General features: G+C 70.5%; 43 protein-coding genes and 1 tRNA gene (2 of these 44 cut by a window edge). 18 read left to right on the top strand and 26 right to left on the bottom strand.

Annotated features, from left to right (window positions below):
- Positions 1 to 3,554, top strand: partial view of a trifunctional transcriptional regulator/proline dehydrogenase/L-glutamate gamma-semialdehyde dehydrogenase gene (gene putA, locus HNR28_RS01715; RefSeq protein WP_151024561.1) — the 3' portion only. The gene continues 235 nt to the left of window position 1, outside the view; 3,554 of the gene's 3,789 nt are visible here — the last part of the coding sequence; its start codon lies off the left edge, out of view; the stop codon is at positions 3,552 to 3,554.
- Between the two features lie 95 nt (positions 3,555 to 3,649).
- Here putA and HNR28_RS01710 read toward each other — a convergent pair whose 3' ends face one another.
- The 12 genes from HNR28_RS01710 to HNR28_RS01655 form a co-directional block, all read right to left on the bottom strand.
- Positions 3,650 to 3,931, bottom strand: coding sequence for a peptidylprolyl isomerase (locus HNR28_RS01710; protein WP_043682991.1), 282 nt, complete (start codon positions 3,929 to 3,931; stop codon positions 3,650 to 3,652).
- 140 nt (positions 3,932 to 4,071) lie between these two features.
- On the bottom strand, positions 4,072 to 5,430 hold the full coding sequence (locus HNR28_RS01705; RefSeq protein WP_151024562.1) for an MBL fold metallo-hydrolase RNA specificity domain-containing protein: 1,359 nt from the start codon (positions 5,428 to 5,430) through the stop codon (positions 4,072 to 4,074).
- 35 nt (positions 5,431 to 5,465) lie between these two features.
- Positions 5,466 to 6,179, bottom strand: a complete 714-nt coding sequence (locus HNR28_RS01700; RefSeq protein WP_043682987.1) for an ABC transporter ATP-binding protein — start codon at positions 6,177 to 6,179, stop codon at positions 5,466 to 5,468.
- Positions 6,176 to 7,027 carry an ABC transporter ATP-binding protein gene (locus HNR28_RS01695; protein ID WP_322789572.1) on the bottom strand — a complete coding sequence of 284 codons (852 nt, stop codon included), beginning with the start codon at positions 7,025 to 7,027 and terminating at the stop codon, positions 6,176 to 6,178. Before HNR28_RS01695 ends, HNR28_RS01700 begins: the two co-directional genes overlap by 4 nt.
- The gene (locus HNR28_RS01690; protein ID WP_052356081.1) at positions 7,024 to 7,980 is read right to left on the bottom strand and encodes a branched-chain amino acid ABC transporter permease; all 957 of its coding nucleotides are present in this window, start codon (positions 7,978 to 7,980) and stop codon (positions 7,024 to 7,026) included. Before HNR28_RS01690 ends, HNR28_RS01695 begins: the two co-directional genes overlap by 4 nt.
- 15 nt (positions 7,981 to 7,995) lie before the next feature.
- Positions 7,996 to 8,898, bottom strand: a complete 903-nt coding sequence (locus HNR28_RS01685; protein ID WP_043682984.1) for a branched-chain amino acid ABC transporter permease — start codon at positions 8,896 to 8,898, stop codon at positions 7,996 to 7,998.
- Between the two features lie 113 nt (positions 8,899 to 9,011).
- Entirely contained in the window at positions 9,012 to 10,154 is a 1,143-nt protein-coding gene (locus tag HNR28_RS01680; RefSeq protein WP_151024563.1) for a branched-chain amino acid ABC transporter substrate-binding protein, read from the bottom strand.
- A 646-nt stretch (positions 10,155 to 10,800) separates the two neighbouring features.
- The gene (gene dut, locus HNR28_RS01675) at positions 10,801 to 11,268 is read right to left on the bottom strand and encodes a dUTP diphosphatase (protein WP_151024564.1); all 468 of its coding nucleotides are present in this window, start codon (positions 11,266 to 11,268) and stop codon (positions 10,801 to 10,803) included.
- 94 nt (positions 11,269 to 11,362) lie between these two features.
- Entirely contained in the window at positions 11,363 to 12,559 is a 1,197-nt protein-coding gene (gene coaBC, locus HNR28_RS01670) for a bifunctional phosphopantothenoylcysteine decarboxylase/phosphopantothenate--cysteine ligase CoaBC (RefSeq protein ID WP_151024565.1), read from the bottom strand.
- A gap of 11 nt (positions 12,560 to 12,570) precedes the next feature.
- On the bottom strand, positions 12,571 to 13,131 hold the full coding sequence (gene lspA, locus HNR28_RS01665) for a signal peptidase II (protein ID WP_052356080.1): 561 nt from the start codon (positions 13,129 to 13,131) through the stop codon (positions 12,571 to 12,573).
- Positions 13,124 to 15,982 carry an isoleucine--tRNA ligase gene (gene ileS, locus HNR28_RS01660; RefSeq protein ID WP_043682975.1) on the bottom strand — a complete coding sequence of 953 codons (2,859 nt, stop codon included), beginning with the start codon at positions 15,980 to 15,982 and terminating at the stop codon, positions 13,124 to 13,126. Before ileS ends, lspA begins: the two co-directional genes overlap by 8 nt.
- Positions 15,939 to 16,904, bottom strand: coding sequence for a bifunctional riboflavin kinase/FAD synthetase (locus HNR28_RS01655; RefSeq protein WP_043682973.1), 966 nt, complete (start codon positions 16,902 to 16,904; stop codon positions 15,939 to 15,941). The genes ileS and HNR28_RS01655 overlap by 44 nt, the downstream gene beginning before the upstream one ends.
- Before the next feature lie 94 nt (positions 16,905 to 16,998).
- On the opposite strand from HNR28_RS01655, the gene purN reads away from it, so the two are divergent.
- From purN to HNR28_RS01610, 9 genes are all read left to right on the top strand, one after another.
- Positions 16,999 to 17,688 carry a phosphoribosylglycinamide formyltransferase gene (purN, locus tag HNR28_RS01650; protein ID WP_043682970.1) on the top strand — a complete coding sequence of 230 codons (690 nt, stop codon included), beginning with the start codon at positions 16,999 to 17,001 and terminating at the stop codon, positions 17,686 to 17,688.
- Positions 17,689 to 17,854: 166 nt separating this feature from the next.
- Positions 17,855 to 19,090, top strand: coding sequence for an RsmB/NOP family class I SAM-dependent RNA methyltransferase (locus HNR28_RS01645; RefSeq protein WP_322789581.1), 1,236 nt, complete (start codon positions 17,855 to 17,857; stop codon positions 19,088 to 19,090).
- A gap of 96 nt (positions 19,091 to 19,186) precedes the next feature.
- Positions 19,187 to 20,389, top strand: coding sequence for a DesA family fatty acid desaturase (locus HNR28_RS01640; protein ID WP_151025403.1), 1,203 nt, complete (start codon positions 19,187 to 19,189; stop codon positions 20,387 to 20,389).
- A gap of 213 nt (positions 20,390 to 20,602) precedes the next feature.
- On the top strand, positions 20,603 to 20,809 hold the full coding sequence (locus HNR28_RS01635) for a hypothetical protein (protein WP_043682962.1): 207 nt from the start codon (positions 20,603 to 20,605) through the stop codon (positions 20,807 to 20,809).
- Positions 20,794 to 23,034 (top strand): hypothetical protein, encoded by a 2,241-nt coding sequence (locus tag HNR28_RS01630; protein WP_184142468.1) that lies wholly within the window; start codon positions 20,794 to 20,796, stop codon positions 23,032 to 23,034. The genes HNR28_RS01635 and HNR28_RS01630 overlap by 16 nt, the downstream gene beginning before the upstream one ends.
- A gap of 276 nt (positions 23,035 to 23,310) precedes the next feature.
- On the top strand, positions 23,311 to 24,804 hold the full coding sequence (locus tag HNR28_RS01625) for a hypothetical protein (RefSeq protein ID WP_151024759.1): 1,494 nt from the start codon (positions 23,311 to 23,313) through the stop codon (positions 24,802 to 24,804).
- Entirely contained in the window at positions 24,801 to 26,513 is a 1,713-nt protein-coding gene (locus tag HNR28_RS18775; protein ID WP_052355797.1) for a bluetail domain-containing putative surface protein, read from the top strand. The genes HNR28_RS01625 and HNR28_RS18775 overlap by 4 nt, the downstream gene beginning before the upstream one ends.
- A 13-nt stretch (positions 26,514 to 26,526) precedes the next feature.
- Complete coding sequence (locus HNR28_RS01615; protein ID WP_084330647.1) at positions 26,527 to 27,813, top strand: class I SAM-dependent methyltransferase; 1,287 nt, start codon at positions 26,527 to 26,529, stop codon at positions 27,811 to 27,813.
- 80 nt (positions 27,814 to 27,893) lie between these two features.
- Entirely contained in the window at positions 27,894 to 30,266 is a 2,373-nt protein-coding gene (locus HNR28_RS01610) for a UvrD-helicase domain-containing protein (RefSeq protein WP_151024760.1), read from the top strand.
- Positions 30,267 to 30,327: 61 nt separating this feature from the next.
- On the opposite strand, the gene HNR28_RS01605 is transcribed toward HNR28_RS01610, so the two are convergent.
- From HNR28_RS01605 to HNR28_RS01545, 13 genes are all read right to left on the bottom strand, one after another.
- The gene (locus tag HNR28_RS01605; protein ID WP_052355795.1) at positions 30,328 to 31,101 is read right to left on the bottom strand and encodes an ABC transporter permease; all 774 of its coding nucleotides are present in this window, start codon (positions 31,099 to 31,101) and stop codon (positions 30,328 to 30,330) included.
- 27 nt (positions 31,102 to 31,128) lie between these two features.
- Positions 31,129 to 32,349, bottom strand: coding sequence for an ABC transporter substrate-binding protein (locus HNR28_RS01600; RefSeq protein ID WP_151024761.1), 1,221 nt, complete (start codon positions 32,347 to 32,349; stop codon positions 31,129 to 31,131).
- Positions 32,346 to 33,194, bottom strand: coding sequence for an ABC transporter ATP-binding protein (locus tag HNR28_RS01595; RefSeq protein ID WP_151024762.1), 849 nt, complete (start codon positions 33,192 to 33,194; stop codon positions 32,346 to 32,348). The genes HNR28_RS01600 and HNR28_RS01595 overlap by 4 nt, the downstream gene beginning before the upstream one ends.
- 3 nt (positions 33,195 to 33,197) lie before the next feature.
- Positions 33,198 to 34,298, bottom strand: coding sequence for an acyl-CoA dehydrogenase family protein (locus HNR28_RS01590; protein ID WP_043682954.1), 1,101 nt, complete (start codon positions 34,296 to 34,298; stop codon positions 33,198 to 33,200).
- Between the two features lie 14 nt (positions 34,299 to 34,312).
- Complete coding sequence (locus HNR28_RS01585) at positions 34,313 to 34,855, bottom strand: carboxymuconolactone decarboxylase family protein (RefSeq protein WP_043682952.1); 543 nt, start codon at positions 34,853 to 34,855, stop codon at positions 34,313 to 34,315.
- 115 nt (positions 34,856 to 34,970) lie between these two features.
- The gene (locus HNR28_RS01580; protein ID WP_151024763.1) at positions 34,971 to 36,893 is read right to left on the bottom strand and encodes an ABC-F family ATP-binding cassette domain-containing protein; all 1,923 of its coding nucleotides are present in this window, start codon (positions 36,891 to 36,893) and stop codon (positions 34,971 to 34,973) included.
- Complete coding sequence (gene prmB, locus HNR28_RS01575) at positions 36,890 to 37,786, bottom strand: 50S ribosomal protein L3 N(5)-glutamine methyltransferase (protein ID WP_043682950.1); 897 nt, start codon at positions 37,784 to 37,786, stop codon at positions 36,890 to 36,892. Before prmB ends, HNR28_RS01580 begins: the two co-directional genes overlap by 4 nt.
- 56 nt (positions 37,787 to 37,842) lie before the next feature.
- The gene (gene dapE / locus HNR28_RS01570) at positions 37,843 to 38,976 is read right to left on the bottom strand and encodes a succinyl-diaminopimelate desuccinylase (protein ID WP_043682947.1); all 1,134 of its coding nucleotides are present in this window, start codon (positions 38,974 to 38,976) and stop codon (positions 37,843 to 37,845) included.
- A gap of 32 nt (positions 38,977 to 39,008) precedes the next feature.
- Positions 39,009 to 39,830 (bottom strand): 2,3,4,5-tetrahydropyridine-2,6-dicarboxylate N-succinyltransferase, encoded by an 822-nt coding sequence (gene dapD / locus HNR28_RS01565; protein ID WP_151024764.1) that lies wholly within the window; start codon positions 39,828 to 39,830, stop codon positions 39,009 to 39,011.
- 74 nt (positions 39,831 to 39,904) lie between these two features.
- Positions 39,905 to 41,857, bottom strand: coding sequence for a pyrroloquinoline quinone-dependent dehydrogenase (locus tag HNR28_RS01560; RefSeq protein WP_151024765.1), 1,953 nt, complete (start codon positions 41,855 to 41,857; stop codon positions 39,905 to 39,907).
- A complete protein-coding gene (locus HNR28_RS01555; protein ID WP_043682943.1) occupies positions 41,844 to 42,221 on the bottom strand; it encodes a hypothetical protein in 378 nt (125 codons plus the stop codon). Before HNR28_RS01555 ends, HNR28_RS01560 begins: the two co-directional genes overlap by 14 nt.
- Before the next feature lie 5 nt (positions 42,222 to 42,226).
- On the bottom strand, positions 42,227 to 42,388 hold the full coding sequence (locus tag HNR28_RS01550) for a DUF1328 domain-containing protein (RefSeq protein ID WP_043686892.1): 162 nt from the start codon (positions 42,386 to 42,388) through the stop codon (positions 42,227 to 42,229).
- A gap of 114 nt (positions 42,389 to 42,502) precedes the next feature.
- Positions 42,503 to 42,718 carry a hypothetical protein gene (locus tag HNR28_RS01545; protein WP_043682940.1) on the bottom strand — a complete coding sequence of 72 codons (216 nt, stop codon included), beginning with the start codon at positions 42,716 to 42,718 and terminating at the stop codon, positions 42,503 to 42,505.
- 263 nt (positions 42,719 to 42,981) lie between these two features.
- Here HNR28_RS01545 and HNR28_RS01540 point away from each other — a divergent pair, with 263 nt between their 5' ends.
- From HNR28_RS01540 to HNR28_RS01510, 7 genes are read left to right on the top strand one after another with little or no spacing between them, the layout of a single operon-like run.
- On the top strand, positions 42,982 to 43,446 hold the full coding sequence (locus tag HNR28_RS01540; RefSeq protein WP_052355793.1) for a hypothetical protein: 465 nt from the start codon (positions 42,982 to 42,984) through the stop codon (positions 43,444 to 43,446).
- 5 nt (positions 43,447 to 43,451) lie between these two features.
- Complete coding sequence (locus HNR28_RS01535) at positions 43,452 to 46,580, top strand: alpha-1,4-glucan--maltose-1-phosphate maltosyltransferase (RefSeq protein WP_184142464.1); 3,129 nt, start codon at positions 43,452 to 43,454, stop codon at positions 46,578 to 46,580.
- A gap of 11 nt (positions 46,581 to 46,591) precedes the next feature.
- Positions 46,592 to 49,981, top strand: coding sequence for a maltose alpha-D-glucosyltransferase (gene treS / locus HNR28_RS01530; protein ID WP_184142461.1), 3,390 nt, complete (start codon positions 46,592 to 46,594; stop codon positions 49,979 to 49,981).
- Positions 49,978 to 51,876: a 1,4-alpha-glucan branching protein GlgB gene (gene glgB, locus HNR28_RS01525; RefSeq protein WP_244978158.1), complete on the top strand. Its 1,899-nt coding sequence runs from the start codon at positions 49,978 to 49,980 to the stop codon at positions 51,874 to 51,876. The genes treS and glgB overlap by 4 nt, the downstream gene beginning before the upstream one ends.
- Complete coding sequence (glgX, locus tag HNR28_RS01520; protein WP_151025535.1) at positions 51,876 to 54,071, top strand: glycogen debranching protein GlgX; 2,196 nt, start codon at positions 51,876 to 51,878, stop codon at positions 54,069 to 54,071. The genes glgB and glgX overlap by 1 nt, the downstream gene beginning before the upstream one ends.
- 37 nt (positions 54,072 to 54,108) lie before the next feature.
- Positions 54,109 to 56,268 carry a 4-alpha-glucanotransferase gene (gene malQ / locus HNR28_RS01515; RefSeq protein ID WP_184142458.1) on the top strand — a complete coding sequence of 720 codons (2,160 nt, stop codon included), beginning with the start codon at positions 54,109 to 54,111 and terminating at the stop codon, positions 56,266 to 56,268.
- Entirely contained in the window at positions 56,265 to 57,377 is a 1,113-nt protein-coding gene (locus HNR28_RS01510) for a DNA topoisomerase IB (RefSeq protein WP_151025400.1), read from the top strand. Before malQ ends, HNR28_RS01510 begins: the two co-directional genes overlap by 4 nt.
- Here the strand turns inward: HNR28_RS01510 and HNR28_RS01505 are convergent.
- Positions 57,356 to 57,440 (bottom strand) — tRNA-Leu (locus tag HNR28_RS01505). The two genes, HNR28_RS01510 and HNR28_RS01505, sit on opposite strands and share 22 nt — an antisense overlap.
- Positions 57,441 to 57,552: 112 nt before the next feature.
- Here HNR28_RS01505 and tig point away from each other — a divergent pair.
- A protein-coding gene (tig, locus tag HNR28_RS01500; RefSeq protein ID WP_043682932.1) for a trigger factor crosses the window boundary here: on the top strand, positions 57,553 to 57,671 show its start. It continues 1,192 nt past the right edge of the window; the window shows 119 of its 1,311 coding nt (coding positions 1–119); it begins with the start codon at positions 57,553 to 57,555; its stop codon lies beyond the right edge, outside the window.

Below are 57,671 nucleotides of genomic sequence, written 5' to 3'. Positions count from 1 at the left end.
CCCAGGAAGTCCTGCCGCAGTCCGTGCTGCGCGCCGCCATCACCGCCGCCTACCGCCGTCCGGAACCGGAATGCGTCGCCATGCTGGTGGACCAGGCCGAGTCGTCGCAGCCCGAGCGGGTCGAGACCCTGGCCCGGCGCCTGGTCCAGACCCTGCGCGACAAGCGCAAGGGCGGCGGGGTGGAAGGCCTGATCCAGGAATTCTCGCTCTCCAGCCAGGAAGGCGTCGCCCTGATGTGCCTGGCCGAGGCGCTGCTGCGCATTCCCGACCAGGCCACGCGCGACGCCCTGATCCGCGACAAGATCAGCCATGGCGACTGGCGCGCGCACGTGGGCGAATCCCGTTCGCTGTTCGTCAACGCGGCCACCTGGGGCCTGCTGGTCACCGGCAAGCTGGTCAGCGTCAACAGCGAGCAGAACCTGTCCCAGGCCCTGACACGCCTGATCGCCAAGGGCGGCGAGCCGCTGATCCGGCGCGGGGTGAACATGGCCATGCGCCTGATGGGCGAGCAGTTCGTCACCGGCCAGACGATTTCCTCGGCCCTGGCCAACAGCCGCAAGTTCGAGGACATCGGCTTCCGCTATTCCTACGACATGCTGGGCGAGGCCGCCACCACGGCGGAGGACGCCGCGCGCTACTACCAGTCCTACGAGCAGGCCATCCACGCCATCGGCAAGGCCTCCCAGGGACGCGGGATCTACGAAGGCCCGGGCATCTCCATCAAGCTCTCGGCGCTGCATCCGCGCTATTCGCGCGCCCAGCGCGACCGGGTCATGGAAGAGCTGCTGCCGCGCATGGTCGGGCTGGCCGCGCTGGCGCGCCGCTACGACATCGGCCTGAACATCGACGCGGAGGAGGCCGACCGCCTGGAGCTGTCCCTGGACCTGCTGGAAGCCCTGTGCTTCGACGAGCGCCTGCGCGGCTGGAACGGCATCGGCTTCGTCATCCAGGCCTACCAGAAGCGCGCGCCCTTCGTGATCGATTTCGTGATCGACCTGGCGCGCCGCAGCAAGCACCGCCTGATGGTCCGCCTGGTCAAGGGCGCCTACTGGGATTCCGAGGTCAAGCGCGCCCAGGTCGACGGCCTGGAAGGCTATCCGGTCTACACGCGCAAGATCCATACCGACGTGTCCTACCTGGCCTGCGCGCGCAAGCTGCTGTCCGCCCCGGAAGCCGTCTTTCCCCAGTTCGCCACGCACAACGCCCAGACGCTGGCCTCCATCTACTACATGGCGGGCGAAAACTACTACCCCGGGCAGTATGAATTCCAGTGCCTGCACGGCATGGGCGAGCCGCTGTACGAGGAGGTCGTCGGCCCGGTCTCCAAGGGCCGCCTGAACCGGCCCTGCCGCGTCTACGCTCCCGTGGGCACGCACGAGACCCTGCTGGCCTACCTGGTGCGCCGCCTGCTGGAAAACGGCGCCAACACCTCCTTCGTCAACCAGATCGGCGACCGCGACCTGCCCATCGACGCCCTGGTGGCCGACCCGGTCCGCAAGGCCCGCGCCATCCAGCCCCTGGGGGCGCCGCACGAGCGCATTCCCCTGCCGCGCGACCTGTACCGGGCGCACGAGGACCGCGCCAATTCGGCCGGCCTGGACCTCAGCAACGAGCATCGCCTGGGCTCCCTGGCGGCCGCGCTGCTGGGCGCCGCCGCGCAGGACTGGCGCGCCGCGCCGCCCGGCGAATGGCGCGGCGAGCGCGCCCGGCCCGTGCTCAACCCGGCGGACCGCCGCGACGTGGTCGGCCAGGTGATCGAAGCCGACGAGGACGACGTCCGGGCCGCCCTCGGGCGGGCCGAGTACGCCGCGCCGATCTGGCAGGCCACGCCGCCCGCCGAGCGGGCCCAGTGCCTGCGGCATGCCGCCCAGCTGATGGAAGACGAGATGCAGTCGGCCATCGGCCTGATCGTGCGCGAGGCGGGCAAGTCCTTCCCCAACGCCATCGCCGAGGTGCGCGAGGCGGTCGATTTCCTGCGCTACTACGCCGTCCGGATCGAGGAATCCTTCTCCAACGACAGCCACCGGCCGCTGGGCCCGGTGCTGTGCATCAGCCCCTGGAACTTCCCCCTGGCGATCTTCACCGGCCAGGTCGCGGCCGCCCTGGCCGCCGGCAACGTCGTGCTGGCCAAGCCGGCCGAGCAGACCGCGCTGATCGCCGCCTACGGCGTGTCGGTGCTGCATCGTGCCGGCATCCCGGCCGATGCGGTGCAGCTGCTGCCGGGCCGCGGCGAGACCGTGGGCGCGGCCCTGGTCGCCAGCCCGGCGGTGCGCGGCGTGCTGTTCACCGGCTCCACCGAGGTCGCGCGGCTGATCGCCGCCACCCTGGCCGAACGCCTGGACGGCGCCGGCCACCCGGTCCCGCTGATCGCCGAGACCGGCGGGCAGAACGCGCTGATCGTGGATTCCTCGGCGCTCACCGAGCAGGTCGTCTACGACGTGCTCAGCTCGGCCTTCGACTCGGCCGGCCAGCGCTGTTCCGCGCTGCGCGTGCTGTGCGTGCAGGAGGACTGCGCCGACCGCACGCTGGCGATGCTGCGCGGCGCCATGAACGAACTGCGCGTGGGCCGTCCCGAGCTGCTGTCCACCGACATCGGCCCGGTGATCGACGCCGAGGCCCGCGCCGTGATCGAGCGCCACGTCCAGGCCATGCAGGCGGCCGGCCATGCCGTCGACCGCCATGCGCTCGACGAGGCGCAGACGCGCCACGGCACCTTCGTGGCGCCCACCCTGATCGAGATCGCCGACATCGCCGAGCTGGAGCGCGAGGTCTTCGGCCCCGTGCTGCACGTGCTGCGCTACCGCCGCCAGGATCTGGATGCGGTGATCGACGCCATCAACGGCCGCGGCTACGGCCTGACCTTCGGCGTGCATACCCGCCTGGACGAGACCGTGCGCCACGTCATCGAGCGCATCCATGCGGGCAACGTCTACGTCAACCGCAACATCGTCGGCGCCACCGTGGGCGTGCAGCCCTTCGGCGGCGAGGGCCTGTCGGGCACCGGCCCGAAGGCGGGCGGCCCGCTGTACCTGCACCGCCTGCTGGCCGACGCGCCCGGCACCCTGCCGGTCGAGGGCGTGGTGGGCAAGGGCGCGCGGCCGCTGACGCTGCCCGGCCCCACCGGCGAGACCAACCAGTACCACCTGAAGCCGCGCGGCACGGTGCTGTGCCACGCGGCCAGCGCGGCCGGCGCGCAGGCCCAGATGGAGGCCTGCCACCGCACGGGCAACGAGATGCTGTGGGTGGATCATCCGGAAGTGCGCGCCTTCCACGCGGCGCGCCCGGCGGGCGCCGCCGTGCGCTGGGTCGCGCCCGAGGCCGTCGCCACGGCCGACTTCCAGGCGGTGCTCTACGAGGGCGACAGCGACGGCCTGCAGGCGCTGTCGCGCGCGATCGTCGGCCGGCCCGGCCCGATCGTCCCCGTCCTGGCCCGCCGCGTCGACGAGCTGTCGGCCGGCAAGACCTATCCGCTGGAAATGCTGGTCCGCGAAGTCTCGGTCTGCGTCAACACCGCCGCCGCCGGCGGCAATGCCAGCTTGATGATGGTGGGATGAGACTGGACTGGGAATGGTCCCTGCGGACCATTCCCAGCCTGTCGAATCCGAGCCGCTTGCAAGCGGCGAGGTGGGGGGCTGCGACAGTCCTCTGATCAGTCCTGCCGGTCGGTCACTTCCACCAGGTGGTAGCCGAACTGGGTGCGGACCGGCCCCTGGACCACGCCCACCGGCGCGCTGAAGACGACCTCGTCGAATTCGCGCACCATCTGGCCGCGGCCGAAGGTGCCCAGGTTGCCGCCGTCGCGGCTGGACGGGCAGCTGGAATGCTCGCGGGCGACGGCCGCGAAATCGGCGCCGCCTTCGATGTCGGCCTTCAGCTTCAGGCACTGTTCTTCGCTGTCGACCAGGATATGGCGGGCGGAGGCTTGGGTCATGGGATGTTCCTGTGAGTGTGCGAGGTAGGACCCACAGCATAACCCAATGCGCCGCCCGGCCGATGCGCGGGCCGCGGAGTCCGCGCCGCGGCTTGCACGATGCGCAGGCCGTCGGCCGTCGGCCGCGGGCGCCGTCCGGCCTACAGCGCGTACGTCTGGTTCTGCAGCGGCACGGTGACCTGCCAGTCGAGTTCGCGCAGGACGCGCTCGCGCAGGGCCTCGGAGGCTTCCGGCTCGCCGTGGACGATGAAGAGCCGCCGGGGCGGCTCGCGGAAGCCGGACAGCCAGCGCAGGAGCTCGTCGCTGTCGGCGTGCGCCGACAGCATGGGCAGCTCGGCGACTTCCGCCTCGATGGGGATCCACTGCCCGTGGATCCGGGTCTCGGTGGCGCCGTTGAGCAGCTTGCGCCCGCGCGTGCCGGCGGCCTGGAAGCCGGAGAAGAGCAGGGTGTTGCGGTGGTCGGTGCCGAAGGCGGCGATGTGGTGCAGCACCCGGCCGCCGGTCGCCATGCCGCTGGCCGAGAGGATGATCTTGGGGTAGCGATTGGCCGACAGCGCCTTGGAGCCCTCGACGTCGCGCACGTAGGTCACGGCCGCGCAGGCGGCCTCGTAGTCGCGCGGGGCGAGCTTGTGCTCCCCGGCATGCCGGTCCAGCAGCGCGGTGGCGCTGGCCGCCATGGGGCTGTCGAGGTAGACGGGGATGTTCTGCAGCCGGCCGGCCTGGCGCAGCTTCCAGAGCGCGTGGATCAGGGTCTGCGCCCGGCCCACGGCGAAGGCGGGGATGACCACGGTGCCGCCGCGCCGCACGGTGCGCTCGATGACGGCGCCCAGGGCCTCGACGGGATCGGTGGGATCGTGGCGCCGGTTGCCGTAGGTGGATTCGATGACGACGTAGTCGGCGTGCGGCACGGGCTCGGGGTCGTGCATCACCGGATCGCCGTAGCGGCCGAGATCGCCGGAAAAGACCACGCGCCGGCCGCCGATGTCGATCTGCGCGGTCGTGGCCCCCAGGATGTGGCCGGCGCGGCGCAGGGTCAGCCGGGCGCCGCCGGGCAGCGCGATCGTCCGGTGCAGCGGGACGTCGGAAAAGCGCGCCATGGCGCGTTCGGCGTCGATCACGCGGTAGAGCGGCAGGGCCGGCGCATGCTTGGAAAAGCCCTTGCGATTGGAGAATTCGGCGTCCTTTTCCTGCAGGCTGGCGCTGTCCAGCAGGATCAGCTCGGCCACGTCGCGTGTGGCGGGCGTGGCGTGGATGCGGCCCTTGAACCCGTCGATCACCAGGCGCGGCAGGTAGCCGCAGTGGTCGAGGTGGGCGTGCGTCAGCACCACCGCGTCGATGTCGGCGGGCGGCAGCGGCAGGGGCTGCCAGTTGAGTTCGCGCAGGTTTTTCAGGCCCTGGAACAGGCCGCAGTCCACCAGCAGGCGGGTGTCGCCGTGGCTCAGCAGATGCTTGGAGCCGGTGACGGTACCGGCGCCCCCCAGACAGGTCAGCGAGAGCATGGTTTCCTTGTGCCGCGGCGGGCGTCGGTGTCGCGTCAGTGCCCCAGATAGGCCGCCTGGATCTCCGGCGAGGACAGCAGCTCGCGCGAGGAGCCTTCGTGCGAGAGCTTGCCGACCTCCAGCACGTAGCCGCGGTCGGCCAGCTTGAGCGCCATGCGGGCGTTCTGTTCCACGATCAGGATGGTGACGCCGGTGTCGCGCACCTCGCGCAGCACCTGGAAGATGTTGCGCACGATGATCGGCGCCAGGCCCAGGCTGGGCTCGTCGAGCAGCAGCAGGCGCGGCTTGGTCACCAGGGCGCGGCCGATGGCGAGCATCTGCTGCTCGCCGCCCGACAGCGTGCCGGCGAGCTGGGCGCGGCGTTCGTACAGGCGCGGGAAGATCTTGTAGACGTGCTCGCAGCTTGCCTCGGTTTCGCCCGCCGGCCGCGTGAAGCCGCCCATGCGCAGGTTTTCCTCCACCGAGAGGGTGCCGAACACGCGCCGGCCTTCGGGAGACTGGCCGATGCCCAGGCGCACGATGCGGTCGGCGCCCATGCGGGTGGTGTCGTGCCCGGCGAAGGTGATCTTGCCCGACTGCGGCGTGATCAGGCCGCTCAGGGTGCGCATCAGCGTGGTCTTGCCGGCGCCGTTGGCGCCCAGGATGGCCACCACCTCCTTTTCCTGGACGTGCAGGGAAATGCCCTTGAGGGCCTGGATGTGACCGTAGCTGACGCGCAGGTCTTCGATCTGGAGCAGAGGAGCGGTCATGCGTTCACCTGGTCTTGTACGGCGTTCATCAGCGGGTCGTCCTCGTCGTCGTCCTGGCCCAGGTAGGCCTCGATGACGAGCGGGTTGCTGCGGATCTCGGCGGGCTTGCCCTCGGCGATCTTCTTGCCGAAGTTGATCACGACGATGTTGTCGGTGACGTTCATCACCACGCTCATGTCGTGCTCCACCAGGATCACGGTGATGCCGGAGTCGCGGATGGCGCGGATGGTGTCGTTCAGCGCGGCCGATTCCTGTTCGTTCAGGCCGGCCGCCGGCTCGTCCAGGATGACGAGCTCGGGCTCGGCCACCAGCGTGCGCGCCATCTCGACGCGGCGCTGGGCGCCGTAGGGCAGGGAGGTGGCGATCTCCTGGGCCACGTCGGCCAGGCCGAGCTGGCGCAGTACCGCCATGGCCCGCTCGACCAGCTCGCGTTCCTCGCGGCGCTGGGCGGGCGTGTTCAGCAGGCCCTGCCACCAGGACTGGCGCATGCGCAGGTGCTGGCCGGCGATCACGTTTTCCAGCACCGTCATGTCCTGGAACAGGCGGATGGTCTGGAAGGTGCGGCGGATGCCGGCCTCGGCGATGCGGTGCGGCGCGAGCCCCGTGATGTCGCGGCCATGCCAGCGGATGTGGCCGTCGGTGGGCCGGTAGACGCCGGTGATCATGTTGAACACCGTGGTCTTGCCCGCGCCGTTGGGGCCGATCAGGCCGACGATCTCGCCGCGCCGGATCTTGAAGCTGAGGTCGTCGACCGCGCGCAGGCCGCCGAAGCTGATGCCGATGCCGTCGAGTTCGAGGAGGACGTCGGACCCGTCGCCGGACGGGCGGGAAACGGCGGTATTCATCATGCGATCCCCTTGCGAGCCGGCCAGATGCCCTGCGGACGCAGGATCATGACGAGGATCATCGCCACGCCGAAGGCCAGATAGCGGTATTGGGCGAATTCGGTGAAGATCTGCGGCACCACGAACATCATGGCGGTGCCCAGCAGCACGCCGGGCACGGAGGCCTGGCCGCCGACCAGCACGATGGCGAACAGCACCACCGAATCGGTGAAGCGGAACGAACCGGGGCTGACGGCCGAGAGCTGCATGGCGAACAGCGTGCCGGCCAGCCCGGCCAGCCCGGCCGACAGCGCGAAGGCGGCGACCTTGTAGTTGCGGGCGTTGACCCCCAGGGTGCCGGCCGCCAGCTCGTCGTGCTTGATGTAGCGGAAGGTGCGCCCGAGCGCCGAGCGGTCCAGGTTGCCCATCAGCCACAGCACCACGGCCAGCACGACCCAGTTCAGGTAGAACAGGTCGCTTTGCGTGCCGAACATGTGGCCGAAGAGCGTCGGGCCGCTCACGCCGAACAGGCCGTCGGCGCCGCCGGTCAGGCCGAACAGGTTGTTCTGCATGGCCAGCACGAAGATGGCGTTGAAGCCGATCGTGACCACCAGCAGGTAGTCGCCGCGCAGCTTGACGATGGGCGCCGACAGGATCGCGCCCAGGGCCGCCGCCAGCACGATGGCCACCGGGATGGTCCAGAGCACGGGCCAGTTGAACGACAGCGACAGGATCGCGCAGGTGTAGGCGCCGATGCCGAAGAAGACCGCGTGCCCCATGTCGTACATCCCGGCGCGGCCCAGCACGATGTCCTGGGACAGGGCGACGATGGAATAGATGGCGAAGATGCCGCCGATGGTGATCCAGGCGGGCGAGAGCAGCTGCGGGATCAGCAGGCCCAGCGCCCACAGGGCGGGGCCGGCCAGGCGCAGCGCGCGGGCCCGGTCCGCGCGGGCGGCCGGAGTGGCTTGTTTCATGTGTTTGTCCATGGATTACACCTTTTCCGCGACGCGTTCGCCCAGCAGGCCCGTGGGGCGCACCAGAAGGATGCCGATCAGCAGGGCGAAGGTGATGGCGTCCTGCCAGGAACTGGAGACGTAGCCGGCGGCGAAGGCATTGAACAGGCCCAGCACCAGCCCGCCCAGCATGGCGCCGGGAATGTTGCCGATGCCGCCGATGATGGCCGCGATGAAGGCGCTCAGGCCGTAGGACCAGCCCATGGTGAAGTAGGTCTGGCGGTAGTACAGGCCGATGAACAGGCCGCCCACCGCGCCCAGGACCGGACCGATGATGAAGACCATGGCGATCACGCGGTTGACGTTGACCCCCATCAGGCGCGCGGCGTCCTGGTCGATGGCGGTGGCGCGGATGGCGGTGCCCACGCGGGTGTGGTGCACGAAGAAGTACAGCGCGGCCATCAGCACGAAGGCGCCGACGATGATCAGCAGCTGCACGAAGCTGATGTGGGCGCCGCCGATCTCCCAGTTGATGTTGGGCAGGAGGTTGCTGGGGAAGACCTGGACGTTCGGGCTCCAGATCAGCATGATGCCGTTCTGGATCAGCATCGAGGCGCCCAGGGCCGAGACCACGGCCGACAGGCGCGGCGCCTTGCGCAGGGGCTTGTAGGCGAACTGGTCGAGCAGCGTGCCGGCCACGGCCACCACGATCATGGCGATCAGGAACGCCAGGACCAGCAGGACCGGCGTGGACAGGCCGGCGAAGACGCCGGAGGTGAGGGTGGTCAGGCCGATGAAGGCGCCCAGGATGCACAGGTCGCCGTGGGCGAAGTTGATCAGCTTGAGCACCCCGTAGACCATGGTGTAGCCCAGCGCGATCAGCGCGTAGATGCCGCCGACCGTCACCCCATTGATGAATTGCTGGAGGATAAAGTCCATCGATCGGTTTCCAGAGAGAGCCGCGTCGCGGCAGGCGCGCCGCCCGGGACCGGGCGTGGCGAAAAGGGCGGCGCCCGGCCCGCGGGGGGCGCGGGCGCCGTGGTGCGGCAGGCTCAGTTCGTCGGGTAGACGGTCTTGTAGCTGCCGTCGGCCTGGACTTCAAAGGCCGACATCGGGCTGCCGATGCGTTCGCCCTTGTCATCCCAGGTGAAGGGGCCGGTCAGGCCGGGGAAGGGCTGCTTCATGTCGTGCAGCCAGGGGATGAGCTTGGCGGTGTCCGTGCTCTTGGTGGCCTCGATGGCGGCGAAGACCGCGCGCAGGCCGTCGGCGTTGGTGAAGGTGTAGATGCTGGGAGGCGCCGAGCCGAAGGCCTGGGTGTAGTCGGCCAGGAACTTCTTGGCTTCCGGATAGGGCAGGTTTTCCGGGGCGGGGACGTTGACGATGATGGCGCCCTGGGCCGCGTTGCCGGCGATCTTGGCGAAGGCCGCGTTCTGGTTGGCGTCGCCGCCGATGAAGACCGCGTTCATGCCGAGCTGCTTCATCTGGGCGCGGATCAGGCCGCCGTCGGTGTAGTAGCCCGAGAAGAACAGCGCGTCCGGGTTCTTGGACTTCAGCTTGGTCAGCACGGCGCTGTAGTCCTGGGTGCCGGCGTTGATGAAGTCCTCGGCCACGAGGTTGCCCTTCTGGTCCTGGACCGCCTTCTTGACGCTCTGGGCCAGGCCGGTGGCGTAGCTGGAGTGGTCGCTCAGCACCGCGATGCGCTGGTACTTCTTGACGTTGACCATGTAGTTGGCGGCGAAGACGGCTTCGTCGCTGTTGGGCGGCGCGTTGCGGAAGAAGGTCTTCCAGCCGCGCTGGGTGAGTTCGTCGCTGGTGCCGTCGGAGGTCTGGATGACGTTGGCGGCCGAATAGATCGGCGCGGCGGCCAGGGCGGCGCCGCTGGTGTAGGTGCCGATCACCGCGATCACGCCGTCGTTCACCAGCTTGCGGCCGCAGATGGCGGCCTGCGAGGCCTTGCCTTCGTCGTCGCACACGATCACCTGGATCTGGCGGCCCAGCAGGCCGCCCGCCGCGTTCTGCTGCTTGACCAGCAGCTGGACGCCGTTCTCGATGCCCTGGCCCTCGGCGGCGTATTCGCCGGTGATGGGGGCCTGCACGCCGATCTTGATGGGGCCGTCGGCGGCGAACGCCGTTCCGGCGCCGGTCGCCAGCAGGATCGCTGCGGTGAGGGTGGAAAGTTTGGTCAGCCTGCTCATGTCTGGATTCTCCTTTGTGACGGATCCAATCGCTGGGGTGGGTCGGGTAGAGCGTGTGCGATGCAAGCGGCCCCATTCCCGGGGGATTCCCTTGTCTCGGTGGGAAGGAGGCCGGCCTTCTCGGGCCGCGCCGCCGGATGGGAACGGCGCGGTCGTGCGAAGGGGTTGGTTAACCCTGTCAATCAGGTAAAACCTTTACGGAAGGAAAAAGGGGCAACCCGAAAGACGGGCGAAGTATAACCATCTGAAATCCGCTAGTGCAACCAGGGATATCGCCTAGATAAGGGACTGCGAGGCCTGCGGCCGATCCCCTCATTTTGGACTGGCTTAATAATATATTGATAATATTTTTTGTACGAACTGGGATAAACCCTGATGCGTCCAGGGTGGAAAAATGCCGGCAGCAATGATCCAAGCCATTGAAATTCAAATGGAATTATTCCCGGCATGGGAATGGCCGGCCTGCGCCGGGGCGCCGCCCCGGCGCGAAAAGGAAGGGCCGGATCGGCCGTCCCGCCGGTCCAGCCCGGATGCCGGCGCCGGTGTTCTTGATCGGATATCAGGATAAACCCTGATCCTTCGCCCGCCCGCGCGGGGCGGGGACGGACGGACGCTTCGGCAGGGCGTCGGCGATGACGCCGGAAGCTCAGTGCCGGCCGGTGCTGCCGAAGCCGCCTTCGCCGCGTTCGGTGGCCGTGTCGAAGGCCCCGACCAGGTGCAGCCCCACCTGCACGACCGGCTGGAACAGCAGCTGCGCGATGCGTTCGCCCGGCTGGATGGCGTAGGGCGCGTCGCCGTCGTTGGCGAGCAGGACCTTGATTTCCCCATGGTAGTCGGCGTCGATGACGCCGATGCCCTGGGCGACGCGGATGCCGTGCTTGAGCGACAGGCCCGAGCGCGAGGCCACGATCGCCACCAGGCCGGGATCCATCATGTTCAGCGCCAGCCCGGTGGGCACGGGCAGGCGCGCGCCGGGCGCCAGGGTGACGGGCGCTTCCAGGCAGGCGCGCAGGTCCAGGGCGGCGGAGCCGCCGGTGGCGTAGTCGGGCAGGGGGATCGCGTCCGTGCCCAGCAGGGGGTTGACGATGCGGGCCTGGATGAGACGTCGTTGCATGGTGATGAAGGTCCGTGGTGAAGAAAAGCGGGGCGCGGTCGCGGCCGGAAAAAGCGGGACGCGGCCCGCCGCGCGGCGGGCGGATCGCGGGGGCTCAGCGGGGCGGCAGGCGCCCGGCGATCCAGGCGACCAGCGCGCGGGCGGCGTGCAGCTTGGGCTGCCGCGCCAGGGGGTGGGCGCCCGTCTCGTCGAAGATCACCAGTTCGGTGTCCTCGGCGTCCATGGATTCCTGGGCCAGATTGCCGACGATGGCGGGGATGCCCTTGCGCGCGCGCTTGGCCTGGGCGTGCTCGGCCAGGTGGTCGGTCTCGGCGGCGAAGCCCACGCACCAGGGGCCGCCGGGCAGGGCGGCGACCTCGGCCAGGATGTCGGGGTTCTGGACGAATTCCAGTTGCGGCGGCTGGCCGCCGGGCTGCTTCTTGAGCTTGAGGGAGGAAGGGTTGGCGATGCCCCAGTCGGCCACGGCCGCCACGGCGATGAACAGGTCGGCGCCGCCCGCCCGCGCCATCACGGCGGCGTGCATGTCGGCGGCGCTGCGCACGGCGATGCGCTCGACGCCGTCGGGGCAGGGCAGCGCGACGGGGCCGGACACCAGGGTCACTGTCGCGCCGGCCTCGGCCGCCGCCCGGGCCAGGGCGTAGCCCATGCGGCCGGACGAGCGGTTCGTGAGCACCCGCACCGGATCGATGGTCTCGCTGGTGGGGCCGGCCGTGAGCAGCACGCGGCGGCCCGCCAGCGTCTTGGGCTGGAAGAAGGCGATCAGGGCGCGCAGGATCCGGTCGGGCTCCATCATGCGGCCCGAGCCGGTCTCGCCGCAGGCCTGCGGGCCGGCGTCCGGGCCGATCAGCGTCACGCCGTCGGCGCGCAGCTGCGCCGCGTTGCGCTGGGTGGCCGGGTGGGTCCACATTTCGTGGTTCATGGCCGGCGCGGCCAGCAGCGGCACGGCGCCGCGCGCCACGCACAGCGTGGTCAGCAGGTCGTCGGCCAGGCCGAGGGCGGCGCGCGCCAGGAAATCGGTGCTGGCCGGCGCCACCAGGACCGCGTCGGCGCCGCGCGTGAGATTGATGTGCGCCATGCGGTTGTCCATGCGCGCGTCCCAGGCGTCCACCCAGACGGGGCGGCCCGAGAGGGCCTGCATCGTGGCCGGCGTGATGAAGCGGGTGGCGGCCTCGGTCATCACCACGTCCACCGTGGCGCCCTCGTCCTGCATGCGGCGCAGCAGTTCGGCCGACTTGTAGCAGGCGATGCCGCCCGTCAGCCCCAGGATGATGCGTTTGCCCGACAGGTCCATGGGGGCCTCCTTCAGGATGGGCGCGCGCGGCGGGCGCGCAGGATTTCGTCCAGGATCAGCAGCACGGCCCCGCAGGTGATGGCCACGTCGGCCAGGTTGAAGGCCGGGAAGTACCAGTCGCGCCAGTGGAACAGCAGGAAATCGACGACGTGGCCGTGCTGCAGGCGGTCGATGGCGTTGCCCACGGCGCCGCCCAGGATGCTCGCCAGGGCCGCGCACAGCAGGCGCTCGGTCGCGTGGGTGTAGAGCCAGCGCAGGATCAGGACGGCGGCGGCCGCGGCGATGCCGGTGAACAGCCAGCGCTGGGCGCCGCCGCCGCCGGCGAGGAAGCTGAAGGCCGCGCCGGTGTTGTGCAGCAGGGTCAGGTCGAAGACGGGCGGCAGCACGGCGATGCGCTGCCCGTAGCCCAGCGCGCCCGAGATCCAGGCCTTGGTCGCCTGGTCCAGCAGCACCAGGACCAGCGCCCAGGCCAGCCAGCCGGCGAGCGGCCGCAGGCGCGCCGCGCGCGGCGCGGCCGCCGGGGCGTCCGGTCCGCCCGGCGGGGCGTGCGGGCCGGCGCCCGGATCAGGCATGGGCGCGGGCTTCGCCATCGCCGTACAGATTGTCCACGCAGCGGCCGCACAGTTCCGGGTGCGCCGGGTCCCGGCCGACGTCGGCGCGGTGGTGCCAGCAGCGGCCGCACTTCTCGTGCGTCGTGGCCCGCACATCGATCCGCAGGTCGCCGTCGCCCGCCACGGCCCGGGCCGCGGAGGTGATGAAGACGAACTTCAGGTCGTCCCCCAGCGATTGCAGCAGGGCCAGGTCCTCGGCCTGGGCCGCGACGGTCACCTCGGCCTGCAGCGAGGCGCCGACCTTGCCTTCGGCGCGCACGGCCTCGATGTCCTTGTTGACCTGGTCGCGGATTTCGCGGATGCGCGTCCATTTGGCCCGCAGCGCCTCGTCGCCCTCGGGCAGGGTGGTGAACGTTTCCAGGAAGATGCTGTCGCCGCTGCCGAAGATCTTCCAGGCTTCCTCGGCCGTGAACGACAGGAACGGGGCCATCCAGCGCAGCAGCGCGTGGGTGATCCGGTGCAGCGCGGTCTGGGCGCTGCGGCGCGCCAGGCTCTTGGGCGCCGTGGTGTAGAGGCGGTCCTTCAGCACGTCGAGGTAGAAGCCGCCCAGGTCCTCGGAGCAGAACAGCTGCAGCTTGGCGACCACGGGGTGGAATTCATAGACCTGGTAGTGGCCGAGGATCTCTTTTTGCAGCTGGGCCGCGCGCGCCAGGGCGTAGCGGTCGATCTCCAGCAGATCCTCGTAGGCCACGGCGTCCGTCGCCGCGTCGAAATCGCTGGTGTTGGCCAGCAGGAAGCGCAGCGTGTTGCGGATGCGGCGATAGCTGTCCACCACGCGCGCCAGGATCTTGTCGTCGATGCCCAGGTCGCCCGAGTAGTCGGTGGACGCCACCCACAGGCGGATGATCTCGGCGCCCATCTTGCCGCTCACGTCCTGCGGCGCCACGGTGTTGCCCAGCGACTTGCTCATTTTCTTGCCCTGGCCGTCCACGGTGAAGCCGTGGGTGAGCAGCCCGCGATAGGGCGCGCGGCCGAAGATGGCCGAAGCCAGCAGCAGCGAGCTGTGGAACCAGCCGCGGTGCTGGTCGTGGCCTTCGAGGTACAGGTCGGCCTCGGGGCCGCTGTCGTGGTGCATGGCCGGATGCGAGCCGCGCATCACGTGCCAGAAGGTGGAGCCCGAGTCGAACCAGACTTCCAGGATGTCGGTGCTCTTGGTGTAGTGCCTGGCGTCCTCGGCGCCCAGGATGTCCTCGGCCGTCACGCGGCTCCAGGCCTCCACGCCGCCCTGTTCGATCAGGTCGGCCGCCTGGTCGATGATCTCCATCGTGCGCGGGTGCAGCTCGCCCGTGTCCACGTGCAGGAAGAACGGGATGGGCACGCCCCAGCTGCGCTGGCGCGAGATGCACCAGTCGGGCCGTCCCGCGATCATGTCGCGCAGGCGGATCCGGCCGTTCTCGGGGTAGAAGCGGGTCTGGTCGATGGCTTCGAGCGCGATCTGGCGCAGCGTCTTCGCGGGCTTCTGGGCCGGGTCGGTGAACACGCCCTCGCCCTCGTCCATGCGGATGAACCACTGCGCGGCGGCGCGGTAGATCACCGGCGTCTTGTGGCGCCAGCAGTGCGGGTAGCTGTGGGTGATGGTGGTGGTGTCCACCAGGCGGTCCGCGGCCTTCAAGGCGTCGAGGATCGCGGGCACGGCCTTCCAGATGTGCTGGCCGCCGAACAGCGGCAGGTCGTCCGCGTACACGCCGTGGCCCTGCACGGGGTTGAGGATGTCCTCGTAGGCCAGGCCGTTGGCCGTGCAGGAGTTGAAGTCGTCCAGGCCGTAGGCGGGCGACGAGTGCACGATACCGGTGCCGTCCTCGGCCGTGGCGTAGTCGGCCAGGTACACGGGCGAGAGGCGGTCGTAGCCCTTGTCCACGTGCGCCAGCGGGTGCCTGAAGGGCATGTGTTCGAGCTTTTCGCCCTTGGCCGTGGCGATGACCCGGCCGTGCAGCTTCCAGCGTTCGAGGCACTTTTCGACCAGCGCCGAGGCGACGATGAGCAGGCCGCGTTCGGTGTCGACCAGGCTGTATTCGAGTTCCGGGTTGACGTTGAGCGCCTGGTTGGCGGGGATGGTCCAGGCCGTGGTCGTCCAGATGACGATGAAGGCTTCCTTGTCGAGCCTGTCCAGGCCGAAGGCGGCGGCCAGCCTGCCGGGGTCGGCGGCCGGGAACATCACGTCCAGCGTCTGGCTTTTCTTGTCGGCGTATTCGATCTCGAACTCGGCCAGCGACGAGGCGCAGTCGAAGCACCAGTACACCGGCTTGAGGCCGCGATAGACGAAGCCGCGTTCCATGACCTTCTTCAAGGCGCGCAGTTCCAGCGCCTCGTTGGCGTGGTTCATGGTCTTGTAGGGGTGGTCCCAGTCGCCCAGCACGCCCAGGCGCTTGAAGTCCGTCATCTGCTGCGCGATCTGCTCGGTGGCGAAGGCGCGGCTCCTGGCCTGCATCTCGTCGCGCGGCAGGTTGCGGCCGTGCAGCTTTTCGATGGCGTTCTCGATCGGCAGGCCGTGACAGTCCCAGCCCGGCACGTACACCGCGTCGAACCCTTCGAGCTGACGGCTCTTGACGATCATGTCCTTGAGGATCTTGTTGACCGCGTGACCGATGTGGATCTTGCCGTTGGCGTAGGGCGGGCCATCGTGCAGGATGAACAGGGGCGCGCCCTGGCGGGCATCGCGCAGCCGCTTGTACAGGCCTTTTTCCTCCCATTCCTTGATCCAGCCCGGCTCGCGCTTGGGCAGGTCGCCGCGCATGGGAAAGGGGGATTCGGGCAGGTTCAGGGTGTCTCTATAGTCCATGGGAGGCGAAATAGTCGCGAGCGCCTTGCGCATCCTGGCGGATGGCGGCGGTCAGGGTGGTCAGGTCGGGAAAGGATTCCTCGTCGCGCAGGAATTCGAGGAATTCGACGCGCACCAGTTTACCGTAGGCGTCCACCCGCCGATCCAGGATGTGCGTCTCCAGCAACAGCGTGCCGTCGCGGGTGACCGTGGGGCGCACGCCCAGGCTGGCCACGCCCGGCAGGGGGTGTTCGTCCAGCCCGTGCACGCGCACGACGTAGATGCCGGAGCGCGCCGCACAGGGCTCGGGCACGCGCAGGTTCAGCGTGGGAAAGCCCAGGTCGCGGCCCAGCTTGCGGCCATGGATGACGTGCCCGCTGATGCGGTAGGGCGCGCCCAGCAGCTCGCAGCTGCGTTCCAGGTTGCCCACCGCCAGCGCGGTGCGCAGCGCGGAGCTGGAAATGCGCTGGCCCTGGCTGTCGGCCACGTCGGCGAGGGTGCGCACCTCGAAGCCGTGCTCGCGCCCCATGCGGCGCAGCAGGTCGATGTCGCCGCTGCGCTTGTGGCCGTAGCGGAAGTCCTCGCCGACCAGCAGCCAGCGGGTGTTCAGGCCCTGCACCAGCAGGCGGCGGATGAAGTCCTCGGCGCCCATGTCGGCCAGGTGCTGGTCGAAGCGCTGGATCACGATCTGCCGCATGCCGTGTTCGCCCAGCAGGCCGGCCTTGTCGCGCAGGCTGCTGATCTGCGTGGGGATCAGTTCCGGCCGCTGGCCGCGGTGGGCGAAGAAGGCGCGCGGGTGCGGCGCGAAGGTCATGACGGTGGGCACGAGCCCGAGCGCGCCGGCCCGTTCGCGGACCTGGGCGAGGATGGCCTGGTGGCCCCGGTGCACGCCATCGAAATTGCCGATGGTGACGGCGCTGGGGGCCGTCGAATCGTGCCGGGGCAGGTGGCGGTAGAGTCGGATGTCGGTATTCACAGGCGAGAGTTTACAATTTTATGTTTGCGCCCAGCGTCGCCGCCGGGCCGCACGCCTTCTTTTTCCGCCTTTCTTCCTGCTGGAGACCTCGCGCATGCCGCATTCCCCCGACCGGCCGATCCGGGTGGCCATCCTGATTTCGGGCCGGGGCTCGAACATGCAGGCGCTGGCCGAGGCCGTCGCCTCCGAAGACCTGCCCGTCGACATCTGCACCGTGCTGTCCAACCGCGCCGACGCGGCGGGGCTGGACTGGGCGCGCGCGCGCGGCCTGCCCGCCGACGTCCTGGCCCACCGCGACTTCGCCAGCCGCGCGGCCTTCGACGCCGCCCTGCGGGCGCGGCTGGACGCCCTGGCGCCCGACTACATCCTGCTGGCCGGCTTCATGCGGGTGCTGGGCGCCGATTTCGTGCGCCATTTCGAGGGCCGCATCATCAACATCCATCCCTCGCTGCTGCCGGCCTTTCCCGGCCTGCACACCCACGAGCAGGCGCTCGCCCAGGGCGTGCAATGGCACGGCTGCAGCGTGCACTTCGTCACCGCGGTGCTGGACCATGGGCCGATCATCGCCCAGGGCGCCATTCCGGTGCTGGCCGGCGATACGCCCGACAGCCTGGCGGCCCGGCTGCTGCCGGTCGAGCACCGGATCTACGTCCAGACGCTGCGCTGGCTGGCGCAGGGCCGCGTGCGGCTGCTGGGGGACGGCCGCGTCGCGGTCGCGGACGCCCCGCACCGCGCCTGGGCCGGCGCCGTACTCTTTCAGGAGGCTCCTCATGAGCAGGAATGACACGCGGGACGCATCCCGTTCCCGGCCGCGCGGCCGCCCCGCCGCCGCCGGCGGCGGGCGCGACGCCCAGGCACCCCGGGGCAAGGACGCCGGCCGCGGCCAGACGGCGGGCCAGCCCGCGCGGCCCTACGTCATGGCGGCGGCGCGCATCGAGCAGGTGCGCCAGGTGCTGGGCGAAGTCCTGCAATGGAAATATCCGGCCGACGCCGTGCTGTCGCACTGGTTCCGCGCCCACTCCAATGCCGGGCTGCGCGACCGGGGCGAGATCGCCGAAGCGGTGTTCGACGTGCTGCGCCACCTGCGGCGCTACCGCCAGTTCGCCGAGATCGGCGCGGGTTCGGGCACGCGGCGCCTGGCGGTGCTGGGCCTGGCCTCCGTCTGGCCGCGCGAAACGCTGGACACCGGCCTGGACGAGCACGAGCGCGCCTGGCTGGACCACGTGCTGTCGCTGTCCGCCGCCGGCCTGCCCCGGGCGGTGCGCCACAGCGTGCCCGACTGGCTCGACGAGCGCCTGGCGGCCCTGCCGGACGCCGAGTCCCTGCTGCAGGCGCTGAACGTGCCCGCGCCCCTGGACCTGCGGATCAATCCGCTGAAGATCGAGCGCGAGGCCCTGCTGGCCGCCTGGGCCGCGGGTCCCGAGGCCCGCTGGGCGGCGCGGCCGACGCCGTATTCCCCCTGGGGCATCCGCATCCAGGGGCGCCCGCCCGTCAACCGCTGGGGCGCCTTCGAGCGCGGCGAGATCGAGGTGCAGGACGAGGGCAGCCAGCTGCTGGCGGCGCTGGTGGCGCCCCGGCGCGGCGAGATGGTCATCGACTACTGCGCCGGCGCGGGAGGCAAGACGCTGCTGCTGGGCGCGCTGATGCGCTCCACCGGCCGGCTGTACGCCTTCGACGTGTCGGCCGCCCGCCTGGCCCGGGCCAAGCCGCGCTTCGCGCGCAGCGGCCTGTCCAACATCGTGCCGGTGGCCATCGCGGAGCGCAACGACCAGCGCGTCAAGCGGCTGCGGGGCAAGGCCCACCGCGTGCTGGTGGACGCGCCGTGCAGCGGCCTGGGCACGCTGCGCCGCAATCCCGACCTGAAATGGCGCCAGCATCCCGAATCGCTGGCCCAGCTGCGCGAAACCCAGGCGGCGATCCTGCGCGACGCCGCCGCCTGCGTGATGCCGGGCGGGCGGCTGGTGTACGCCAGCTGCAGCATCCTGCCGGAGGAAAACGAGCAGCAGGTCGAGGCCTTCCTGGCCGCGCACCCGGAATTCTCCCTGCTGGACGCCGGCGCCATCCTGGCCGACCGGGGCATCGAGGTGGCGCTGGACGGCCCCTTCCTGCGGCTGCGCCCCGACGTCCACGGCACCGACGGCTTCTTCGCCGCGGTGATGCAGCGCGCCAAGGGAACCCCTGAATAAGACTCGATCAGAGGTTCCCGGGGGCTGACGCGGGAAAACCGCGTGGGCTAAACTGAAAGCGTCCTTTCGGCACCACGCGGGCCCGGCCCGAACGCAATGAACACCTGGCTTTCCTTCCTCCACGGCGGCATGCTGGATCTCGGCCCCTGGGCCCTGGTCGGCGTGACGCTGGCGCTCACCCACGTCACCATCGCGGCGGTGACTCTGTACCTGCACCGCAGCCAGGCGCACCGGGGGCTGGACCTGCATCCCGCCGTGGCGCATTTCTTCCGTTTCTGGCTGTGGCTGACCACCGGCATGGTGACGCGCGAATGGGTCGCCATCCACCGCAAGCACCACGCCAGGTGCGAGCGCGAGGGCGACCCGCATTCGCCCGCCGTGTTCGGCCTGGCGCAGGTCTTCTTCCGCGGGGCGGAGCTCTACCGCGACGAGGTGAAGAACGCCGAGACCCTGGCGCGCTACGGCCACGGCACGCCCGACGACTGGATCGAGCGCCATCTGTACAGCCGCCACAACCTGCTGGGCGTGAGCCTGATGCTGATCCTGGATCTGGCGCTGTTCGGCGTCGTGGGCCTGACGATCTGGGCGGTGCAGATGGCCTGGATCCCCTTCTGGGCGGCGGGCGTGGTCAACGGCCTGGGCCATGCCTGGGGCTACCGCAATTTCGCCTGCCCGGACGACAGCACCAACGTCGTGCCCTGGGGCCTGCTCATCGGCGGCGAGGAACTGCACAACAACCATCACGCCTACGGGACGTCGGCCAAGTTTTCCTCGCGCTGGTACGAGTTCGACCTGGGCTGGGCCTACATCCGCATCCTGCAGGCGCTGGGCCTGGCCCAGGTGCGCCGGGTCGCGCCCCGGCTGCGGCTGCGCGCGCCGGACGCCGCCGATACGCTCGGGCAGGACCAGCTCCAGGGCATCATCGTCCACCGCTACGAAGTCCTGGCGCGCTATTCCGGGGTGGTCAAGGCCGCCTTGGCGCACGAGCTCGAAGCCCTGAAACAGCGTCATCGGCGCGGCGAGTGGCAATTGCTGCGGCGCTGCCGCAAATGGCTGGTGCGCGACGCCGCCGCGCTGGCGCCCCGCGAGCAGGCCCAGGTGGAACGCGCCCTCTCGCTCGCGCCCGCGCTCTCCACCGTGGTGCAGATGCGCCGCGAACTGACGGCCCTGTGGGAATCCTCCAGCGCCAGCAGCGAGCAGCTGCTGGCCGACCTGCGCGCCTGGTGCCTGCGCGCCCGGGCGAGCGGCATCGACGCCCTGGAGCAGTTCGCCCTCCAGCTCGGACGCTACGCGGCCTGAGCGTATCCGGGCATGGACCGGATGTTGCAAAAGCGCATACGCATTGAATATTGATTCAATCCTGAAGCGCTTGCGGGCAATAATCGATAAAATCAGCGGACATAACAACAATCCGCAATACCCACGATGATTCAAACGGCGAGCAGGCTGCCTGGATGGCCGCCGATCGCCTGGTTTGTCCGCTGTGGGACTGCCCGACCCGGAGACTCAACCATGCCGTATGACCTGTTCAACGAGGCTTACTATCTGGCTTACAACCCGGATGTCGCCGCCGCCGTCGCGCAGGGCGGCCTGACCGCCGAACAGCATTTCAATCTGTACGGCAAGGCCGAAGGCCGGGCACCCCCGGCCCTCTGTTCGACCCGCAACACTATCTGGCGGCCAACCCGGATGTCGCCGCCGCCGTGCAGGCCGGCCTGACGACCGCCTACGACCATTTCCTGCTGTACGGCATCCAGGAAGACCGTTCGCCGCTGATCGTCTTCGACCCGGAATATTATCTGGCGCTCAATCCCGACGTGGCCGCCGCGGTGGGCGACGGCATGAATGCGGTGCAGCATTTCCTGCAGTACGGCAGCGGGGAAGTGCGCGCCTTGTCCCCCTTTATCGACCTGGCCGCCTACCTGGGCGCCAATCCCGACGTGGCCGCCGCGGTGGACGCCGGGCAGACCACCGCGCTGCAGCATCTGATGAGCTACGGCGTGCTGGAAGGCCGCGACCTGGGCAATGGCATCGTCCTCAGCATTTTCCAGAGCGACGCCCAGTTCGTTGATGCGTTGACGGTGGGCAATTACGACCTGGCGCTGGCGCGCGTGTACGCGATCGCTCCCTTTCTGCCGAGCTTTCAGCCGCCCGAGGGCTGGGTTCCCGCGGCCGATACGCCCATCCCCGTCGATTTCGTACCGCCCGAAGGCATCAAGCTGGTCGTGCCTCCCGGCGTGCATGTGCCGCCCGCGCTGCTGCCGCTGCCGGATACGTTTGAACAGGACCGTCCCGATGACGATCCGGGCGGCGGTGGCGGCGGCCCCGCCTTTACCGTGTCGGACGACGGCCACGGCCACTACACCCTGGGTTCCCTCCATGGCGATGTCACCGTCACCCTGGAACATGGCGCCTATGTCTTCACGCCCGCCCGAGGCGTGGCGGTCAGCGTGCCGCAGGCCGACGTGGCCAGCCTGATCGTGAATGACATCACCCTGTCCGGCCTGGGGCCGGTGATCAGCGGGATGCAGATTGCCGGCACCGGCGGTGTCGTGGTCCAGCAGTTGCAGGATCAGAAGAGCGGCAGCAGCATGAACGCGGACCTGAGCGGCCTCACCACCGTCCGGGTCGATGCGTATTACGACGTGGCCGACGGTTCGACCATCAGCCCGGATGCCAAGCTGGGGACGGCTTCAGTCTGGATTGAGAGCTCGAAGGGGGATGGCAGCCTCTCGGCTGGAAGACCAAACACGGAGATCGATTTGGGGACGGCCACGCTGAATCTTGCTGACGGTGTCACATTGACCGCGACGATGGCCCAGTTGGGCAACGCTCATGTCCAGGGGTTGGGAAAGGTCAATGTAAACCGCTTTTTGGCCGATTCCGATCTGTCCCGTCTGGCTGATTCCCTGACGGTCACGGTGATTGTCAGTTCGGGCATGCAGGATGCGACCGATAATCCGACGCTGGCCGTGGTCGACCTGTTTACTGTCAATTCGGCAATGGCCTTGACCTTGACCGCCGACCAGGCGGACGGCAGGCCCATCGAAGGTAAAGGCGTTGTTACCATCCTGGGGTCCGAGGGCGATCAAGTCTTGACTGTTTCCACAACCGGCATTGGAGCACCACCGGGCACCAACTTCAACTTCATTGCCGGCGGTCTCGGGGCCGATCGGATCACCCTGGGAGAGGGCGAAGACGTGTTGATTGTCGACGGGCCCAAGCCGGCGGCCGCTCAGGAAACCACTTTGACCTTCAGCACCCTGAGCAGCGACTATGGGGCGGGCGCTCAATTGAGCGTCACCATCGATGGCGTAGTCATCACAGCCGGTGTCGTGGCGAGTGACGTGGCGGGCAGCCTGGGGGCGCTGGCCAGTGCGATCAATGCATCCCTGGGCGATTCCGGCGGGCTGAATGGCGTGCTGCAGACGCTGGATGCCGGGTCGGTCGACGCTGGCAAAGGCGAGGTCACGCTGGTCGCCTCGACGCCCGGATGGGCAGGGGCTTTTACCGTGGATGCGGGGGCGGCCGGCGTGGCCACCCGATGCCCCGAAGACGCTCAGCCTGTTTCGGATTCGCCGGCCATTGATGCGGGCTGGGATGTGGTGACCGGATTTACGGCAGGTCAGGATCATATTCTGCTGAGTGAAGATTCCGTGGTCCAGGAGGATGGCTCCATCAGCATTGACAGCCAGGTATACACGATCAGCAATGGCAGGGTTCTGAGCGTGGGCACCGTGTCCCTGGATGCGATTCTTCAGGCCCTGGGTGCGCAAATGACCGTCGCCCGCGCCGCCGTGGCGTTCGAGCATGGCGGCCATACCTACGTGTTTCAAAGCGATGGCGCCGCTGGCCTGGCCATGTCCGATACCCTGATCCAGCTGTCCGGCGTGACCGGCCTGAGCAATCTGTGCGACATCTTGGTGTCTCTGGGCGTCCCCTGAGCGGCCCGGGACGCGGTCGCAGCCCGGGCTGCAACGGCGGCGGCTGCTGCTGCGGGCGCCGGTAGCCGCCGGCACGAGCGGACTGGATGTTGCAAAAGCGCATCCGCACCGAATATTGATTCAGTTCTGAAGCGCTTGAAGGCGATAACCGGATAAAATCTGCGGGCATAACAACAATCAGTAACGTCCGCGATGATCCAAGCGGCAAGCAGGCCCCCCTGCGGCCTGCTTGCCTGGTTTGTGCACTGTCGGAACACTCAACCCGGAGACTCATCCATGCCGTATGACCTGTTCAACGAGGCTTACTATCTGGCTTACAACCCGGATGTCGCCGCCGCCGTTGCGCAGGGCGGCCTGACCGCCGAACAGCATTTCAATCTGTACGGCAAGGCCGAAGGCCGGGCACCCGGCCCTCTGTTCGACCCGCAACACTATCTGGCGGCCAACCCGGATGTCGACGCCGCCGTGCAGGCCGGCCTGACGACCGCCTACGACCATTTCCTGCTGTACGGCATCCAGGAAGACCGTTCGCCGCTGATCGTCTTCGACCCGGAATATTATCTGGCGGCCAATCCCGACGTGGCCGCCGCGGTGGGCGACGGCATGAATGCGGTGCTGCATTTCCTGCAGTACGGCAGCGGCGAAGTGCGCGCTTTTTCTCCCTTTGTCGATCTGGCCGCCTACCTGGGCGCCAATCCCGACGTGGCCGCCGCGGTGGACGCCGGGCAGACCACCGCGCTGCAGCACCTGATGAGCTACGGCGTGCTGGAAGGCCGCGACCTGGGCAATGGCATCGTCCTCAGCATTTTCCAGAGCGACGCCCAGTTCGTTGATGCGTTGACGGTGGGCAATTACGACCTGGCGCTGGCGCGCGTGTACGCGATCGCCCCCTTTCTGCCGAGCTTTCAGCCGCCCGAGGGCTGGGTTCCCGCGGCCGATACGCCCATCCCCGTCGATTTCGTACCGCCCGAAGGCATCAAGCTGGTCGTGCCTCCCGGCGTGCATGTGCCGCCCGCGCTGCTGCCGCTGCCGGATACGTTTGAACAGGACCATTCCGGCGGCGGCACCCCTCCCGACCCCTATGCCCTGACGACCGCCATCGACGACTTCAACGTGGCCAATCATCATGCCACCGATGGGGACGATGTGTTCACGGGCGACAACCGGAGCAAGACGACCGTCACCCCGACCGACAAGATCGACGGCGGGGGCGGTACCGACACCTTCAATTTTTATGGCGAGTCGGCCGTGCTGCCCCAGTTGACCCGCGTCGAAATCATCAATCTGCATGGCACGACGGGCGGGGCCGTGAATACCAGCGGCCTGGAGGACGTGACGCAGCTCAATTATGTGGATGTCAGTCTTTCCGCCCCCCTGGGGGCGGCCGGCAGCGAGATTGTCCTGAGGGATAACCAGATCCTGGGGTTGAATCACGTCACCGGCACGCAGGCGCTGACCGCCGATTTCGGGGCTTCTCCCTTGGCGAGGCTGGCCGTCTCCAACGGCACCGAAATGGGGGATGTCCACTTGGCTGTCGATGGTCCGTACATTCTGACGATCGATTCCAGCGGGTCCGGCCCCAATACCCTGGGAGCCCTGGACTTCGAGGGGCCGGTCCTGCGCCTGACGGGCGGTCAATCGTTGACGATGACGGGTGTCCTGGCTGCTTCCATCGACAACATCGATGCCGTACGCATGACGGGCGACCTCAGCCTGAAGGTCGGCAATGGCGATATCCATTTTCACGGGGGGCGGGCAATGACACCGTGACCTTTGCGGCGGGCGAATTCAATGGCGACGGTATGGTGAATGGCGGGGTCGGCACCAATACCCTGGTGCTGGCCGACACCGTCATCGACGGCACTCTGGCGACCGCCATCGGAGGGCCCAGTGTCATTAGTTTCCAGAATCTGCAGCTGCACGCCACCCAGGCGTTCACCCTGGATTTGACCCTTTCCGGGTTTACGACGCTGGATTTGGCGGGGCGGGTTCAATCGGCCGGCGCGGCGGGCAGCGCGGGCACGCCATCGGCGGATGGCGCCACTGGCGTGACCCCGGGTGGGGCAGGCGGGGATGGCGCAGCGGGCGAGGATGGGGATGATGGCGCAGCGGGCACTGGGTTGGTATTCACGGGTGTCCATCACGACATCAGCCTGGTCATCCACCAGGACATCACTGTCCTGGGCGGTGCCGGGGGCGCTGGCGCAAACGGCGGCAATGGCGGGTTTGGAGGGAATGGCGCCGTGGGTAGTATTCTCCATTTCGATGGTGGTAATGGGGGTCATGGGGGCAGCGGCAGTCACGGCGGGGCCGGCGGCAATGGCGGCAACGCCGGTTCGGCGTTGTCGGTGTCGCAGAGCGGCGGGCACGAGATCTCTCTTGTCCTGGCCGGGGTCACCTTGCAGTCCATAGGCGGGGCCGGGGGCTCGGGCGGTAAGGGAGGCAATGGCGGGGCCGGGGGTAACGGGGGCAATGGCTGGGCCGGGGGCAATGGCGGCAATGGGGGCAATGGCGGTCACGGGGGCGACGGCGGCCATGGCGGCAATGGCGGTGCCGGGGGCGTCGTGGTGGATCTGCACGATTTCAACGCCGTCAACATCGTCTCCAATACCAATGCCGATGGCAGCGTGGCCGACAATCTTCTTGTTTCCCAAGGAGGGGATGGCGGCGTGGGCGGCTCCCTCGGCATCGGCGGTGCGGCCGGCCTTCGCGGCCTGTCCGATGGTGGAACTGGGGGCACTGACGGCACTGGCGGCTCCCCTGGCAGCGTCGGCAACACGGGGTTGGCGGGCGTGGCCGGCGCGGGCCTGTCGGTGGCCGCCGGAGCCGTGGTCAATATTTCCGGGGCGGCCAACCTGAGTCTGGGTCTGGTTCAGGGCACCGACATCACCCTGGATGCGACGGCTTTGAGCGGGAACCTCACCGCCGCCACCGACAGCGGCGCCGATACGATCAGGGGCGGCAGCGGCCAGAACCAGATCACTCTGAATGGCGGGGCGGATAGCGTCGATCTGGCGCGGTCGCTGGCCCGGTCGGATGTCCTCGTCATCCAGAGCGCAACCGACCTGGATGCACGGAACGGCAAGTTCATCGAGATTGCCGGGTTTGACACGATGGCGGCCCATGGCGATGTCCTGAAGATCGCGGGCTATACCGGCATCGTGGAGAATCGCGATACCATCGTTGGTGGTGGCGTTACCGTCCACGCATCCCAGGGGATCGCCACCTTTTCCGGCATAGTAGATGAGACAGATCTGGCGGGGCGGATCACTGCCGCCTTCCAGGTGCTGGGCAGCAGCAGTAGCGGGAATGCCCTGGCCTTTGTATTTGAAGGCGATACCTACCTGGCGGTCGAGCGGGGAGGCGATTCGAGCTATCAGGCCGGCACCGATCTGGTCATCCAGCTGACCGGGGTGACCGACCTGGCGGCTCTGGGAAGCGCCGCCGCCGACCATACCCTGGTGCTGCAGGCGGCATAGCCTGGTATCCGGGATGACTGCGGCTTCGGCCTCCTCGGTGCCCGGCCCGGTTGCCCCAGGCGCTGCGCCGGCCCCCGACAAGGTCACGGACATCGTGGCCCGGCAGTACAGCGCCTGGGTGTATCCCCAGCCCGTCCAGGACATGCAGGCGGCCATCGCCGACGGCTATTTTGAATTTGCCGCACCGCATTTGTTCGGCCCCCTGCTGTGGCCCGAGGGCCGCAGCCTGGCGGGCCTGCGCGTGCTGATCGCCGGCTGCGGCAGCAACCAGGCGGCGTACAACGCCTTGTCGATGCCCGAGGCGCAGGTGACGGCCATCGACATTTCCATGAACAGCCTGCAGCACAGCCAGTTCCTGAAAGAGAAGCATGGGCTGCACAACCTGACCCTGCGGCACATGGGCCTGCTGCAAGTTCCCCGGCTGGGCCAGCAGCTCGACTACATCGTGTGTACCGGGGTGCTGCATCACCTGCCCAGCCCGGACGCGGGCCTGCAGGCGTTACGTGCGGTGCTGGCCCCCGACGGCATGATGAACCTGATGCTGTATGGCCAGAGCCTGCGCCTGGGTGTGTACCTGATGCAGGAGGTCTTCCGCCGCCTGGGCTGCGGGCAAACCCCGGAAGATGTCGCCCTGGTGCGGGCCACGCTGGCGTGCCTGCCGGACGATCATGTGCTGCGCCGCTATCTGGCCGTGGCGGACGATCTGCGCTATGACGCGGGCATCGTGGATACGTTTTTGCATCCCCAGGACCGCGCCTATACCGTGCCCCAGGTCCTGGCGTTCGCCCGCGAAAACGGGCTGGGCTTCTGGGGCTGGACGGACGCCAAGGATTACGATGCCCGGGCGGTCCTGGGCCTGCAGCACCCGGCCCTGGCCCGTATCCAGGCCTTGCCGCCCGAAGAGCGGTGGGCCACGCTGGAACTCCTGGCCCAGACGCGGGGCACGCACCGGTTTTTGCTGTGCCACCCCCGGCGCCTGGCGCTGCGTCCGCGCTTCGACACCCCCGGCTGGTTGGCGTATGTCCCGGTGCGGCACCCTTTTTTGAAAATCCTGCAACCCGGCAGCATCCAGCAGGATCGGCCTGCGCAGCTCAAGCGCGATTGGCACGAGTTCTCCCTGAACCGCAATGGGACCGCCTTGCTGGACGCCGTCGACGGCCGGCGCAGTGTCCGGCACGTGCTGCGCCAGGCGCAAAAAGCACTGCCCGACCTCGGTCTGGAGCACGCCCGCGTGTTTTTCCAGTTGATGCACGACTGGGGACATGTCCTGTACGAAACGCCGGGGAAAACGCCGGGGTGATCCCGGCCCGGGGCCAGCGGCCGGCCGGGCGCAAGGGCTACACTAGGGGTTCTTTCGCAGTGCTCTTGAATCGACTTTGCATGATAGACGGCCTGAACGAACCACAACGCGCGGCGGTCACGCTGCCCGCGCAGCACGCCCTGGTGCTGGCCGGCGCCGGCAGCGGCAAGACCCGCGTCCTGACCACCCGCATGGCCTGGCTGATCCAGACCGGGCAGGTCGGCCCCCACGGCCTGCTGGCCGTCACCTTCACCAACAAGGCCGCGCGGGAAATGCTCACGCGGCTGTCGGCGCTGCTGCCCATCAACACCCGCGGCATGTGGGTCGGCACCTTCCATGGCCTGTGCAACCGGCTGCTGCGCGCGCACCACCGCGAGGCCGGCCTGCCGCAGACCTTCCAGATCCTGGACAGCGCCGACCAGCTCTCGGCCATCAAGCGCATGCTGAAGGCCGCCGGCATCGACGACGAGCGCTTTCCGCCGCGCGACGTGCAGCGCATGATCAACGGCGCCAAGGAAGACGGCCTGCGCCCGGGCGACCTGGACGCGCGCGACCCCCACGCCCGCCGGCTGGCCGACCTGTACCAGCGCTACCAGGACCAGTGCGAACGCGAGGGCGTGGTCGATTTCGGCGAACTGCTGCTGCGCGCCTACGAACTGCTGCAGCGCGAAGCGCCGATCCGCGAGCACTACCAGCGCCGTTTCCGGCATATTCTGGTGGATGAATTCCAGGACACCAATGTGCTGCAGTACCGCTGGCTGATGCTGCTGGCGGGCGCGCACACGCCGGTGTTCGCGGTGGGCGACGACGACCAGTCCATCTACGCCTTCCGCGGGGCGAACGTCGGCAACATGGCCGACTTCGAGCAGCGCCATGCGCACGGCAATGTGATCCGCCTGGAGCAGAACTACCGGTCGCACGGCCACATCCTGGACTCGGCCAACGCCCTGATCGCGCACAACAGCAACCGCCTGGGCAAGAACCTCTGGACCGACGCGGGCGAGGGCGAGCCCCTGCGCGTGGTCGAGCAGGCCTCCGACGCGCTGGAGGCCCAGTGGCTGGTGGACGAGGTCCGCGCCCTGATCCGCGAGGGCCGCCCGGCCCACGAGATCGCCATCCTGTACCGCAGCAACGCCCAGTCGCGCCCCATCGAGCACGCCCTGTTCTCCGCCCGCGTGCCGTACCGGGTCTACGGCGGCCAGCGCTTCTTCGAGCGCCAGGAGGTCAAGCACGTGCTGGCCTACCTGCGCCTGATCGACAATCCCAACGACGACACGTCCTGGATGCGGGTGGTGAACTTCCCCACGCGCGGGATCGGCGCGCGCACGCTGGAGCAACTGGCCGACATGGCCGCGCAGCAGGGCACCAGCCTGGCCGGCGCGGTGGCCTTCGTGCCGGGCAAGGCGGGCGCCAGCCTGGCGCGCTTCGCCACCCTGATCCGCGAGCTGGCCGAGGAAGCCCGCACGCTGGACCTGCCCGAGCTCATCGGCCACGTGGTGCACCACAGTGGCCTGGAGGCCCACTACCGGGCCGACCGCGAGGGCCAGGACCGCCTGGAAAACCTCCAGGAACTGGTCAATGCCGCGGCCGCCTTCGTGGCCGAGGAAGGCTTCCAGGGCCTGCCCGCCGGCCGCATTCCCGAAGGCGCGGCCATTGCCGCCGACGTGGCGGCCGACGCCGCCGGATCGCCCGGCGCGCCGGTGCCGGCCTTCGGTGCGGACTCCGGTGCCGCGGGTCCGTCCGATGCGCCGGATCCGGCCTTCGGCGCGGCCGCGCAGCCTGCGCCCGCCGTCATGTCGCCCCTGGGCGCCTTCCTCAGCCACGCCTCCCTGGAGGCCGGCGACAACCAGGCCCAGGCCGGCGAGGACGCCGTGCAGCTCATGACCGTGCACGCGGCCAAGGGCCTGGAATTCGACGTGGTGTTCATCACCGGGCTGGAAGAGGGCCTGTTCCCCCATGAAAACAGCCTGCTGGACGCGGGTGGCCTGGAAGAGGAACGCCGCCTGATGTACGTGGCCATCACGCGGGCGCGCGAGCGCCTGACGCTGACCCTGGCGCAGAGCCGCATGCTGCACGGCCAGACGCGCTACGGCATGCGCTCGCGCTTCCTCGACGAGATCCCGGAAGAGCACCTGAAATGGATCACCCCGCGCCAGCGCCCGGCCGCCGCCCAGCAGCCCTGGAGCGGCGCCTTCCGGCGCGGCCTGGGCGGCTGGCAGGGCGAGGACGGCAGCACCTTCGCGCCGCGCGCGCCGCGCACTCAGGCGGCCGGCGTCACGGTGGGCGAACAGTGCTTCCGCATCGGCACGGGGGTGCGCCACGGGCGCTTCGGCGAAGGCACCGTGGTGGCGCTGAGCGGCAGCGGCGCCGACGCCCAGGCGCGCATCGAATTCCGCGACGCCGGCACCAAGACCCTGGCCCTGGGCGTGGCCAAGCTGGAAGTGCTCGACTGACCCGAGCCAGCCCAGGCGCGAGCCTGAGCCTGCTGAGACTGAGTCCCGGGCCCGCGGCCGGTCAGCGCCGCGCCCAGCGCCGGTGCAGCCGCTGCGCGGTGGCGTCCAGCAGGAAGCCCAGCGCGCCGATCAGCACGATCACGGCCATCAGCTCGGAATAGGCCAGGCGGTCGCGCGTGTCCAGGATGAAATAGCCCAGGCCGGAACTCACCCCCAGCATCTCGCAGGGCACCAGGATGATCCAGACGATGCCGATGGCCAGGCGCAGTCCGGTCAGCATGTGGCCCAGGGAGCCGGGGATCACGATCTTCCAGAGGATTTCCGAACGCGTGGCGCTCAGGCTGCGCGCCAGCATCAGCCAGCGCGCGTCCAGCTGCCGCACGCCCGCGCTGGTGTTGAGGATGATGGGCCAGACGGCGGCGAAGCTGAGCAGGAAGTAGATGGGCGCGTCGCCGATGCCGAACAGCATCACGGCGATCGGCATCCAGGACAGGGGCGAGACCATGCGCAGGAACTGGAAGGCGCCGCTGGTGGCCAGTTCCAGCTTCTGCGAGGCGCCGATGGCCAGCCCCAGCGGGATGCCGAACACCAGCGCCCAGAACAGGCCCACGGCCACGCGCCGCAGGCTGACCAGGGTGTGCGCCGTCAGCTGGTTGTCCAGCACCAGGTGGACCAGGCTGGGCAGGGCCTTGAGCGGCGAGAACAGGCCGGCCATGGCCGTCTCCTCGCCGATCAGGCCGATGCCGGCGGCCCAGAGCAGCAGCAGGGCCAGCAGTCCGCCCAGGCTCAGGGCCAGGCGCCTGGGGGCGGGCAGCGGTGCGATGCGTGTTTTCATGGGCGTGGGTCCGTGGTCCGGGCCGGTCTAGGCGACCGAGAAGGTTTCGGTGCGCGTGTAGCCCGCGATGCCGAAGGCGGCCGGGCCGCCCTGGGCCTCGATGGCCTTGCGCACGTAGCGTTCTTCCACCAGGTCGCGCGCGACGAAGGCCGGGTCCAGGTCCTTCAGGAAGGCGTTCTCGCCCAGCACGTAGGTGGTCTTGAGCAGCTCCACCAGCTTTTCCGTGTAGCTGGGGAAGGGATAGGGCTGGAAGTCGATGCGCCGCTCGTTCCAGCCGGTGTGGCGGATGGCGCCGCTGCGGGCGTATTCTGCGTCGCGTTCGGGCGAGGCCAGCAGCACCCGCGCCAGCGTCGAATGCTCGTGCGGGGTGTAGTCGGCCGGGTTGCCGCGCTCCAGGATCTTCACGGTTTCCTCGCGGTGGCCGCGCGTCCAGGCCTGCGCCTCGACGAGGGCGTCGACCACTTTCTGGGACCATTCGGGGCGCTCCTGCAGGTCGCGCTCGTGCATCGTCACCACGCAGCAGGCGTGGTTGTGCCAGACGTCGCCGGTGAAGCGCCAGACCTTGCCCACGCCGAGCTCCTCGGCCTTGGCGTTGAAGGGCTCGGCCACGATGTAGCCGGAGATCCGCTTGGTGCCCAGGGCGGGCAGCATGTCGCCGGGCGACATCACCACCAGCTTGACCTGCTGCTTCGTCGGCTCGCCGTCGCTGATGAATTCCAGCCCGGCCTCGCGCAGCATGGCCTGCAGGACGATGTTGTGCACCGAATACCAGAAAGGGATGGCGACCGTGGTGCCGCCCAGGTCGGCCAGGCTGGCGATGTCGGGACGCACGGTCAGGCAGGAGCCTTCCATGTGGTTCCAGGCGACCACCTTGGCCGGGGACTTGCTGCCGTAGCGCGACCAGATGGTCATGGGCATGAGCAGGTGGACCACGTTCACCTGGCCGCTCAGGAAGGCCTCGACGATCTGCGACCAGCTGCGGAAGCGGCGCGGCTTTTCCACCTGCAGCCCGCGCTTCTCGAACAGGCCGTTGTGATGGGCCACCAGCAGCGGCGTGGCGTCGGTGATCGGCAGGTAGCCGATGCGCACCGGCGCGTCCGGCTCGGCGGCGCGCGCCGCCCGGCCGGCCTGCAGCAGCGGCAGGGCGCCGGCCATCGTGAACAGCGAGGACAGCTTGAGGAACTGCCGGCGGCCGGCCAGGGCGCTGGCGGCGGCGCCGCAGCAGGAATCGATGAGTTTCAGGGTCATGATGCGAGGTTCGGTTTCGGGGGGCGGGCGGCGCGCAGGGCCTGCAGGATCTCGACGCGCAGCGCGGTGAGGCGGGGATCGGTTTCGTCGCGGGGGTGGGGCCGGTCGGGCCGCCACTGGCCGATCAGGCGGCCCGGCTGGCCGCCCAGCAGCAGGATGCGGTCGGCCAGCAGCAGGGCCTCGTCGATGTCGTGGGTCACCAGGATCGCCGCGGCGTGGTGGCGCGCGCTGATCTCCAGCAGCAGGGTCTGCATCTCGCCGCGGGTGACTTCGTCCAGGGCGCTGAAGGGCTCGTCCAGCAGCAGGATCTCGGGCGCGCGCGCCAGGCTGCGGGCCAGGGCGGCGCGCTGCGCCATGCCGCCCGACAGCTCGTCCGGGTAGCGCGTCCGGGCCTGCGTCAGGCCGACCTCGGCGATGGCCTGCTGCACGCGCTGGCGACGCAGCGTTTCGTCCAGCCGGGGCTGGTGGCGGAAATCCAGGCCGAAGGCGACGTTTTCCTCCAGCGTCAGCCAGGGCAGCAGGCAGGGGTCCTGGAAGACGAAGCCGACGTCGGGCGCGGGGCCGGCCAGGGGACGGCCGCGCAGGCGGACCTGGCCGGCCATCGGCCGCTGCAGGCCCGCCAGCACCCGCAGCAGCGAGGACTTGCCCACGCCGCTGGGGCCCAGCAGGGCGACGATCTCGCCGGCCTGGAGTTCCAGGGAAAAATCCTGCAGGATGCGGTGGGGGCCGGCGCCCGGCCGCGCGTAGCCCAGGGCGACGCGCTCGGCGCCGAGCACACCGGCTGCGGCGGCGGGCGCGGATGCGGGCGCGGCGGCCGGTCCGGAAAGCGCCGTGGCGAGGCTCATCGTTCAGGCCGCCTGCTGTTCGAGCGCGTGGATTTCCTTGCGCAGGTGCTTCAGGGCCGGCGTCACGATGGCGACGAACAGGGCCTCGCGCAGGCGGCGCTGGGCCGGGCTGCTCATCAGGTAGCCGGCGGCGCCCGCGTGCAGGGCGGCCGACTGCGTGGCGCGCAGGCCCAGTTCGGACGCCCGGGCGCGGGCGCGCAGGATGTCCAGCGGCAGCGCGTCCAGGTCCAGGCCGGCCAGGCGCAGGGTTTCCGCCCGCAGCGCCTGGAAGTCCCGTTCGAGGTCGGCCTCCTGGTCGTCCAGGTAGGTGTTGACGTGGCTCAGGCGCTGGTTGGTCGCGTGGATGGTTTCCAGGCTGGCCTGCACCAGCCCCACCCCCATGCCGATCTGCAGCAGCAGGAAGCCGGGCTTGATGCGGCGGATGTAGTCCTCGAAGGCCGCGGGCTCGGCCAGCACGTCTTCCGCGGGAATCCAGGCGTTCTTCAGGTGCACGCCATAGGTGCCGGTGCCCTCCATGCCGGCGAAGGCCGGGCAGGGGCGCAGCGTCAGGGCTTCCGAGCCCGGCGGCACGACGAACATGACGTAGCCGCCTTCCTCCAGGGCGGCGGCGGCGATGAGCAGGTGGCCCGGCCCCAGGTTCGAGACCCAGGGCAGGGCGCCGTTCACCCGGTAGCCTTCGCCGTCGCGCCGGGCGCGCAGGTTGATGCGCTCGATGCCGGCGAGGTGCTTGACGGCGTTGGACATGCCGGTGCCGGCGAGGATCTCGCCCCGGGCGATGGGCGCCAGGTAGCGTGCGCGCGCGGCGGCATTGTCCGTCTGCCGCAGGTACCAGGCGCAGGCCGCCTGGCACCAGGTCAGGAAGGCCGTGGAGCCGCAGACGCGCCCGACCCGGGCGATGATTTCGATCTGGGCCGCGAGGTCCAGGCCCAGGCCGCCCGATCCGGCGGGCAGGGCGGCGCCGAAGCCGCCCAGGCGGCCCAGGGCGCGCATGAAGTCGCCCGGATAGCGGCCCTCGTCGATGGCTTGCGCCTGGGGCGCCAGGACTTCGCGGATCAGGGTGTCGATGCCCTCGCCGTGGACGGCGGGCAGCAGGTCGGTGGACATGCGGGCCTCCAGGATCAGGCGTAGGCCTGCAGTTCCGGGTTGATGGGGGTGCGGGCCAGGTTGTTGGCGTAGTTGCACAGCGTGGCCAGGCTCACGCCCAGCACCACGTCCAGCGCCTGGGCGTCGCCGTAGCCGGCCGCGCGCAGGGCGTCCAGGGCCTCGTCGGGCACCTGGCCGCGGTGCTCCAGGACCTGCAGGGTGAATTGCGCCAGGGCGTTGAGCCTGGGATCGGACAGGGCCTGGGTGCCGCGCAGGGCCTCGACCAGTTCCTGCGGCAGCTGCAGCTTCTTGTAGGCGAGCTTGGTGTGGCCGGCCACGCAGAAGCCGCAGCCGTTGTAGGCGGCGGCGGTGATCTGCACGACCTCGCGTTCGGTGGGGGTGAGGCTGTTGCGGCCGTTGATGGCGCCGACGACCTGGTAGGTTTCCAGGGCGGTGGGCGCGTTGGCCAGGACGCCCAGCAGGTTGGGCAGGAAGCCGTTGGCCTGGGCGGCCGCGCGCAGGCGGTCCTGGGCTTCGGCGGGGGCGGATTCGACGGATTGGATGGGGAGGCGGCTCATGGCGCGGATCTTTTGGACGGGAGGTTATAAGACCTGCCCATTCTAAGGATCCCCATTCTCATGCCGAACGAATATAAGAGTATTAAATTATTCAGCCCTGGAATATGGAGGTAAATCAGGACTTTTCCAGCGCCTCGATCTCCGTCTGGATCTCCAGCCAGTCCTCTTCATGGCCCTGCAGGGCCTTGCTCAGTTCGCCGTGCTCGGCCATCAGGCCGGGGCGCACGTCCTTGCGGGCGTCGGTGTAGAACGCCGGATCGGCCATCAGCGCGTCCAGTTCCGCCAGCCGCGCCTGGACCTTGGCCATGGCGTCCTCGACCCGCTTCAGGCGGGTTTCCAGCGGCTTGCGGCGGGCGGCCAGCTCCTGCCGCGCCTGGGCCTGCTCGCGGCGCTGCGCCTTGCGGTCCTGGCCCGGCGCCGGCGCCGCCGCGCGCGCGATCTGGTTGCGCTGCGCCTGGCGCTGCTGCAGCCAGTCGCGGTAGTCCTCCAGGTCGCCGTCGAAGGGCTGGACCCGGCCGTCGGCCACGATCCAGAAGCTGTCCACGGTGGTGCGCAGCAGGTGCCGGTCGTGGGACACCAGCAGCACGCTGCCGGGGAATTCCGCCAGCGCGCGCGCCAGGGCCTCGCGGGTGTCCACGTCCAGGTGGTTGCTGGGCTCGTCGAGCAGCAGCAGGTTGGGCTTGCGCCAGACGATCAGGGCCAGGGCCAGGCGCGCCTTCTCGCCGCCGGAAAACGGCGCCACCGGCTGGCTGACCATGTCGCCGCCGAAGCCGAAGCCGCCCAGCATGTTGCGCAGTTCCTGTTCGCGCGTGTCGGGGGCGATGCGCACGAAGTGCTGCAGCGGGCTCAGCTCCGGATCCAGCACGTCCAGCTGCTGCTGGGCGAAATAGCCGATCTCCAGGCCCTTGGCCGGGCGGTAGCCGCCCGCCAGGGGCGCCAGTTCGCGCGCCAGGGTCTTGACCAGGGTGCTCTTGCCGGCGCCGTTGACGCCCAGGATGCCGATGCGGCTGCCGCCGCGCACCATCAGGCTCACGTCCTGCAGGATGGTGCGTGGCGCGGCGGCGCCGTCCGCCGGGTAGCCCAGGGCGGCGTCCTCCAGCGTCAGCAGCACGTCGGGCGTCTGCGCGGGCTCGGGCAGGCGGATGTCGATGCCCGACTCCACCGCCAGCGGCGCCAGGGTCTGCATGCGCGCCAGGGCCTTGACCCGGCTCTGCGCCTGCTTGGCCTTGGTGGCCTTGGCCTTGAAGCGGTCGATGAAGGACTGCAGGTGGGCCGCCTCGCGCGTCTGGCGCTGGATCGCCAGGCGGTTCTGGCGCAGGCGCTCGGCGCGCTGCTCCAGGAAGGATTCGTAGCCGCCCTTGTAGCGCACCAGCGACTGCTGCTCGAAATGCAGGATGACGCGCGCGACCGCGTCGAGGAATTCGGTGTCGTGGGAAATCAGCAGCACCGTGCCCGGATAGCCGGCCAGCCAGCGCTCCAGCCACAGCATGGCGTCCAGGTCCAGGTGGTTGGTGGGCTCGTCGAGCAGCAGCAGGTCGGACGGCGCCATCAGCGCGCGCGCCAGGGCGATGCGCATCTGCCAGCCGCCGGAAAAGCTGGCGACCGGACGGGTCCATTCGTCAGGGGCGAAGCCCAGGCCGGCCAGCAGCTGCTCGGCGCGCGAAGGCGCGCTCCAGGCCTCGGCCTCGACCAGGGCGGCCTCCAGCTCGGCGATCGCCTGGCCCTGGTCGGGCCCCAGGGCGGCGCGGCGCGCCTGCAGCTCGCGCAGGCGGCGGTCGCCGTCGATGACGAATTCGCGCGCGGGACGGCCGGTGTCGTGCAGGATCTGCTCGACGCTGGCCAGCCGCCAGGAGGCGGGCATGTCCAGCGTGCCGGCGTCCGGATCGATCTGTCCCTGCAGCAGCGAGAACAGCGAGGACTTGCCCGCGCCGTTCTTGCCCACGATGCCGACGCGCTCGCCGGGATGGACGACGAATTCGGCGTTTTCCAGCAGGACCTTGACGCCGCGCCGCAGGGTCAGGCCGGCGGCGCGGATCACGGGGCCAGCTGCGCGCGGCGCAGCAGCAGGATCTGGCCGGTGGTGGCGGCGGTGTCCAGCCAGACGGGCTCCAGCTCGGGGAAGGCCGCCTCGAAGTGCGCCCGCTCGTGGCCGATCTCCAGCACCAGCAGGCCCTCGGGCGCCATGAAATCGGGCGCATTGGCCAGGATGCGGCGCACCAGGTCCATGCCGTCGGCGCCGCCCGCCAGCGCCAGGCGGGGCTCGTGCCGGTATTCGGGCGGCAGCGCCTTCATCGACCGCTCGTTGACGTAGGGCGGGTTGCAGACGATCAGGTCGTAGCGCCGGTCCGCCGGCACCTGGGCCAGCAGGTCGCTGCGCAGCGCCTGGACGCGGTCCTGCAGGCCGTGCAGTTCGATGTTGGATTGCGCGACCGCCAGGGCGTCGGCGGACACGTCCACCGCGTCCACCGCGGCGTTGCCGAAGGCGTGGGCCGCCAGGATCGCCAGGCAGCCCGAGCCGGTGCACAGGTCCAGCACCCGGCCGACCGCGTCCGGGTCCTCGATCCAGGGCGCCAGGCCCTCGGCCAGCAGCTCCGAGATGGGCGAGCGCGGCACGATCACGCGCTCGTCCACCAGGAAGCGCTCGCCCTGCAGCCAGGCCTCGCCCGTCAGGTAGGCGGCGGGCTTGCGCGTGTTGATGCGCTCGTGGATCAGGTCCACGCAGCGCAGCCGCTCGCGCTCCAGCAGGCGCGCGTCCAGGAAGGGTTCGAGCGTGTCGGGCGGCAGGTGCAGGCCGTGCAGCAGCAGGTAGGCGGCCTCGTCCCAGGCGTTGTCGCTGCCGTGGCCGAAGACCAGGCCGGCGGCGTGGAAGCGGCTGATGGACCAGCGCAGCAGGTCGCGCAGGGTCAGGAGTTCGGTGTGGGGGGAGGGCATGGTGTGCGTGAGAAAGAGGATCGGCCGCGCCCCTCGGGCGCGGACCGGGATGGGGGTCAGGCCAGCAGCTTTTCCAGCATGCGGCGGTAGATGTTCTTCAGCGGCGCGAGGCTGTCCAGGGGGACGTGCTCGCCCGTCTGGTGGATGGTGCGGTTCAGCGGGCCGAATTCGACGACCTGCGGGCAGATCCGGGCGATGAAGCGCCCGTCCGAGGTGCCGCCCGTCGTGGACAGTTCCGCCTGGACGCCGGTTTCCCCGGCGATGGCGGCCTGCAGGGCCCCGCACAGTGTACCCCGGGGCGTCAGGAAGGGCAGGCCGCCGATCGTCCAGTCGATGCCGTAGTCCAGGCCGTGGCGGTCCAGGATCGCCGCCACCCGCGCCTGCAGCCCCTCGGGCGTGCTGGCGGTGGAAAAGCGGAAGTTGCAGTCGATCGTCGCGGTGCCGGGGATGACGTTGCCCGCCCCGGTGCCGGCGTGCAGGTTCGAGACCTGGAAGGTGGTCGGCGGAAAGTATTCGTTGCCCTCGTCCCAGCGGGCCGCGGCCAGTTCGGCCAGGGCGGGCGCCAGTTCGTGGATCGGGTTGCGGGCCAGGTGCGGATAGGCCACGTGGCCCTGGATGCCGCGCACCGTGATCCGGGCCGACATCGAGCCCCGCCGGCCGTTCTTGATCGTGTCGCCCAGCGCCCGCACCGAGGTCGGCTCGCCGACGACGCAGTAGTCGGGCCGCTCGCCGCGCGCCTCCAGGACGCGGCAGACGTGGACGGTGCCGTCGGTCGCCGGCCCTTCCTCGTCGGAGGTGAGGAGCAGCGCGATCGAGCCCGGGTGGTCCGGATGGGCGGCGACGAATTCCTCGGCCGCGACCACGAAGGCGGCGATCGAGGTCTTCATGTCGGCGGCGCCCCGGCCGGTCAGCAGGCCGCCGGCTTCCGTGGGGACGAAGGGCGGGCTGGGCCATTCGGCCTCGGGCCCCGGCGGGACGACGTCCGTGTGCCCCGCGAACACCAGCAGCGGAGCCCCGGTGCCGCGCCGCGCCCAGAGATTGCGCACCGGGCCGCTGGGCAGCGGCTCGCAGGCGAAGCCCAGCGGCCGCAGGCGTTCGGCGATCAGGTCCTGGCAGCCCGCGTCCTCCGGCGTGACGGAGGGGCGGGCGATCAGGGCGCGGGCGAGGGCGAGGACGTCGGTGTCGGCCATGCGTGCGATTCCTTGCGCCGTGCGGACGGGCCTCAGGCCCGCAGCAGGTCGTTGATGCTGGTCTTGGCGCGGGTCTTGGCGTCCACCCGCTTGACGATCACCGCGCAGGCCAGGCTGTGGCTGCCGTCGGCGGCGGGCAGGGAGCCGGGCACCACCACGGATCCGGCCGGCACGCGGCCATAGTGGATCTCGCCGGTGGCGCGGTCGTAGATGCGCGTGCTCTGGGAAATGAACACCCCCATGGCCAGCACGGAGTTTTCCTCGACGACGACGCCCTCGACGATCTCGGAGCGCGCGCCGATGAAGCAGTTGTCCTCGATGATGGTGGGGCCCGCCTGCAGGGGCTCCAGCACTCCGCCGATGCCCACGCCGCCCGACAGGTGGACGTGGCTGCCGATCTGCGCGCACGAGCCCACCGTCGCCCAGGTGTCCACCATCGTGCCCGCGCCCACGCGCGCGCCGATGTTGACGTAGGAGGGCATCAGCACCGCGTCGGGCGCGATGTAGGCGCCGCGCCGCACCGTGGCGGTCGGCACCACGCGAAAGCCCCCGCGCTGGAAGTCGTCCGGGCCGTAGTCCTGGAATTTCAGCGGCACCTTGTCGTAGTACAGCTGCGGGGCCTGGCCCATGACGCGGTTGTCGGCCAGGCGGAAGGACAGCAGCACGGCCTTCTTGACCCACTGGTGGACCCGCCACTGGCCGTCGATCTTTTCCGCCACGCGCAGCGTGCCTTCGTCCAGGCCCCGGATCGCCTGCTCGACCGCGTCGGCCAGGTCGGGGGGGAACTGGCCGGGGCGCAGCGAGGCGCGGTCTTCCCAGGCGGATTCGATCAGGTTCTGAAGGGCGGTGTGCATGGCGGGGCGGCTCGGGAAAATGTTTCGGGAAAAAATTGAACCCGAAATTTTAACAGCGTGCCGCCCCGGCGCGGCTACTTTGGCGCGAGCGCGTAGACCACCAGCTGATCGCCCACCTGGTCCTTGATGATGGAATTCCCGCCGGCCACGAACGCCACGTATTCGCGGCCGTGGTAGGAATAGACGGCGGGATTGGCGACCACGGGGGCCTGGGCCTGGTCCGACCAGAGCTCTTCTCCGGTCTTCAGCGAATAGGCGCGGACCTTGGCGTCCATCGACCCGCCGATGAAGACCAGGCCGCCCGCGGTGACGGCGGGCCCGCCGATGGTGGGCGAACCCCAGCGCTCGGGCATGAAGAAGCCGTATTTCTGCGCCGCGCCGACGGGGCGGCGCCATTTCACCTCGCCCGTGTGCATGTCCAGCGCCACCAGCTCGCCGTAGGGCGGCCGCCAGCAGGGCATGCCCAGCCAGTTCAGGGCGACTTCCAGGCGCATGCCGTAGGGCGCGCCTTGCTGCGGAGCGAAGCCCGATTCGTTGCCCGCGCCGGAGTCGGCCTCGTCGTAGGCCTTGCGGTCGAAGAGCTTGACGTACTGCACGATGTGCGAGACGTTCACGACCGCGGTCTGCCCGACCGGGTCGAACGCCACGCCGCCCCACTGCACGCCGCCCGCGCTGTCGGGGTAGGCCAGCGCGCCCTCGCCCCGGGCCGTCGGCGGCGTGTACATGCCCCGGTATTCCAGCTTGTCCCAGAGGCGGGAGCACTCGCCCGCGCCGGCGATGTCGGCGGGCGCCCAGACTTCGGGCTTGCGGCTCTGGTCGAGCAGGGGCGCGGGCCGGGTCGGAAACGGCTGGGTCGGGGACAGATGTTCGCCCTGGACCGAGCCGTCGCCTTGCGGCACCGGCCGTTCCTCGATCGGCCAGACGTCCTCGCCGGTCTCGCGGTTGACGACGAACAGGAAGCCCTGCTTGGTGGACTGCATCAGCGCCGGGATCCGCCTGCCGTTCACGGTGATGTCCATCAGGGTCGGCGCGGCGTTGATGTCGTAGTCCCAGACGTCGTGATGGACCCATTGGCGGGACCACACGACCTTGCCGGTCTCCAGGTCCAGCGCGGTCGTCGAGGTCGCCAGCGGCACGTCGTCGGGCCAATAGCCGCCCCAGTAGTTCGGCGAGGGCGAGGACACGGGGACGTAGACGAGCCCGCGCTGCGGGTCGACGGACACCGCCGTCCAGACGTTCGCGGTGCCGCTGACCCGGCTCATTTCCTCGTTCAGTGCATGGAAGGTCCATTCCAGCCTGCCGGTGCGCGCGTCGAGGGAAAACAGCGTGCCCGGCGGCGCCTGCGCGTAGGCCCAGTCCTTGCCCGCCCAGCCCAGCAGCAGGTGATCGCCCGCCACGGTGGGCGGCTGCAGCAGGGACAGCGGATATTTGGCGTGGACGGTGTTCTGCGCATTGATGTCCAGCACGCCATGCCGGCCGAAACCTTCGCATTTCCTGCCGGTGTCGGCATCCAGCGCGAACAGCTGCGCATCCATGGTTCCGAGATAGACGATCTTCTGGCAGGGCTGGCCGGGCCGCGGGTCGCGCGCCGCCCAGTAGGCGACGCCGCGCGTCTTCAGGGCCGGCTGCGTCATGGCCTTGAGCGTGGAATGCGAGTCGAACCGCCACTTCACCCGGCCCGAGGCCGGGTCCAGCGCGAACACCCGATAGAAGGGCGTGCCGATGTAGAGCGTGTCGTTGGCGAACAGGGGCGTGGCGGACCATACGGTCGCCGGCAGATCGCCCGTGCCGTCGGAAACGTCGCCGGTGTGGAATTGCCACACCCTCTTCAGCCGCGCCACGTTGTCCGCATCGATCTGGGTGAGGGGACTGTATTTCTGGGCGCTCAGCTGGCCGTGGAAGCTGTCCCATTCCTGCGCCCGCGCAGCCGGCAGGACCGGCAGGCACGCCGCGAGCAGGCACGCGACCGCCAGGCCGCGGGCCCGCCGGGCCGCGCCGCCGGCACCGAAGCCGCTACGCGTATCCATGATCCTGCTTTCCCGCGCGGCCCGCCGGCCGCTGCGTTTCGAGGGCGAGGCCAGCCAGGCCGGCGGCCATCGCGCCGAGCAGCCCCCACTCGTGCAGCAGGGCGCCCGCCAGGCCGTTGCCCACCAGCAGGATGAGCAGCGCGATCCGCCAGGCGATGCGGCCCGCGCCGGGCCCCAGCCGCGCCAGGGGGACGGCCATCAGGGCGATCACGGCCGCCGCCACGATCGCCCAGCGGGCGCCCAGGGTGCCCGTCACGCCGGTCAGGGGGGTGAAATATGCGTACAGCCCGACCAGCACCCCGGCGAGTGCGCCCAGCAGCAGGAGCGCCGCGCCCGCCGGACGGAGAGGGAAGATTTTCGCCATGGCATTCACAAGCGCCTGCGGCCGAATATGAGCGACAGCACGAACAGGACGATGAAGATGAAAAACAATATTTTCGCGATGCTGGCGGCGGCCCCGGCAATACCGAAAAATCCCAGGACGCCGGCGACCAGCGCGATGATCAGAAAAACGACGGCGTAATAAAGCATGGACATTCTCCCGAATCAGGAACGGCGTGCTTGGATTTCGCTCGACGGCGTGCGACGGCATTCCTGCGTTGATGTTTATTCTGCGTTGATGTTTATATTGCCGGGGCGGAGCGATTATTTTCCGACCTCGTGGCCCACGATGCCGCCCACCGCGGCCCCGCCGATGGTGCCCGCGGCACTGCCGCCCGTCAGGACCGCGCCGCCCACCGCGCCGATCCCCGCGCCGGCGGCCGTGTCCCGGCCTTGCCGCGACATCCCGCTGCAGGCTCCCAGGCTGACCAGCATTCCTGCGATGGCCACGTGGGTGACGATCAATTTCAGTTTTCTCATGATTCAGCCTCCGTGATGTGGATGTGCGATTACACCCTAGCACGATATTGGCCGCGATTAATGCGCCGTTTTCTTGCGAATATTTTCTCCAGTAACAAAGAAATAATGCGCCGATTCGTTTCCAGGTTTGAGAAAGCGATATGCCCCATGTTGAGCGCCGCGCTGCGCAGCCTCCTACACGGTGATACAAATAAAACTTCCGTGCGCATGCGGGCACGCCGTTTGCTGCATTCCGGCGACTGCAAGGGCAATGGAGGATTTTCATGCGGGGCGCATTCTTCGATCGGGAAACGGCGGCGCGGGCGGTGCGCCTGTCGCTGCCCATGATCACCGCCGCGATGGACTCGCGCGAGGCCGGCGACAGCGGCTTCCTGCACGTCGTGGTGATGAACCCGCTCGTGCTGCCCGGCGAGGCGGCATTCGAGGACGCCGTCCTGTACGAGCACAGCCTGGGCGAGGTGGCGCGCTGGGACGCCGACTATGCCGCCTACGCCCGCGGCAAGGCCCGCATGAGCTGGCGCACCCGGCGCAACGGCCATGGGATCTGCGACGTCGCGCCGCACCGCCTGGAGGCGGACGAGCAGCCCCTGTGGGGCAGCGTGGTCGTCGACGGCGTCGTGGTGGGCGTCAGCGGCTGCTTTCCCTGGTTCGACGAGGCGTTCGCGGGCGCCATCGCCCATCTCTTCATCGCCTGCGCCAAGGAAGCGCGCTGCGCGCGGGCCGGGTAGCGGCCATGGCCGGGGGACGGGATTCGGAGACGGGCTGGCCCTGCCTGGTGAGGGTGGATTCGCTGGCGCGGGCGGCTGCGGAGGCCGCGCAGTGGCGCGCCGCCGGCGCCACCGGCATCCTCGCGCCGCCGCCCTGGCGCACCGGCGGGCGGCCCGCGGGGGCGGCGCCGCTGGACGCCGACCGCAGCGAAGGCGGCGCGCCGGTGCGCGACGAGATCGCCGAAGCCAGCCGCCGCCTCGCCGCCGGCGGCCTGAGCTGCCATCTCGAAATGGCGCTGGATCGCGTGGCGCGGGGAGCGCATCCGGACACGGCGTCCGCGGAGTGGCTGCGGCCCGAGCCGCTGGATCCCCGCACCGATCCCCGCACGCCGCGCGAGGACCTCTGCACGCGGCGCGTGGTGCAGGCGCCGCCCGCCGCCTTCGTGCAGGCGTGGGCGGCGCGGCTGCGCGACTGGAGCGCCCTGGGGGTGGCCGGCTACTGCTTCCGCACGCCGCAGCACCTGGCGGCCGAAATCTGGCACGAACTGCTGGGCGCCCTGCGCGAGGCGGACGCGGGCGTGCGCTTCATCGCGTGGACGCCGGGCCTGACGCCCGAAGAGCTGGCGCGCTGCGCGCCCGTTCCCTTCGACTGGACCGTATCGTCGCTCGCATGGTGGGACGGCCGGGCCGACTGGCTGGCACAGGAACACGCGCGCCTGTCCGCGCTCGCGCCCGTCCTGGCCTATGCGGGCCGGCGGCGGGAGACCCGCTGGCTGGCCGCCGCCGCCGTGAGCGGCGAAGGCCTGATCCTGGACGGACCGCCCGATGCCGCCACCCTGGGGCCGCTTGCGCACTGGCGCCGCCGCACGCGGCTGCCGGCCACCTTCGGGACGGTGGGCGGCCGCACGGGCCGGGCCACCGCCCTGGTGCGGGCATGTCCCGGCGCCGGGGGCGCCCTGCTGGCGCTGTCCGCCGAAGGCGATCCGCACGCCGCGGCGGACCTGTCGGAATGGGCCGGCCTGCTGCCCGCCGGCCCGGACGACGGGCGCGGCGTGCCGCCCGCGCTGCGCCCGCGGCCGGGCGCGCTGCTGGCGCCGGCCGGCTGCGCCCTGTGGCAATGGACGGCGCCGGCGCCTCCCGGCGCTCCCGTTCCCGCCGCCGCGCTGCCGGGCGACGGGCGCGGCCTCCTCGCGCCGCGCATCGGCATCGAGCGCATCGAGCCGGCGGTGGACGGGGGCGCGTGGCCGGTCAAGCGCATCAGCCACGAAACGCTGGCGGTGAGCGCCACCGTCTTCACCGACGGCCATGCCAGGCTGGCCGCCAATCTGTGCTGGCGCGCCTGCGACGAGGCCGGATGGCACGAGGTGCCGATGCAGGCGCGGGGCAACGACCGGTGGAGCGCGCAATGCCGGCCCGAGCGGATCGGCGGCCACGAATACCGCATCCTCGCCTGGATCGACGTCTGGGCCGGATTCTGCGCGGAGTGGCGCGCCAAGTTCGACGCGGGGCAGGCGCTGGGTCAGAGCCTGGCGGAAGGCGCGCAGTGGCTGGCGCGCCTGCTGCACTACGCCGACGGCGCCGCGCGCGACGAGCCGCAGTGGGCGCGGGTGCGCCAGGCGCTCGACATGCTGCAGGCGGCCGCCGATGCGCCCCCGGACGCGCGGCTCATCGAGGCGCTGCTCTCCGCCCCGCTCGCGGCCTTCCTGCGGGATGCGGCAAAGCCGACGTTCGCGCATGCCACGGCGCCCCTGCGCCTGTGGGTGGACCGCCCGCAGGCGCGCTACGCGAGCTGGTACGAACTCTTTCCGCGCTCGCAATCGCCCGTGCCGGGGCGGCACGGCACCTTCGACGACGTGATCGCGCGCCTGCCGGACATCCGCCGGATGGGGTTCGACGTGCTCTACCTGCCGCCCATCCATCCGATCGGGCGGCGCGACCGCAAGGGCCGCAACAACAGCCCGGAAGCCTCGCCGGAGGACGTGGGCAGCCCCTACGCGATCGGCTCGGAGGCGGGCGGCCACGACGCCGTCGATCCCCGGCTCGGCACGCTGGACGACTTCGTCCGCCTGGTGGATGCCGCGCGCCGCGCAGGGCTGGAAATCGCGCTCGACTTCGCCATCCAGTGCTCGCCCGACCATCCGTGGCTGCGCCGCCACCGCGACTGGTTCAGCTGGCGTCCGGACGGCTCGCTGCGCCATGCGGAAAACCCGCCCAAGCAGTACCAGGACATCGTCAACGTGGCGTTCTACGCGGATGCGCCGCCGTGGCGACGCAAGACCGCGCTGTGGCGCGCCCTGCGCGAGATCGTGCGCTTCTGGATCGGGCACGGCGTGCGCATCTTCCGGGTGGACAATCCCCACACCAAGCCGCTGCCGTTCTGGCAATGGCTGATCGCCGACATCCACGCGCGCGATCCGGACGTCGTCTTCCTGGCGGAGGCCTTCACGCGGCCGGCGATGATGTACCGGCTCGCCAAGGCGGGCTTCACCCAGTCCTACACCTATTTCACGTGGCGCAATGCCGCGCACGAGCTCGACGCCTATTTCCGCGAACTCTCGCAGCCGCCGGTCGCCGATTTCTTCCGGCCGATGTTCTTCACCAGCACGCCGGACATCAATCCGCTGTACCTGCAGCGGCATGGCCGGCCCGGCTTTCTCGTGCGCGCGGCGCTGGCGGCGACGGGCTCGGGCCTGTGGGGCGTCTACAGCGGCTTCGAGCTCTGCGAAGCGGCGGCCCTGCCCGACGGCGAGGAGCACGCCGACTCGGAAAAATACGAAGTGCGCCAGCGCGACTGGCACGCGCCGGGCAACATCCGCGCGGAGATCGCCCGGCTCAATGCCATCCGGCGCGCCAACCCGGCCCTGCAGGACTACCGCGGCTATCTCGGCCTGCCCTGCGAGGCCGAGGGCGTGCTGGCCTATGCCCGGTACTCCGCGGCGCAGTCCAACGTGCTCCTGGTCGTCGTCAATCTCGATCCGGCGCGCGCGATCGACGTGCAGGTGCCGCTGGGCCCGATCGCCTCGGCCGAGAACCTCCTGACGGGCGCGGCGGAGCACTGGCCGGATTGCCGCGCGCATGCGCGGCTGCATCCGGAATCCCCGTACGGCATCTGGCGCCTGCCCGGACTGCCTTCACACGGACTGCCTTCCCATTGATGCGAGCCGATATGTCCAAGCCCGAACCCTGCGCGCCGGAACCCGACTGGTACAAGGACGCCGTCATCTACCAGCTGCACGTCAAGTCGTTTTTCGATTCCAACAACGACGGCGTGGGCGACCTGCCGGGCCTGCTGTCGCGGCTGGACTACATCGCCGACCTGGGCGTGACCGCGATCTGGCTGCTGCCGTTCTACCCCTCGCCGCGCCGCGACGACGGCTACGACATCGCGGACTATCGCCGGGTGCACCCGGACTACGGCAGCCTGCCGGACCTGCGCAAGCTGATCCGCGCCGCGCATGCGCGCGGCTTGCGGGTCATCACCGAACTGGTCATCAACCACACCTCGGACCGGCATCCCTGGTTCCAGCGCGCGCGCAAGGCGCACAAGGGCACGGTCGCCCGCAACTACTACGTCTGGTCGGACACCGACCGTGCCTACGCGGGCACGCGCATCATCTTCTGCGACACGGAAACGTCGAACTGGGCGTGGGACCCGGTCGCCGGGGCCTATTACTGGCACCGCTTCTACGCGCACCAGCCGGACCTGAACTACGACAACCCGCGCGTGCTGGCGGAAGTGCTGAACATCATGCGCTACTGGCTGGACATGGGGGTGGACGGCATGCGCCTGGACGCCGTGCCCTACCTGATCGAGCGCGAAGGCACGAACAACGAGAACCTGCCCGAGACGCACGCCATCCTGCAGCGCATCCGCGCGGTGGTGGAGGCGGAATACCCGGGACGGATGCTCCTGGCCGAGGCCAACCAGTGGCCCGAGGACGCCCGCCAGTATTTCGGCGAGGGCAACGAATGCCACATGGCGTTCCATTTCCCGCTCATGCCGCGCATGTACATGGCCATCGCGCAGGAAGACCGCTTTCCCGTCATCGACATCCTGCGCCAGACGCCGCCCATCCCCGCTTCCTGCCAGTGGGCCGTCTTCCTGCGCAACCACGACGAGCTCACGCTGGAAATGGTGACCAGCCGGGAGCGCGACTACCTGTGGAAGGTCTATGCCGCGGACCCGCAGGCGCGCATCAACCTGGGCATCCGCAGGCGCCTCGCCCCCCTGATGGAGGGCGACAGGCGCCGGGTCGAGCTCATGAACAGCCTGCTGCTGTCCATGCCGGGCACCCCCATCCTGTACTACGGCGACGAACTGGGCATGGGCGACAACATCCATCTGGGCGACCGCAACGGCGTGCGCACGCCCATGCAATGGTCGGCGGACCGCAACGGGGGCTTTTCGCGCGCCGACCCGGAGCGCCTGCAGGTCCCCGTGCTGATGGGGCCGCTCTACGGCTACGAGGTCATCAACGTCGAGGCGCAGCACCGCAACCCGCATTCGCTGCTGAACTGGACCCGGCGCCTGCTCGCCTGCCGCGCGCGCACGCGCGCCTTCGGCCGCGGCACGCTCACCTTCCTGTCGGCGGGTAACCGCAAGATCCTGGCCTACCTGCGGCAATGGGAGGACACCACCATCCTCTGCGTGGCCAACCTGTCCGCATCGGCGCAGCCGGTCGAGCTCCCGCTGCAGGCCCATGCGGGGGCGGTGCCGGTCGAAATGCTGGCGGGATCCTCGTTTCCCCGGATCGGCCAACTGCCCTACCTGCTGACGCTGCCGCCGTACGGCTTCTACTGGTTCGAGCTGAGCACCGAGGCCGCGCCGCCGGACTGGCACGTCGAAAAGCCCGAACAGATGCCGGAACTGGTCACCCTGGTCCTGCGCTCCAAGCACCCGCAGGCCTTCGGCGAGGCGGCGCGCCGGCTCTTCGAGAGCGAGGCGCTGCCGGCCTACCTGGCACGGCAGCGCTGGTCGGGGGCCGAGCCGTCCGACCTGCACGTGAAGGAGATGATTCCGCTGAAGGAAGCGGCCCCCGCGCCGGGCGCGGACGCGCCGCCCGCGCCCCCGGCCGCGCGGCATTACTGGGTGCTGATGGGCGATGCGCAGGCCGGCGTCCGGCGCCTGAACGTGCCGGTCGCCCTGTGCTGGAGCGAGGACGTCCGGCCCGGCTACCCGATCGCCCGCATCCGCTGCGGCGCCGACACGGGCATGCTGGCCGACGCGTTCCAGGAAGCCGATTTCCTGCGCGCGCTCGTGGAGGGCATGCGCGCCGCGTCCGCGGAAGAGGGCGGGCCGGCGCCGTCGGCCCGGGCGGGGCTGCACTCGCGGCGGCTCGCGCAGGCGTGGGAGCCGCTCGCGCCGGACGCGCCCGTGCGCTGGGTCGGCGGCGAGCAGAGCAACAGCTCCGCCATCGTGGACGACCGCTTCGTGGTCAAGGTCCTGCGGCAGGTCGAGCCGGGACCCGAACCGGAGATCGAGATGAGCCGGTGGCTGACCCAGGCCGGCTATGCCCATACCCCGCCGCTGCTGGGCACGGTCGAATACCGCGATCCGGACGGCCGGCGCTACACCCTGGCGGTGCTGCACCGCTACATTCCCAATGAAGGGGACGCCTGGCGCTGGACGCTGGAATTCCTCAACCGCACCCTGGCTGCCGCGGTGCTGGCCGGAAACGACGCCGGCGCATTCGAGGACGGCCTGTCGGGCTACCTGGCGCTGGCGCGCCGCATGGGGCAGCGGCTGGCCGAGCTGCACGCGGTCTTCGTGCATCCCTGGGACGCCGGGGAGGACGGCCCGCCGCCGGCGGTGCAGGGCGGTCCGGCCGGCGTCGCGGCCGACGGCAAGCGCGCGCTGCGCGAGCTGTCCGCGGCGCTCGACGCGCTGGCGCGGCTGCCGGCCGAGGTCCTGGCGCCGGCGCGGGATGCCGTGGCCTTCCTGCGCGCCCGCCGGGCGACGCTGGCGTCCCGCGTGGACGAGGCGGCCCGCCGCGCGCCGGGCGCCATGCGGCTGCGGGTGCACGGCGACCTGCATCTGGGGCAGATCCTGGTGTCCCAGGCCGACGCCTACCTGATCGACTTTGAAGGCGAACCGCTCAACGCCGCCGACCAGCGGCGCCAGGCCGCCACCATCTACAAGGACCTCGCGGGGATGCTGCGTTCCTTCGATTACGCCGCCGCGGTCGCGCGGCGCGACATCGCCGTTCCGAACGTGACGGAGACGCCGCCGGCAGCGCCTCCGGGGCCGGGGCAGGCGGAGGCGGCGGCGGGCCCGCCGCCCGCCGCGTCTCCCGATGAACTGCTGGCGACCTTTCGCGCGCGCGCCGGCGAGGCCTTCCTGGCGGGCTATCGTGACGCGCGGTCGCCCGAGCTGGCGCTGGACGACGAGACGGAATCCCTCCTGCTGACGATCGCGCAGCTGGAGAAGGCGGCTTACGAGGTGCGCTACGAAGCGGTCCACCGTCCCGAATGGCTGCCGATCCCCCTGAACGCGCTCGTCCGCATCGCCGGCGCGCTGCTCGGTCCGCATGCCTCCACCCCGGGCGGACCGTCATGAGCGAGGAATCCCCCATGCCCGGCCCCCTGATCGACGCAGCCGCGCTGCGGCGTTTCGCCGCCGGCGACTGGCGTGCCGTCGCGGCGCTCGCTCCCGTGCTCACGCAGGTCGGCGGCGTGCGGGGGCTGCGCTGCGCCGTCTGGGCGCCCAATGCGCGGCGCGTCTCCCTGGTGGGCGATTTCAACGCCTGGGATCCGCAGCGCCATCCGATGCGGCTGCGCCCCGAGGCGGGGGTCTGGGAATGCTTTCTGCCGGAGGCGCGCGCCGGGGACCGCTACAAGTTCGCCGTGCTGGGCGCCGACGGCATCCTGCGCTGGAAGGCCGATCCGCTCGCCCGGCGCACCGAATGCCCGCCGCACACGGCCTCGGTGGTGGACGACGCGCCGGCCATGGACTGGACGGACGGCGCCTGGTGCGCCGCCCGCGCGGCACGCCAGCATCCCGGCGCGCCGATCAGCATCTACGAGGTCCACGCCGGCTCCTGGGCGCGCCCGGAGGGCGAGGGCGAGCTGTGGGAGCGGCTGGGCGAGCGGCTGCCCGCCTATGCGCGCGCGCTCGGCTTCACCCACATCGAACTGCTGCCGGTCATGGAGCACCCGTTCGGCGGCTCGTGGGGCTACCAGCCGCTCGGCCTGTTCGCGCCGACCGCGCGCCACGGGACGCCGCGCGGCTTCGCGCGCTTCATCGACCGGTGCCACGCGGCGGAAGTCGGCGTGATCCTGGACTGGGTGCCCTCGCATTTTCCCGAGGATCCGCACGGCCTGGAGCATTTCGACGGCACCGCGCTCTACGAGCATGCCGACCCGCGCGAAGGGCACCACCCCGACTGGCACAGCGCGATCTGCAACCTCGGGCGCAACGAGGTGAAGGCCATGCTGCTGGCCAGCGCCCATCACTGGCTCGCCCAATACCATCTCGACGGCTTGCGCGTGGACGCCGTCGCCTCGATGCTGTACCGCGACTACAGCCGCGCGCCGGGCCAGTGGATCCCCAACCGCCACGGCGGCCGCGAGAACCTGGAATCGATCGATTTCCTGCGGGAGCTGACCGACGGCGTGCGCGCCCGGGGCGACGGCGCCATCACCATCGCCGAGGAATCCACGGCATGGCCGGGCGTCACCGCGCCCACCCGCCAGGGCGGACTGGGCTTCGACTACAAATGGAACATGGGGTGGATGCACGATACCTTGCAGTACATGCGGCGCGATCCGGTCCACCGCCGCCACCATCACGGCGAGATCACCTTCGGCCTGCAGTACGCATTCTCGGAGCGCTTCATCCTGCCGCTGTCGCACGACGAGGTCGTGCACGGCAAGGGCGCCCTCGCCGCGAAAATGGGCGGCGATCCGGCCCGCCGGCTGGACGCGCTGCGCGCCTACCTGGCCTTCATGTGGGCCCATCCCGGCAAGAAGCTGCTCTTCATGGGCGCCGAGATCGGCCAGTGGGAGGAATGGAACCACGATGCCACGGTCCATTGGGATCTGCTCGACGACCCGGCGCACCGGGCCGTGCAGCAATGGGTCGGCCGGCTCAATCGCCTGTACCGCGACCGGCCCGCCCTGCACGCGGGCGACGCCGATGCGTCGGGCTTCTCGTGGACCGTCGGCGACGACGTGGACAACAGCGTGTTCGCGTTCGAGCGATCCGCCCCCGGGGATGCGCCGCTGCTCGCCGTCTGCAATTTCACGCCGGTGCCGCGCCCCGGCTACGAGCTGGGGGCGAGCCGCGGCGGGCCCTGGCGGTTGCTGCTGGACTCCAGCGATCCCGACGGGGCGGCCGATGCGCGGCGGGATGTCGCGGCGCGGGCGGAACCCCGGCACGGGCGCCCCTGCACCCTCACGCTGGACCTGCCGGGCGCCTGCACGCTCGTGCTCGCCCCCTTGGAACCGCAATGATGAACGAAACCTTCCTGCACGCTCCGCTGTCGGCCGGCCGGCCCTATCCGCTCGGTGCCAGCCATGACGGGCTGGGCGTCAATTTCGCCCTGTTCTCGGCCAACGCCACCCGGGTCGATCTCTGCCTGTTCGACGCCCACGGCCGCAAGGAACTGCGGCGCGCCGCGCTGCCCGAATGCACCGACGAGGTCTGGCACGGCTACCTGCCCGACGCGGAGCCGGGGCTGCTGTATGGTTTCCGCGTGCACGGGCCCTACGATCCCGAGCACGGCCACCGCTTCAATCCCTCCAAGCTGCTGCTCGACCCCTACGCCCGCCAGCTGCACGGCGCGGTGCACTGGGGCGACGCCCTGTTCGGCTACCGCGTCGGCCACGCGCGCGGCGACCTGAGCATGGACCGGCGCGACAGCGCCTCGCTGATGCCCAAATGCGTGGTCGCCCCGCAGCAGCCGTATGCCTGGGGCGATTCGCGGCCGCCGGACACCTCCTGGGACGATACCCTGATCTACGAGGTCCACCTGCGGGGCGCCTCGATGATGCGCGAAGACCTGCCCGCCGCCTTGCGCGGGACGGCCGCGGCGCTGGGCGATCCCCGTTTCGTGGAGCATCTGCAGCGGCTGGGCGTGTCGGCGGTCGAGCTGCTGCCCGTGCACGCGTTCCTGCAAAGCCGGCTGCTGGTGGAGCGGGGCCTGCGCAACTACTGGGGCTACGACACCCTGGCGTATTTCGCCCCCGAGCCGAGCTACGTGCCCAACGGCGCCAACGAATTGCGCCGGGCCATCCGGCGCCTGCACGCGGCGGGCATCCAGGTCGTGCTGGACGTCGTCTACAACCACACCTGCGAGGGCAACGAATGGGGTCCCACGCTGTCCTGGCGGGGGATCGACAACGCCAGCTACTACCGGCTCGTGCCGGGCGAGGAGCGCCGCTACATCGACGAGACGGGCTGCGGCAATACGGTGAACCTGTCCCATCCGGCGGTGCTGCGCATGGTGCTCGATTCCCTGCGCGAATGGGCCGGCGCGTACCGCGTGGACGGCTTCCGCTTCGACCTGTGCGCGACGCTCGGGCGCGAAGGCACGGGCTTCGATCCGGGGGCGGGGTTCTTCGACGCCATCCTGCAGGATCCGGTGCTCTCGCGCCTCAAGCTGATCGCCGAACCCTGGGACGTGGGCCTGGGCGGCTACCAGCTCGGCCAGCACCCGCCGGGCTTCGCCGAGTGGAACGGCGTGTTCCGCGACAGCACGCGGCGCTACTGGCGCGGCGACGCGGAGCAGCGGCCGGGGATGGCCGCCGCGCTCTGCGGTTCCCGCGGCCTGTTCGACCGCCGCCACCGGCGGCCCTGGAGCAGCATCAATTTCATCACCGCCCACGACGGCTTCACGCTCGCCGACCTGGTGAGCTACGCCGAACGCCACAACGAGGCCAACGGCGAGGGCGGCCAGGACGGCACCGCCGAGAATTTCAGCGCCAACTGGGGCGCCGAAGGCCCCGTCGAGGACGAGGCGATCGTCGCGCTGCGCGATGGCGTCCGCCGCGCCCTGCTCGCCAGCCTGTTCTTCGCCGACGGCACGCCGATGCTGCTGGCGGGCGACGAGTTCGGCCACACCCAGTCGGGCAACAACAACGCCTACTGCCAGGACAATCCGCTGTCGTGGCTGGACTGGCGCCGCGCCGGCAGCCCCGCGGGCGTGGCGCTGACGCGCTTCGTCGGACGGCTCGCCGAGCTGCGCAGGCGCCACCCCAGCCTGCATGCGAGCCGCTATCTGGACCTGGCGGAGGAACTGCTGCCCGGCATTCCGCGCGCGAGCTGCTTCGAGCCGGACGGGCAGGCGATCGCCCCCGGGCAGTGGGACGACGGCGAGCGGCGCGCGTTCGCGCTGCGGCGCGCTGCGGCTCGCGAGGGGAGGGTGGACGTCACGCTGCTGCTGCTCAATCCCTGCCACGAGGCCCTGTCCTTCGTCCTGCCCGCGCCCGCCCTCGCCTGGACGTGCGAGCTGGATTCCAGCCGGGGGGACCTCTCCGCCGCCGCGGAGGGCACCGAGGGGTCGGAAGGCATCGAGGTGTCGGAAGGCATCGAAGTGTCGGAAGGCATCGAGGTGTCGGAAGGCATCGAGGTGTCGGAAGGCATCGAGGTGGCGCCGCACGCCCTCGTGCTGCTGTCGGCGCGGGGCCGCCAGGAGGCGCCGGCGTGAAGGCGGCCCGCGGCGGACGCGGCACCGGAAGGCGGCCATGAGCCGGCACGCCGGCGGCCCCGGCGGCGCCGCGGGGGACGGGCTGTCCGCGCTGGCGGCGCGGGCCGGCCTGCAGGAGTGCTGGACCGATGCGGCCGGCGCGGCGCGGCGCGTGTCGCCGGATACCTTGCGCGCGCTGCTGCGCTCGATGGGCCTGCCCTGCGCCACCGCGGCGGACATCCGCGACAGCCGCGCGGCGGTGGAGGCGCCGGCGATTCCGGGCCTGCCGGCGCTGCGGGTCGGGCGTGCCGGCGGCAGGCTCTTCCTGCCCGGCCTGCCGCCGGGAGACTGCCTGCTGGAAGCGGAGGGCGGCGGCGCGCCGCCGCACGCCGTGCGCCTGGCCGGCGGCCCGTCCGGCGCCTGGCTGCGCGCGCCCCTGCAGCCGGGATACTATCGCCTGCTGCCGCGCGGCGGCGAGCCCGTGCGCCTGGCCATCGCGCCGCGCGGCGCCGACACCGTCGCCGGCCGGATGATCGGGCGGGGCGACCGGCTGTGGGGCGCGATGGCCCAGATCTACAGCCTGCGCAGCGCCGGGGGCGATCCCCTGGCGTCCACCTGGGGATACGGCGACTTCGGCGCGGTCCGGCGGCTGGCGCAGCAGCTTGCCCGGGAAGGCGCGGACGCCCTGATGCTCAGCCCGGCCCATGCGATGTTCAGCGCCGACCCGGCGGCCTGCAGTCCTTACGGCCCGTCGAACCGGCTGTTCCTGAACGCCGCCTACGCCGCGCCCGCCGACGTGCTGGGCGAGGACGCGGTCCGCGCGGCGATGCGGTCCCTGGGTCCGGTGGACTGGGCCGCGCTGGACGCGCCCGATCGGATCGACTGGCCCCGGGCGGCCGCCGTCCGGATGCGCCTGCTGCGCCGGCTGCACGCGGCGCTGCCGCGGCTCGGCGAAGGCGTCCGGCGCGACTACCGGTGTTTCGTCGCCGGCGAGGGCCAGCCGCTGAAGGATCACGCGGTGTTCGAGTGCCTGCAGGCCGATCCCGCGATCGCCGCGGATGAGCGGGGGCGTCCGCTGCCCTGGACCCGGTGGGGCGCGTGCTGGCGCGACGCGCGCGCGCCCGGGGTGCGCGCCTACGCCCGCGCGCACGCCCGCGAGGTCGATTTCCACTGTTTCCTCCAGTGGCTGGCCGCGGCCAGCCTGCGCGGCGCTCACCATGCGGCGCGCGGCGCCGGCATGCGCATCGGCCTGATGGCGGACCTCGCGGTGGGCACCAGCCCGGCCGGGAGCCAGGCGTGGAGCCAGGCCGGCCACCTGCTGGAGGGCGTGTCGATCGGCGCGCCGCCGGATCTCTACAGTCCCCTGGGCCAGAACTGGCATCTGACGGCCTTCTCTCCGCACGCCTTGCGGGCCGGGGCGCAGGAGCCCTTCCTGGCCGTGCTGCGCGCCGGCCTCGCGCACGTCGGCGGCCTGCGCATCGACCACGTCGCGGGGTTCGAGCGGATATGGGTCATCCCCGAAGGGGCCGGCGCCGCGGAGGGCGCCTACCTGCGGATGCCGGCGCGGGAGCTCCTGGCGCTCACGGCGCTGGAAGCCTGGCGTCGCCAGGCCCTGGTCGTCGGCGAAAACCTGGGCACCGTCCCGGCCGGCCTGGATGCGGCCCTTGAACGGAACGGAATCCTGGGCATGGACGTGCTCTGGTTCATGCGGCAGCCGGCGCCGCGGCGGGCACCGGCGCCCTTCCTGCCCGCGTCGCACTGGCCGCCCGCCGCGGCGGCGATGGCCACCACGCACGATCTGCCCACGCTCGCCGGATGGTGGCAGGGGGTCGATATCGACCAGCGCGAGCAGGCGCGGCTGCTGGGGCCGGGCGAGACCGCTTCGGCGCTGCGCCTGCGGCGCGCGCAGGAACGCGCGCAGCTGTGGACGTGCGTGGCCGGGTCGGGCGCCGCCGCCGTGCCGCCGCGCCGCGCGCCCATCGCCGCGATGCTGGGCTTCGTCGCCGCGGCGCCGTGTCCGCTCGTGCTGACGACGCTCGAAGACCTTGCGGGCGTGCTGGAGGCGCCCAACGTGCCGGGCACCGTGGACGAGTTCCCCAATTGGCGCCGCCGTCTGCCGGAGGACGCGGCGCGGGCCTGCATGTCGCCGGCGTGGCGCGAGCGGCTCGATGCCATCCGGCGCGCGCGCGGGCCGGGGCGCGCGCCGACACCGACATGACGCCCAGGACACCCCGGAGGGCGCCCGCGGCGCCCCGGGCCGCGCTCGCCTGCACCGGGGACCACGAGCCCGGCTACCGCCGGGAACGCGACCGGCACGGCGGTTTCCGCTACCGGGACCGCGACGGGCGGCTGGTGCGCCACCCGGCCGTCCTGGCGCGCATCCGGGCCCTGGCGATTCCGCCCGCTTACGAGGACGTCTGGATCTGCGCGCGCGCCGACGGCCATCTGCAGGCCACCGGACGGGATGCGCGGGGCCGGAAGCAGTACATCTACCATCCCGACTGGACCGCGCGGCGCGGCCGGCACAAATTCGACCAGCTCGCCGGCTTCGGCGCCGCGCTGGTGCGGATCCGGCGGCGGGTCCGCCGCGACCTGCGCCTGCCGGGCCTGCCCAGGGAGCGGATCCTCGCCCTGGCGGTGGCGCTGCTGGACGGCACGCTCATCCGGATCGGCAGCGCGCGCTATGCGCGCGGCAACGGCAGCTACGGCCTGACGACGCTCACCCGGCGCCACGCCACCGTCTCGGGCGCGAAGATCCGCCTGCGGTTCCGCGGCAAGAGCGGCGTCGATCAGGACGTCACGGTGGTCGACCGCAGGCTGGCGCGGCTGGTGCGCCGCTGCCTGGACCTGCCCGGGCAGCGGCTGTTCAAGTATCATGGCGAGCGCGGCGCGTTCCACCGGGTCGATTCCGCGGCGGTCAACGCCTACCTGCGCGAGATCGCGGGCCGCGACGTCAGCGCCAAGCACTTCAGGACCTGGGGCGGGTCGGTGATGGCCCTGGACCTGCTGAGCCGGGCGGAGGATGGGGACGGGGATGGCGGCCGGCCGCGGGAACGCGAACGCCGGGTGAACGAGGCCATGAAATCCGTGGCCCGCCGCCTGGGAAACACCGCGACGGTCTGCCTCGCATGCTATGTGCACCCGGCCGTGGTGTCGGCGTACCTGGACGGCGCGATCCCGGCGCGCGGGCCCGCACCGCCCGGCCCGCGCGGGCTGAGCGCGGCGGAACGCCGCCTGCTGGCGTTTCTTGCGCGGGATTCGGGGGCTGATGCGCAGCGTCCACACGGACGAAGGCTCCGGTCCGGTGGTGCGAACGGAGAGACTTGAACTCTCATGCCTTGCGGCGCCAGAACCTAAATCTGGTGCGTCTACCAATTCCGCCACGTTCGCCAGGCAAGCCGGCCATTATAGCGTGGTTTGACGGGGCTTCCCGGGTTTCTACGAGGCGCTCCACTTTCCGCTAAAATACCCCGTTTACTATTCATCTTTCAATAGGTTCCGAATGCAGCCCATGGTTGAAAAATTGTCCGGCCTGGAGCGCCGCGTTGATCTGACCGTCTCGGTCGCCGACATCGAAAAGGAAGTCCAGGCGCAGCTCAAGCGCGTCGCCCGGACGGCGAA

It is taken from the genome of Castellaniella defragrans (genome assembly GCF_014203015.1).
Taxonomy (GTDB): Bacteria; Pseudomonadota; Gammaproteobacteria; order Burkholderiales; family Burkholderiaceae_B; genus Castellaniella; species Castellaniella defragrans.
This window is presented reverse-complemented; position numbering and strand designations above follow the sequence as displayed.

Coding starts and splice junctions, on each gene's coding strand:
- HNR28_RS01605 (WP_052355795.1), bottom strand. CDS start 31,101: ATGAAAACACGCATCGCACCGCTGCCCGCCCCCAGGCGCCTGGCCCTG.
- prmB (WP_043682950.1), bottom strand. CDS start 37,786: ATGCCCTCCCCCCACACCGAACTCCTGACCCTGCGCGACCTGCTGCGC.
- lspA (WP_052356080.1), bottom strand. CDS start 13,131: ATGCCTGATCCGGGCGCCGGCCCGCACGCCCCGCCGGGCGGACCGGAC.
- HNR28_RS01535 (WP_184142464.1), top strand. CDS start 43,452: ATGGCCGGGGGACGGGATTCGGAGACGGGCTGGCCCTGCCTGGTGAGG.
- HNR28_RS01560 (WP_151024765.1), bottom strand. CDS start 41,857: ATGGATACGCGTAGCGGCTTCGGTGCCGGCGGCGCGGCCCGGCGGGCC.
- HNR28_RS01510 (WP_151025400.1), top strand. CDS start 56,265: ATGACGCCCAGGACACCCCGGAGGGCGCCCGCGGCGCCCCGGGCCGCG.
- ileS (WP_043682975.1), bottom strand. CDS start 15,982: ATGCGCAAGGCGCTCGCGACTATTTCGCCTCCCATGGACTATAGAGAC.
- HNR28_RS01550 (WP_043686892.1), bottom strand. CDS start 42,388: ATGCTTTATTACGCCGTCGTTTTTCTGATCATCGCGCTGGTCGCCGGC.
- HNR28_RS01710 (WP_043682991.1), bottom strand. CDS start 3,931: ATGACCCAAGCCTCCGCCCGCCATATCCTGGTCGACAGCGAAGAACAG.
- HNR28_RS01685 (WP_043682984.1), bottom strand. CDS start 8,898: ATGGACTTTATCCTCCAGCAATTCATCAATGGGGTGACGGTCGGCGGC.
- HNR28_RS01555 (WP_043682943.1), bottom strand. CDS start 42,221: ATGGCGAAAATCTTCCCTCTCCGTCCGGCGGGCGCGGCGCTCCTGCTG.
- HNR28_RS01540 (WP_052355793.1), top strand. CDS start 42,982: ATGCGGGGCGCATTCTTCGATCGGGAAACGGCGGCGCGGGCGGTGCGC.
- coaBC (WP_151024565.1), bottom strand. CDS start 12,559: ATGGACCTGTCGGGCAAACGCATCATCCTGGGGCTGACGGGCGGCATC.
- HNR28_RS01615 (WP_084330647.1), top strand. CDS start 26,527: ATGACTGCGGCTTCGGCCTCCTCGGTGCCCGGCCCGGTTGCCCCAGGC.
- HNR28_RS01705 (WP_151024562.1), bottom strand. CDS start 5,430: ATGCTCTCGCTGACCTGTCTGGGGGGCGCCGGTACCGTCACCGGCTCC.
- dut (WP_151024564.1), bottom strand. CDS start 11,268: ATGCAACGACGTCTCATCCAGGCCCGCATCGTCAACCCCCTGCTGGGC.
- treS (WP_184142461.1), top strand. CDS start 46,592: ATGTCCAAGCCCGAACCCTGCGCGCCGGAACCCGACTGGTACAAGGAC.
- glgB (WP_244978158.1), top strand. CDS start 49,978: ATGAGCGAGGAATCCCCCATGCCCGGCCCCCTGATCGACGCAGCCGCG.
- HNR28_RS01700 (WP_043682987.1), bottom strand. CDS start 6,179: ATGACCGCTCCTCTGCTCCAGATCGAAGACCTGCGCGTCAGCTACGGT.
- HNR28_RS01545 (WP_043682940.1), bottom strand. CDS start 42,718: ATGAGAAAACTGAAATTGATCGTCACCCACGTGGCCATCGCAGGAATG.
- dapD (WP_151024764.1), bottom strand. CDS start 39,830: ATGCACACCGCCCTTCAGAACCTGATCGAATCCGCCTGGGAAGACCGC.
- HNR28_RS01595 (WP_151024762.1), bottom strand. CDS start 33,194: ATGAGCCTCGCCACGGCGCTTTCCGGACCGGCCGCCGCGCCCGCATCC.
- dapE (WP_043682947.1), bottom strand. CDS start 38,976: ATGGCCGACACCGACGTCCTCGCCCTCGCCCGCGCCCTGATCGCCCGC.
- HNR28_RS01610 (WP_151024760.1), top strand. CDS start 27,894: ATGATAGACGGCCTGAACGAACCACAACGCGCGGCGGTCACGCTGCCC.
- HNR28_RS01695 (WP_322789572.1), bottom strand. CDS start 7,027: ATGATGAATACCGCCGTTTCCCGCCCGTCCGGCGACGGGTCCGACGTC.
- HNR28_RS01640 (WP_151025403.1), top strand. CDS start 19,187: ATGAACACCTGGCTTTCCTTCCTCCACGGCGGCATGCTGGATCTCGGC.
- HNR28_RS01680 (WP_151024563.1), bottom strand. CDS start 10,154: ATGAGCAGGCTGACCAAACTTTCCACCCTCACCGCAGCGATCCTGCTG.
- purN (WP_043682970.1), top strand. CDS start 16,999: ATGCCGCATTCCCCCGACCGGCCGATCCGGGTGGCCATCCTGATTTCG.
- HNR28_RS01585 (WP_043682952.1), bottom strand. CDS start 34,855: ATGAGCCGCCTCCCCATCCAATCCGTCGAATCCGCCCCCGCCGAAGCC.
- glgX (WP_151025535.1), top strand. CDS start 51,876: ATGAACGAAACCTTCCTGCACGCTCCGCTGTCGGCCGGCCGGCCCTAT.
- HNR28_RS01600 (WP_151024761.1), bottom strand. CDS start 32,349: ATGACCCTGAAACTCATCGATTCCTGCTGCGGCGCCGCCGCCAGCGCC.
- malQ (WP_184142458.1), top strand. CDS start 54,109: ATGAGCCGGCACGCCGGCGGCCCCGGCGGCGCCGCGGGGGACGGGCTG.
- HNR28_RS01690 (WP_052356081.1), bottom strand. CDS start 7,980: ATGAAACAAGCCACTCCGGCCGCCCGCGCGGACCGGGCCCGCGCGCTG.
- HNR28_RS01590 (WP_043682954.1), bottom strand. CDS start 34,298: ATGTCCACCGACCTGCTGCCCGCCGTCCACGGCGAGGGCATCGACACC.
- HNR28_RS01625 (WP_151024759.1), top strand. CDS start 23,311: ATGCCGTATGACCTGTTCAACGAGGCTTACTATCTGGCTTACAACCCG.
- HNR28_RS01635 (WP_043682962.1), top strand. CDS start 20,603: ATGCCGTATGACCTGTTCAACGAGGCTTACTATCTGGCTTACAACCCG.